The sequence below is a fragment of the Nocardia sp. NPDC050717 genome (genome assembly GCF_040654275.1).
Classification (GTDB): domain Bacteria; phylum Actinomycetota; class Actinomycetes; order Mycobacteriales; family Mycobacteriaceae; genus Nocardia.
In genome coordinates this window covers 55934-113604 of sequence record NZ_JBFAHR010000015.1, presented here as the reverse complement: position 1 = coordinate 113604, position 57671 = coordinate 55934, and the positions used below count along the sequence as shown (strand labels likewise).

45 protein-coding genes (2 of these 45 running past the window's edge) are annotated in these 57671 nt (G+C 71.3%); 18 read left to right on the top strand and 27 right to left on the bottom strand.

The window, feature by feature from the left end; genetic code table 11:
* Positions 1-1234: the 3' portion of an acetyl-CoA C-acyltransferase gene (locus tag AB0H56_RS26105; RefSeq protein WP_357167988.1), read on the top strand. Its footprint begins 50 nt before the window's first position; 1234 of the gene's 1284 nt are visible here — the last part of the coding sequence; its start codon lies off the left edge, out of view; the stop codon is at positions 1232-1234.
* A gap of 40 nt (positions 1235-1274) precedes the next feature.
* Here the strand turns inward: AB0H56_RS26105 and AB0H56_RS26100 are convergent, their stop codons facing one another.
* From AB0H56_RS26100 to AB0H56_RS26075, 6 genes are all read right to left on the bottom strand, one after another.
* On the bottom strand, positions 1275-4451 hold the full coding sequence (locus AB0H56_RS26100) for an AAA family ATPase (RefSeq protein WP_357167986.1): 3177 nt from the start codon (positions 4449-4451) through the stop codon (positions 1275-1277).
* Positions 4448-5056: a hypothetical protein gene (locus AB0H56_RS26095; protein ID WP_357167984.1), complete on the bottom strand. Its 609-nt coding sequence runs from the start codon at positions 5054-5056 to the stop codon at positions 4448-4450. The genes AB0H56_RS26100 and AB0H56_RS26095 overlap by 4 nt, the downstream gene beginning before the upstream one ends.
* 9 nt (positions 5057-5065) lie before the next feature.
* Positions 5066-6187, bottom strand: coding sequence for a hypothetical protein (locus AB0H56_RS26090; RefSeq protein ID WP_357167982.1), 1122 nt, complete (start codon positions 6185-6187; stop codon positions 5066-5068).
* A gap of 4 nt (positions 6188-6191) precedes the next feature.
* A complete protein-coding gene (locus tag AB0H56_RS26085) occupies positions 6192-6701 on the bottom strand; it encodes a DUF4365 domain-containing protein (protein ID WP_357167980.1) in 510 nt (169 codons plus the stop codon).
* A gap of 141 nt (positions 6702-6842) precedes the next feature.
* Entirely contained in the window at positions 6843-8222 is a 1380-nt protein-coding gene (locus AB0H56_RS26080; RefSeq protein ID WP_357168053.1) for a TldD/PmbA family protein, read from the bottom strand.
* 11 nt (positions 8223-8233) lie between these two features.
* Positions 8234-9763: a TldD/PmbA family protein gene (locus AB0H56_RS26075; RefSeq protein ID WP_357167978.1), complete on the bottom strand. Its 1530-nt coding sequence runs from the start codon at positions 9761-9763 to the stop codon at positions 8234-8236.
* Positions 9764-9920: 157 nt separating this feature from the next.
* Here AB0H56_RS26075 and AB0H56_RS26070 point away from each other — a divergent pair, with 157 nt between their 5' ends.
* Complete coding sequence (locus AB0H56_RS26070) at positions 9921-10511, top strand: TetR/AcrR family transcriptional regulator (protein ID WP_110040726.1); 591 nt, start codon at positions 9921-9923, stop codon at positions 10509-10511.
* Here the strand turns inward: AB0H56_RS26070 and AB0H56_RS26065 are convergent.
* The gene (locus AB0H56_RS26065) at positions 10508-11275 is read right to left on the bottom strand and encodes a TSUP family transporter (RefSeq protein WP_357167976.1); all 768 of its coding nucleotides are present in this window, start codon (positions 11273-11275) and stop codon (positions 10508-10510) included. The genes AB0H56_RS26070 and AB0H56_RS26065 overlap by 4 nt on opposite strands.
* Positions 11276-11365: 90 nt before the next feature.
* Between AB0H56_RS26065 and AB0H56_RS26060 the strand changes: the two genes are divergently transcribed.
* The 9 genes from AB0H56_RS26060 to AB0H56_RS26020 all read left to right on the top strand — a co-directional run bounded on the left by AB0H56_RS26060 (position 11366) and on the right by AB0H56_RS26020 (position 33087).
* Complete coding sequence (locus AB0H56_RS26060; protein ID WP_357167974.1) at positions 11366-12532, top strand: sensor histidine kinase; 1167 nt, start codon at positions 11366-11368, stop codon at positions 12530-12532.
* Between the two features lie 21 nt (positions 12533-12553).
* Positions 12554-13213 (top strand): response regulator transcription factor, encoded by a 660-nt coding sequence (locus AB0H56_RS26055; RefSeq protein WP_280340072.1) that lies wholly within the window; start codon positions 12554-12556, stop codon positions 13211-13213.
* Positions 13214-13278: 65 nt separating this feature from the next.
* Complete coding sequence (locus AB0H56_RS26050; protein ID WP_357167972.1) at positions 13279-13797, top strand: FxsA family protein; 519 nt, start codon at positions 13279-13281, stop codon at positions 13795-13797.
* Positions 13798-13815: 18 nt separating this feature from the next.
* Positions 13816-14019 carry a hypothetical protein gene (locus AB0H56_RS26045; RefSeq protein WP_357167970.1) on the top strand — a complete coding sequence of 68 codons (204 nt, stop codon included), beginning with the start codon at positions 13816-13818 and terminating at the stop codon, positions 14017-14019.
* 30 nt (positions 14020-14049) lie between these two features.
* Positions 14050-15648 carry an amidohydrolase family protein gene (locus AB0H56_RS26040; RefSeq protein ID WP_357167968.1) on the top strand — a complete coding sequence of 533 codons (1599 nt, stop codon included), beginning with the start codon at positions 14050-14052 and terminating at the stop codon, positions 15646-15648.
* Positions 15649-15790: 142 nt separating this feature from the next.
* The gene (gene lnt / locus AB0H56_RS26035; RefSeq protein ID WP_357168051.1) at positions 15791-17347 is read left to right on the top strand and encodes an apolipoprotein N-acyltransferase; all 1557 of its coding nucleotides are present in this window, start codon (positions 15791-15793) and stop codon (positions 17345-17347) included.
* 202 nt (positions 17348-17549) lie between these two features.
* On the top strand, positions 17550-31214 hold the full coding sequence (locus tag AB0H56_RS26030; RefSeq protein WP_357167966.1) for an amino acid adenylation domain-containing protein: 13665 nt from the start codon (positions 17550-17552) through the stop codon (positions 31212-31214).
* A complete protein-coding gene (locus tag AB0H56_RS26025) occupies positions 31211-32200 on the top strand; it encodes an ATP-binding cassette domain-containing protein (protein WP_357167964.1) in 990 nt (329 codons plus the stop codon). Before AB0H56_RS26030 ends, AB0H56_RS26025 begins: the two co-directional genes overlap by 4 nt.
* On the top strand, positions 32197-33087 hold the full coding sequence (locus AB0H56_RS26020) for an ABC transporter permease (RefSeq protein ID WP_357167962.1): 891 nt from the start codon (positions 32197-32199) through the stop codon (positions 33085-33087). Before AB0H56_RS26025 ends, AB0H56_RS26020 begins: the two co-directional genes overlap by 4 nt.
* 69 nt (positions 33088-33156) lie before the next feature.
* Here the strand turns inward: AB0H56_RS26020 and AB0H56_RS26015 are convergent, their stop codons facing one another.
* Complete coding sequence (locus AB0H56_RS26015; RefSeq protein WP_110040609.1) at positions 33157-33492, bottom strand: RNA polymerase-binding protein RbpA; 336 nt, start codon at positions 33490-33492, stop codon at positions 33157-33159.
* Positions 33493-33707: 215 nt separating this feature from the next.
* Between AB0H56_RS26015 and AB0H56_RS26010 the strand changes: the two genes are divergently transcribed.
* A complete protein-coding gene (locus AB0H56_RS26010; protein ID WP_357167960.1) occupies positions 33708-34034 on the top strand; it encodes a hypothetical protein in 327 nt (108 codons plus the stop codon).
* A gap of 5 nt (positions 34035-34039) precedes the next feature.
* Here the strand turns inward: AB0H56_RS26010 and AB0H56_RS26005 are convergent, their stop codons facing one another.
* From AB0H56_RS26005 to mqo, 3 genes are all read right to left on the bottom strand, one after another.
* The gene (locus AB0H56_RS26005) at positions 34040-35083 is read right to left on the bottom strand and encodes a hypothetical protein (RefSeq protein ID WP_357167958.1); all 1044 of its coding nucleotides are present in this window, start codon (positions 35081-35083) and stop codon (positions 34040-34042) included.
* A 98-nt stretch (positions 35084-35181) separates the two neighbouring features.
* Positions 35182-36063 (bottom strand): SDR family oxidoreductase, encoded by an 882-nt coding sequence (locus tag AB0H56_RS26000; RefSeq protein WP_357167956.1) that lies wholly within the window; start codon positions 36061-36063, stop codon positions 35182-35184.
* Between the two features lie 19 nt (positions 36064-36082).
* On the bottom strand, positions 36083-37522 hold the full coding sequence (gene mqo, locus AB0H56_RS25995; protein WP_357167954.1) for a malate dehydrogenase (quinone): 1440 nt from the start codon (positions 37520-37522) through the stop codon (positions 36083-36085).
* A 91-nt stretch (positions 37523-37613) separates the two neighbouring features.
* On the opposite strand from mqo, the gene AB0H56_RS25990 reads away from it, so the two are divergent.
* Positions 37614-38519 (top strand): LysR family transcriptional regulator, encoded by a 906-nt coding sequence (locus AB0H56_RS25990; protein ID WP_357167952.1) that lies wholly within the window; start codon positions 37614-37616, stop codon positions 38517-38519.
* A gap of 3 nt (positions 38520-38522) precedes the next feature.
* Here AB0H56_RS25990 and AB0H56_RS25985 read toward each other — a convergent pair whose 3' ends face one another.
* Positions 38523-39179, bottom strand: a complete 657-nt coding sequence (locus AB0H56_RS25985) for a M23 family metallopeptidase (RefSeq protein ID WP_357167950.1) — start codon at positions 39177-39179, stop codon at positions 38523-38525.
* 280 nt (positions 39180-39459) lie between these two features.
* Between AB0H56_RS25985 and AB0H56_RS25980 the strand changes: the two genes are divergently transcribed.
* A complete protein-coding gene (locus AB0H56_RS25980; protein ID WP_357167948.1) occupies positions 39460-39798 on the top strand; it encodes a metalloregulator ArsR/SmtB family transcription factor in 339 nt (112 codons plus the stop codon).
* On the opposite strand, the gene AB0H56_RS25975 is transcribed toward AB0H56_RS25980, so the two are convergent.
* Positions 39780-40754: a glycosyltransferase family 9 protein gene (locus tag AB0H56_RS25975; RefSeq protein WP_357167946.1), complete on the bottom strand. Its 975-nt coding sequence runs from the start codon at positions 40752-40754 to the stop codon at positions 39780-39782. The genes AB0H56_RS25980 and AB0H56_RS25975 overlap by 19 nt on opposite strands.
* A gap of 173 nt (positions 40755-40927) precedes the next feature.
* Here AB0H56_RS25975 and AB0H56_RS25970 point away from each other — a divergent pair, with 173 nt between their 5' ends.
* Both AB0H56_RS25970 and AB0H56_RS25965 read left to right on the top strand, forming a co-directional pair.
* The gene (locus AB0H56_RS25970; protein ID WP_357167944.1) at positions 40928-41512 is read left to right on the top strand and encodes an HdeD family acid-resistance protein; all 585 of its coding nucleotides are present in this window, start codon (positions 40928-40930) and stop codon (positions 41510-41512) included.
* A gap of 78 nt (positions 41513-41590) precedes the next feature.
* Positions 41591-41941, top strand: coding sequence for a hypothetical protein (locus AB0H56_RS25965; protein ID WP_357167943.1), 351 nt, complete (start codon positions 41591-41593; stop codon positions 41939-41941).
* A 39-nt stretch (positions 41942-41980) separates the two neighbouring features.
* Here the strand turns inward: AB0H56_RS25965 and AB0H56_RS25960 are convergent, their stop codons facing one another.
* The 3 genes from AB0H56_RS25960 to AB0H56_RS25950 form a co-directional block, all read right to left on the bottom strand.
* Entirely contained in the window at positions 41981-42781 is an 801-nt protein-coding gene (locus AB0H56_RS25960; RefSeq protein ID WP_357167941.1) for a DUF2470 domain-containing protein, read from the bottom strand.
* The gene (locus tag AB0H56_RS25955; RefSeq protein WP_357167939.1) at positions 42778-44034 is read right to left on the bottom strand and encodes an alpha/beta fold hydrolase; all 1257 of its coding nucleotides are present in this window, start codon (positions 44032-44034) and stop codon (positions 42778-42780) included. The genes AB0H56_RS25960 and AB0H56_RS25955 overlap by 4 nt, the downstream gene beginning before the upstream one ends.
* Positions 44035-44239: 205 nt before the next feature.
* Positions 44240-44956: a metal-dependent hydrolase gene (locus tag AB0H56_RS25950; protein ID WP_232999160.1), complete on the bottom strand. Its 717-nt coding sequence runs from the start codon at positions 44954-44956 to the stop codon at positions 44240-44242.
* Between the two features lie 155 nt (positions 44957-45111).
* Between AB0H56_RS25950 and AB0H56_RS25945 the strand changes: the two genes are divergently transcribed.
* On the top strand, positions 45112-45573 hold the full coding sequence (locus AB0H56_RS25945) for an SRPBCC family protein (protein ID WP_357167937.1): 462 nt from the start codon (positions 45112-45114) through the stop codon (positions 45571-45573).
* A gap of 66 nt (positions 45574-45639) precedes the next feature.
* On the opposite strand, the gene katG is transcribed toward AB0H56_RS25945, so the two are convergent.
* The 11 genes from katG to AB0H56_RS25890 all read right to left on the bottom strand — a co-directional run bounded on the left by katG (position 45640) and on the right by AB0H56_RS25890 (position 57550).
* Entirely contained in the window at positions 45640-47868 is a 2229-nt protein-coding gene (gene katG / locus AB0H56_RS25940) for a catalase/peroxidase HPI (protein ID WP_357167935.1), read from the bottom strand.
* Positions 47869-48029: 161 nt separating this feature from the next.
* Complete coding sequence (locus tag AB0H56_RS25935; RefSeq protein ID WP_110040624.1) at positions 48030-48635, bottom strand: ATP/GTP-binding protein; 606 nt, start codon at positions 48633-48635, stop codon at positions 48030-48032.
* Positions 48616-48990: a DUF742 domain-containing protein gene (locus tag AB0H56_RS25930; protein WP_110040625.1), complete on the bottom strand. Its 375-nt coding sequence runs from the start codon at positions 48988-48990 to the stop codon at positions 48616-48618. The genes AB0H56_RS25935 and AB0H56_RS25930 overlap by 20 nt, the downstream gene beginning before the upstream one ends.
* Before the next feature lie 11 nt (positions 48991-49001).
* A complete protein-coding gene (locus tag AB0H56_RS25925; RefSeq protein ID WP_110040626.1) occupies positions 49002-49406 on the bottom strand; it encodes a roadblock/LC7 domain-containing protein in 405 nt (134 codons plus the stop codon).
* A gap of 1 nt (position 49407) precedes the next feature.
* Positions 49408-51726 carry an ATP-binding protein gene (locus AB0H56_RS25920; RefSeq protein WP_357167932.1) on the bottom strand — a complete coding sequence of 773 codons (2319 nt, stop codon included), beginning with the start codon at positions 51724-51726 and terminating at the stop codon, positions 49408-49410.
* A gap of 278 nt (positions 51727-52004) precedes the next feature.
* The gene (locus AB0H56_RS25915) at positions 52005-52412 is read right to left on the bottom strand and encodes a DUF779 domain-containing protein (RefSeq protein ID WP_357167930.1); all 408 of its coding nucleotides are present in this window, start codon (positions 52410-52412) and stop codon (positions 52005-52007) included.
* The gene (locus AB0H56_RS25910) at positions 52412-53833 is read right to left on the bottom strand and encodes an aldehyde dehydrogenase family protein (RefSeq protein ID WP_357167928.1); all 1422 of its coding nucleotides are present in this window, start codon (positions 53831-53833) and stop codon (positions 52412-52414) included. Before AB0H56_RS25910 ends, AB0H56_RS25915 begins: the two co-directional genes overlap by 1 nt.
* Positions 53834-53920: 87 nt before the next feature.
* Positions 53921-55168: a transcriptional regulator gene (locus AB0H56_RS25905; protein WP_357167927.1), complete on the bottom strand. Its 1248-nt coding sequence runs from the start codon at positions 55166-55168 to the stop codon at positions 53921-53923.
* A gap of 127 nt (positions 55169-55295) precedes the next feature.
* Positions 55296-55616: a hypothetical protein gene (locus AB0H56_RS25900; RefSeq protein ID WP_357167925.1), complete on the bottom strand. Its 321-nt coding sequence runs from the start codon at positions 55614-55616 to the stop codon at positions 55296-55298.
* Between the two features lie 68 nt (positions 55617-55684).
* Positions 55685-56848 carry an alkaline phosphatase family protein gene (locus tag AB0H56_RS25895; RefSeq protein ID WP_357168049.1) on the bottom strand — a complete coding sequence of 388 codons (1164 nt, stop codon included), beginning with the start codon at positions 56846-56848 and terminating at the stop codon, positions 55685-55687.
* 78 nt (positions 56849-56926) lie between these two features.
* The gene (locus AB0H56_RS25890; protein WP_357167923.1) at positions 56927-57550 is read right to left on the bottom strand and encodes a TetR/AcrR family transcriptional regulator; all 624 of its coding nucleotides are present in this window, start codon (positions 57548-57550) and stop codon (positions 56927-56929) included.
* Between the two features lie 117 nt (positions 57551-57667).
* On the opposite strand from AB0H56_RS25890, the gene AB0H56_RS25885 reads away from it, so the two are divergent.
* On the top strand, positions 57668-57671 hold the start of the coding sequence (locus AB0H56_RS25885) for an NAD-dependent epimerase/dehydratase family protein (RefSeq protein ID WP_357167921.1). It continues 1061 nt past the right edge of the window; the window shows 4 of its 1065 coding nt (coding positions 1-4); it begins with the start codon at positions 57668-57670; the stop codon falls past the right edge of the window.

Genomic DNA, 57671 nt, shown 5'->3' with positions numbered 1-57671 from the left:
GCGCGCCTTCACCGATTTCACCCGCCTCGACAGCATCGCTCTCGCGGGCGCCGCGGTGCGTGGCCTGCTCGAACGGACCGGGATCGCGCCGGGTGAGATCCAGTCCATCGTCTGGGGCGGGGTCGTCCTGCCCAGTCACGCGCCCAATATCGCGCGCGAGGTGGCGCTGGACCTGAACCTGGATTTCGGGTGCGAGGGCTACACCGTGACCAGGGCGTGCGCGTCGGGCCTGCAGGCCGTCACCTCCGCGGCCGCCGCGATCGAACGCGGCGAATACGACATCATGATCGCCGGTGGCAGCGACTCCACGAGCAATGCCGAGATCAAGTTGCCGCAGAAGGTCGTGCACGCCGTGGCGCCGGTGGCGCTGGGCAAGCCCAAGCCCAAGGACTACCTCGACGTGGTCCGCCAGCTGGCGCCGTTCACCGACATCCTGCCGCGCCAGCCCAAGATCTCCGAGCGCACCACCGGCGAGGTGATGGGGGAGTCGGCGGAGAAGATGGCCAGGATCAACGGCATCTCCCGGGCCGACCAGGACGAGTTCGCCGCCCGCTCGCACCACCGCGCCGCGGCCGCGATCGCCTCGGGCCGCTTCGACGACGAGGTCGTCCCGCTGACCACCCCCGCGGGCACCCGGATCGAGACCGACGGCCTGGTGCGCGCGGGCACCAGCGTCGACAAGCTCGCCACGCTGAACCCGGTGTTCGCCAAGGGCGGCACGGTCACCGCGGGCAACGCCAGCCCGCTCACCGACGGCGCCTCCGCGGTGCTGCTGATGAGCGAGGAGAAGGCGCGCGCCCTCGGGTTCACCCCGCTGGCCGCCTTCCGCTCGTGGAGCTTCGTCAGCGTCGACCCCGCCGACCAGGTGCTCATCGGTCCCGCCATCTCGATGCCCCGCGCGCTGGACAAGGCCGGGATGTCGCTGGCCGACATCGATCTCGTCGACATCCACGAGGCCTTCGCCGCCCAGACCCTGTCGGTCCTGCGCATGCTCGAGAGCGCGGAGTGGGCCAAGACCCGCCTCGACCGCGACGAGGCCGTCGGCTCGGTAGACCTCGACAAGCTCAACGTGCACGGCGGATCGATCTCGCTGGGCCACCCCTTCGGCGCGACCGGCGCCCGCATGGTGACCACCATGGCCAACGAACTGGCCCGCACCGGCAAGGACACCGCCCTACTGGGGATCTGCGCGGCCGGTGGCATCGGCGCCTCGGCGGTGCTCGAGCGGGTGTGAGCCCCCTGCCGGACCGGTGACCACGGGCCGGGCGGGCGTGTCAGCGACGCGCCCGCTCGATCACCTCGTCCTCGGTGAGCGCGCTGTTCGGATGGTGGCTCAGGCACATCGGGACCTGGACCTTCCCGAACCCGGTGCCTTCGGTGGCTGCGTAGAAGCGCCCGGCGGGCAGACGTGAGATGTCCTCTACGCGTCCGCCTTTCGCCCGGGCCAGTTCCGTGGCCGCCTGGATCTGGATCGAGGCGTTGAGCAATCCGATCAGCTGTGTGGCGGCGTTACCGGTGACCAGATTGTGCAACGCCTTCGGCGCCTGAGTCGCGTACACCATGCCGAGTCCGTACTTGCGGGCCTGGGTGGCCAGTTTCACCGTGCTCTCCGACGACGCGGTGGTGCCGCGGGACGGGACGAAGGTCTGGGCCTCGTCCAGGACGAGCAACCCGCCCAGCGGTCGGTCGCCGGCCGGATTGCGTTTGATCCAGGCGAACAGGGCCAGCTGCAGCTGGTTGACGAATGTCTGTCGCTGGGCGTCGGTAGGGAGACCGATGCAGCTGATGACGGAGACGCGGGCGCGTTTTCCGCTCGCCGGGGTGAACAGCAGGCTGGGATCGAGATGCTCACCCGCCCCGCCGAAGAGGGGGTCGTTGATCATCGCCGCCTTGAGTTCCTCGGCCATGCTCTGCGCCAGCGCCAGTGCGTTCCTGATGGTGCTCACCCCATCGGGCAGTGTCGCCAGAAGGGTGACGAACTCGCCGAGGTCACTGCCGCCGCCATGGGCGAAATAGGTCATCGCCTCGGTGAGCACCGCGCGTCCGGTCGCCTCCCGGCGTGGCGTGAGCCCGGCGCGGGGGACGAGCCCGGCGACCGAGGCGTCGATGGACGTGCGGAACTCATCCGGGTCGGCGCGAACCACACTGAAATCGGGGAGGGGGTTGAGGGCGAGTGGACGCCCGGCCTCGCGACGCGGGGTCCAGATCACCACGTCGGTCTCGTTCAGGTAGCGCTGCGCGCGGTCGTGGTCGCCCGCGCTCCAGGTGCCCGGTGGCGACGGCCACGCGTCGCCGAGGCGGGCCAAATCGTTGTTGGTGTCGATCAGGATCGACGAGACGCCGTGGAGGGCGGCCTCCTCGACCAGGCGGCGCAGCAGCACCGTCTTGCCCGAACCGGATCCGGCGAAGACCGCTGTGTGCTTGCGCAACAACAGCAGGGGGACCCGGAAGTCCTTGCCGCTGACCGTGTCTCGACCCAGGGACACCGCGGGAGTCTGATCGTCCCGGAGTTCGGCCTCATCGACGGATTCGTCCGGCTCGACGCTGTTCGCCGGATCGGCCGGCACCGGCGCGTCCCGGCCGCGATCGCCCGGCGCCGGGCCGACTGCAGAGGGCCCATGAGGGGGCGGGTCGCTCGGTGGGCCCTCGACGGTGCTGGTCGGGCCGCCGTCGTCAGGCCCCGGCAACACCCGGGTGAGCAGTGGCGAATTGCTTGCCGGCCGTCGATGCTGCAGCCAGGACAGGAAGCCCGCCTGACCGTCCGTGAGCATCGATTCCAGCGCGGAGAAGGTCCTCAGATCGTCCTCGGAGATCGGCAACGCCACCCCGTGCGCGGCTTCGAGCTCGGCAAGCTGGGCGAGGGTCACCGGACCACGGGAGAACGGAGTGTTGCGCAGGACCACCAGACGCCGCCGGGTGCTGCCCGGGGTGATTCCGGCCTCCAGCACGGCAGAGCGCAACCGGGTCTGCACCGCCCGGGGGTGCGGATGGGCGATCGCGCGGAAGCTCCAGTGTTCCTCGTCCTCGGTGGCCTCGTCGAGGGTGCGGCGCAGTCGCGCGTGGAGTGCCGACGTGACGCCGGACGGGGTGTCGACGTTCAGAGTCACGCCGCTGCCGTTCTGCTCGAGCACGTAGCTGCGCAACGCGGCGTACAGCAGGGGGTACATCAGCGCGTCTTCACGGTCCGGGTCCAGCGGCGCCGCGACATCGGCCTGGGCTCTGGCCTCGGCGAAGCGTTCGTCGAAGACGGCGAGTTCGGTCGGGGTGGGAACTGCCGACCGCACGACCGTCTCGGCGGGGGCTGTGACGAACCGGTCCATTTCGGTCGCGGTGTCGGCGTCGAGACACTGGCGCACATGCTCTTCTACCCGCTGCAACAGGCGGCGTGGGGTGAAGTCGACGACCTCGGGTCGGTCGAACGCCCCTGGCAGCACCGGCCAGGTGGGAAATGGCGGTACGAATCCGATCTCGCCGTACACGCCGCCGAGGTGACGCTCGACGATCGCCGCTGCGACCGCGGCACCGGGCATGGCGGTCGACAGTTCGAGCACGGTGAACCGGTCGGCGGTCGAGTTCACCGAGCGTGTCGCCAGCAGTTCCCACGAGCGGGGAATGCAAGCCACCACGATGAGCGTACGGGTCGTCTCCTCGCGCATCCGGACCAGCGCGTCGGCGAGCCGGTTGGCCAGCAGATCTTCGTCGGTGTCGGCGGATTGGGCGATCACGGTGTCGATCTGATCGATCGCGAGCACCACCGGACCGGTGAGGGCGAACAGTCGCGTCATGTCGCCGAACTTCAATTGCGGATCGCGGTGGACGCATCCGAATCCCCATGCCTCGGCCTCGGCCGCATCGATGCCCTCGTCCAAGACCAGGAACGCGTGCCCGATGTCCCGGGAGCGGCCGCGACCGCGATAGAGCACCAGCGCGCGCAAGGTGTCCGCGCAGTCGACCGCGACCTGTTCGTCGATGGCCGCGATCCGCTCGAGGAAGGTGTCGAGATCGGCGCGGCTGACCTCGAGCATGCCGCACAGGCGCATGCGCAATTCCGGCCCGCAACCGGCCCGGTCCGCCAGCGCGCCCAACATGGGGCGAAGCTGCCCACTCTCGGACCCGAGCAGCCGGGTGACGATGCCGTGAACCGCGCCCGACCAGAACGACATGCCGTCGACCAGCTTCGGCATGAAGAACCAGCCGTCACGCTCGTGCACGTGCTGACGCAGCCAGCCGAGCATATGCGTTTTGCCGACCCCCTTCTCGCCGCTGAGAACCAGACCGGTCGGTGATCCGGTCGGCCGTCGCACGGCGTTGTCGACCGCGCGGGTGATCGCCTGGATCGCCCGAGGATGTAGACCGTCCACGTGATGGTGGAGCGGTCCCCAGATCTGATCGGGGCTCAGAACGCTGCTGAACTGGATCGACGTGAACGCGTGGTGGTGCTCCTCGTTCACCGGGACACCTCGATCATGAGCAGATGCCGAGCTGTGCCCGCGAGCACGACGGCGGCGTCCGCGTCCGCGGCGGTGAGCGTCTTCTGGTCTGCTTCGGACCGGACGTGCACACCCTCGCGGCGAGCGAGCAGGGCCACCGCTCTGTCGAATTCGTCGGCGGGCACGCTGTCGAGTCGGTCGCGCAGAGTCGCCAGCCGGATCGGTGTGCCCTTGCCGCGGGACAGCTCGGCGTACGCGGACTCCACCTGACCGGTGATATTCGGGCGGAAGACATCGGCGAGGGTGTTGCCGGACTCGTCGAGGTGACGCCGCAGGCCCGCGAGGACGGCGTAGAGCGTGCCGCCCGCGCCACCGGAGCGTGCCGGGCGAGGAGCGGCGAGTTCCTCGGTGCACCACACCGCACCACGATCGGTCAACTCGTGCACGAAGGCTCGGCCGACGCGGGTGCTGTCGACCAGACCGAGGTCGTTGAGCTGCTGGCGTGGTTTGCCGTCGAGTTTGATTCCCGCGACAGCGTGGAGTTCGGCGTTGGTGAGTTCGCGGGCCTCGGCCATCAGCACGAGCAGGACGAAACGCTGGGTCGCGGTCAATCGGTGGTCGGTCATCGGGGTCCTTCACTGAGGGTTCGGTGGGGGGTCGAGCACGGTGAACCCCCGTGCCGCGACAGTGATTTCGCGAGCGCGACCGGTGTCGACGACGACGCCCTCCGCGCGGGCTTGATGTCCGCCCCGATGCGCGGCGAGGGCGAGGTCGTAATCCCGGGCGTCGGCCAGCCGCACGGTGATCGCCCGGGTGCGGCCGGTCGCGACGCCGTCGACGCGCAGGATTCCGCGGATGCGGACCACCCAGCGGTCGCCGTCCGCATCATCGGCCAAGCCGATCACGGTGCCTTCTACGGCGCCTGCTGCGGCGCGTGGTGGTGCGGCGACCAACGGCAGCGGGTCGAGCGGGGCGGCTGGAATCGGTGGGCGCTCGACGGTGGCGAACTCACCACGGAGCGCTGAGCCGATTCCGGCGGGAAATGTCACCGACTCGTTCGGGCGTGGCGCCGAGCGTGACCAGCGAAAGGCCAGGACGAAGGCCGTGCCGTCGGCATCGCCCGCCAGGTCCGCCAGTGCGCCGACGGTCGCTTCGCCGAAGTGGTGTCGCAGCGAAGCGGTCTCGGCGAGACCGTCGCCGGGGGCCGCGGCGGACCGGACAGCGGCGGCGGTGCGCAACAGCCGGGCCGCGGTGCGACGACCGAGAGACTGTTCGTGATCGGCGGGCATCGCGACCTCGAATCCGAACGGGCCGGTGCCGGCGGTGAGCCGGATTTCCCGCAACAGCCAGCGCACGCTCGTCGACATCGAATCCGGTGTGCGCCGCGAGGAATCGGACGCCTCCGCGTGGGCGCTGTGGGTGATGAGATCCCGCAACGCGATGAGCGCCCGCGCGCCGTCGGACAGCGGAACGGACGGGTCGGTGCCGCCGGTGCGGCGGTAGGTGACGATGTCGAGGTCGGGCTCGGTGATGTCACGCCAGATGGTGCGCTCCGGGAGGCCCTCGGCCTCGGCGACGCAACGGATCACTTCGCGCAGCCGGATCGCGGTGTCGGCCAGGGTGTCCGAAGGTGGCACCAGCACGTCGTAGTCGTCGCGGCTCCAGATGTCGGCGGCGCGCCACCGGCCGGTGACGGTCCAGCCGTGGACGCGCAGGTACTCGACGACATCGGCGATGTCGGGCGCGGGCAGGGCCACCGAGTCACCCGCCGGTCAGGACGGGACTGCCGAGGACGAGCGCGCGCAGGCTCGCCACCGTCAGGACATTGCTCACCGGCACCTTGACACGAATACGGCCCCGCGGATCATCCGGCGGCAGCGGGGCGTTGTCGCGTAGCGACAGGTAGTACCCGATGTGGCGCAGCAGCAGGCCCGCCGTGCTGAGGTCGGTGTAACCCTCGGAGCGGGCAGGCACATGGACGACGAAAAGGTAGCGGGGCACTTGGAATTCGGTGCCGGCCAGCTTGTTGTACTTTCCGCGATCGAGACCGTCGTAGTTGAGGACTCCGTGGCGGAAGGAGGGTTTGGTGATCGTCTTGACCTGGACTTCGATCCGTGGCGAGAAGCCGACGGGTGTCCTGCCGGGCATCTTCAGGCTCAAGTCGACGCCGTCGAGATCGGCGTTGTCCTGCGCCCACATCAATCCCGCGGCCGAGGCGAGCACACGGACGTAGTCTTCGCCGAAGTTGCCCTGGTGATTCCCCGTGTCCAACCTGCATCCCCTCGCCGCGACCCCGGCGTCCGCCGTCGACGACGACACTGTAGCTGTTTGCCGGGTAGTGGTTCGGGCTTTCCGAGGGACTCGAGAGTTGTTGACCGACAGCGAGATCGGCGGTCGGTCCGCGAGGACCGATCAGGTCGCCTGGCTCACCGACGACATGTGGAAGTCCGGGATCCGCAGCGGCGGCATGGCGGTGCGGGTGAACCAGTCCTTCCACTCGCGCGGCAACGTGATCTCGGTGGCGCCCGCCTCCGAGACGCGGCGCAGCAGGTCCAGCGGGCTCTCGTTGAAGCGGAAGTTGTTGACCGCCGCGGTGACCCGGCCGTCCTCGACGAGGTAGACCCCGTCGCGGGTGAGGCCGGTGAGCAGCAGGGTCGCCGGGTCGACCTCGCGGATGTACCACAGGCACGTCAGCAGCAGGCCGCGCTCGGTGCGGGCGATCATGTCGTCCAGCGACGCGTCGGTGCCGCCGGTGAGCAGCAGGTTCTCGCCGGGCAGGGTAGCGGGCGCGTCGAATTCGGCCGCGGTGGCGCGCGGATACACCAGCGACTCGATGACACCGGAGCCGATCCAGTCGACCCGCTGGGCGGACAGGCCGTTGTCGAAGACCGACAGCGACTCCGACGACGAGGGCGTCGCCACGAACGGCCGGTACTCGAGCCCGCTCGCGGACGGATCGGAGTACAGCGTCAACGGGATGTCGTTGAGCCGCTCACCGATCCGGGTGCCGCCCGCGCGGGCGAACGCCGTGTGGCCCTCGTGCGCGCCGCGCCCCTCCATCGACCAGGCCAGGTAGATCATCAGATCGGCCACCGCCGAGGGCGGCAGCAGCGTCTCGTAGCGGCCCGCGGGCAGGTCGACGCGAGTGGCCGACCAGTCCAGGCGCCGCGACAGTTCGGCCAGCAGCCCCGGCGTGTCGACATCGGTGAAATCGGCCGTACCGACGCCGACCCAGGCGCTCGCGAGATCCTTTCCGGCGCCGCGCTTTCCGTTGATCTCGACCGATCCGGTGGGCTGGCTGAAGCGGCGGCGGACGCCGGTCGAGGTACCCAGCCAGGTCGTGTGCACCTGGTGGTGGGCGAAGCCGTACAGCCGGTCGGCGCCGTCGAAACCGGCCGACAGGTCGCGGGCCAGCCCGGTGAACACCTCGATCTCGGTGGCGCCCGGCGCGTGCTCCCAGGTCGCCGAATCGTCCTCGGCCGGCGAGAGCAGCGGCATCGCGTCGCGCGCGGGCGTCGCGGTGCGGGCGGCCTCCTCGCTCGCGCGGACCACGGCCTCGATGTCGTCCGGATCGACGCTGGTGGAGCTGATGCTGCCGACCCGCGCGGCGTTCGGGCCGTCGCGGAACACCGAGATCACCGCCCAGTCCCGCGACACCGAGGAACCGTTGGTGGTCATCGAGTTCCCGGCCCAGCGCAGCGAGGCCTCGTGCGCGTCGGTGACGATGACGATCGCCTCGTCGGCCTTGGACGCGGCCAGCGCCCGCTCGACCACCGCGCCCGCGGGGAACACACCCGATTCGCTCACTGACCGGCCTCCGTCCGGGTGTTGAGAACATTGACCCCGCGCACCAGCACCGACGGGCAGCCGTGACTGACCGCCGCCACCTGCCCGGGTTGGGCCTTGCCGCAGTTGAACGCGCCGCCCAGCTGCCACGTGCTCGGCCCGCCGACCGCCTCCATCGACCCCCAGAAGTCGGTGGTGGTGGCCTGGTAGGCGACATCGCGCACCTGCCCGGCCAGTTCGCCGTCGCGGATGCGGAAGAACCGCTGCCCCGTGAACTGGAAGTTGTAGCGCTGCATGTCGATCGACCACGACTTGTCGCCGACGATGTAGAGACCGTCGGAGACCCGCGAGATCAGCTCGGCGGTGCTCGTGTCCCGCTCGGGATCCGGTTGCAGCGACACGTTCGCCATCCGCTGGATCGGCACGTGATGCGGCGAATCGGCGTAGGAGCAGCCGTTGGAACGGTCGAGGCCGAGCCGGGGCGCGAAGACCCGGTCGAGCTGATAGCCCACCAGCACACCGTCACGGACCAGGTCCCACTGCTGCCCGGCCACGCCCTCGTCGTCGTAGCCGACCGTGGCCAGTCCGTTGACCTGCGTGCGATCCCCGGTGACGTGCATGATCGGCGTGCCGTAGCGCAGCGTGCCCAGCTGGTCGGGAGTCGCGAACGAGGTTCCCGCGTAGGCGGATTCGTAGCCGATCGCCCGGTCGTACTCGGTGGCGTGCCCGATGGACTCGTGGATGGTGAGCCACAGATTGGTCGGATCGATCACCAGATCGGTGGGTCCGGCGACGACCCCGGGCGCCTTCACCTTCTCGGCCAGCCAGCCGGGGATCCGCGCGAGTTCGTCGGCCCAGTCCCAGATTCCGTCGGCGCCGGTCACGTACTCCCAGCCGCGACCCGCGGGCGCGGCCAGCGTGCGCATGGTCTCGAACACCCCCGAGGCGGAGTCGACGGTGATCGCCTCGAGCTGCGGATGCAACCGCACCCGCTGCTGGGTGATCGCCGATCCGGCGGTGTCGGCGTAGAAGACCTGTTCCTTGACCTGCAGCACCGAGGCCGTGACGTGGTCGACGCCGTCGGCGGCGAACAGCCGCTCCGAATAGTCCTGCAGCAGCGCCACTTTGTCGGCCGTCGGCACCGCGAACGGGTCGAGATCGTAGGCCGAGACCCAGGAGACGTCGGCATAGCGTGGCTCGTCGGCCAGCTCCACCCGCTCCCGGTTGAGCGCGCGCAGGGCTGTCGCCACGGTCACCGCGCGCCGCGCCACCTCGGCCGCGGTCTCGGGCGTGAGCGCGGCGTGCGAGGCGAAACCCCAGGTGCCGTCGACGATCACGCGCACGGCCAGCCCGAGCTCGGTCGAGTCGGTGACGGCCTCCACCCGGCCGTCCCGCAGCCGGATCGACTGGGTGAGCAAGCGGTGCACGCGCAGATCGGCGTGCTCGGCGCCCGCCGCCCGCGCCGCGGACAGCGCCGCGTCGGCCAGCGCGCGCAACCCGAGCGCGCGGAACTCGTCGTCCACTTCCCTGGAAGTCGTGGTGGTCACCCGGCCTACGCTAGCGTGAAATACCGGTTCCGGCAGTCACAACCGTGACGCGCTGACCCCGTCCTCCCGCGGCGGGCCGCGCCGATGCCGTAGGGTGCCCGCCGTGCCGCCATCCGCCCTCCGCGATCGAAAAAGGGAACGAACCCGCCGTGCGATCCTGCTCGCCGCGGTCGGATTGTTCGAGGCCAGAGGCTATGAGGAGACGACGGTGGCGGAGATCGCCGCCGAGGCCGAGGTCGGCACGCGCACCTTCTTCAACTACTTCGCCAGCAAGGAAGAACTGCTCTTTCCCGAGCCCGACGAGCGGGTGCGCGCGGCCGTGGCCGCCATCGCCACGCGGCGACCGGGGGAGCGTCCGGTGGAGGTGCTGCTGCGGGCCCTGCGCGCCGCGGGTGACAACCCCGGCGAGCATCTCGTCGACGACCTCAACGGCCGCATCGCCGCGCTGCGCGCGCAGGTCTCGCGGACCGTGCCCGCGGTGAGCGGCCGCGCCGCGCACGCCCAGCTGGTGGCCCAGCGCGAGATCGCCAGGCAGTTGCACGCCGCGTTCCCGCACGAACTCGACGAGGTCGGCGCCGCGGCACTGGTCGGCGCCGTCGTCGGCGCGGTCTCGGGGGCGCTCACGGTGCTGTTCCAGCAGCCCCACCACGGGATCGAGGACGGCGAGCGCCTGCACCGCAAGATCCACGAGACCACCTCGCGGGTCCTGCAACCGTGGCTGGCCGCCTCGGCCGAGTCGCGGAACTAACCGAACTGCTGCCAGCCCAGCCGCACGACCATCACCACGACCACGACCAGCAGCACGATCCGCACGAACCCGGCGCCCTTGGCCAGCGCCATGCGCGAACCGACCAGCGCGCCGGCCACGTTCGCCACCGCCATCGCGGCGCCGAGGCCCCACAGCACGTGTCCGGTGGTGCCGAGGAACAGCAGCGCCCCGACATTCGAGCCGCAGTTGATCACCTTGGCCATCGCCGCGGCGCGGACGAATTCGGTGCCGAGCAGGGTGGCGAAGGTGATGATCAGGAAGGTGCCGGTGCCGGGGCCGAGCAGACCGTCGTAGAGGCCGATCAGGCCGGCGGCGAGCGCGACCACCAGGATCACCTTGCGCCGCGTCGGCGGGTGGGTCGCCATCGTCATCCCGACCGAGGGCCGCAGCGTCACGAACACCGCCACCGCGACCAGCACCACCATGACCAGCGGAATGAACAGGTCGCGATCGATCAGCGAGACCGCCGCCGCGCCGCACGCCGCCGTGATCGCCGCGATCACGGCGCCCGGGATCAGCACCTTCCACTGCATCGGCACCTTGCGGGCGAAGGTCAGCACGGCCGTCGCCGTGCCGGAGAGCGCGGCCAGCTTGTTGGTGCCCAGCGCGGTCTGCGGGGCGATGCCCGGCGCCACCAGGAACAGCGTCGGCAGGATGATCAACCCGCCACCGCCGACGACCGCGTCGACCCACCCGGCCGCGGCCGCGGCCACCAACAGGACCGCCCAGTCTCCTATCTGCACCGACCAAGGCAATCAAGATCGCGGCCGGAAAGCCAGTCGATTCCCATGTCGGGGCGCCGCGGTGCGGGCCACTCGTGCCAAGCTGGTCGGGTGCGCCGGTTCAGTCTGTGGCTCCGCGGACGGCCCATCGTCGCCGATTCCGTTCTCGCCGCCTGCCTGCTGGTCTTCGACGCCGCCGGTGTGGGCGACGAACCGCACAAGGCCGTCTACCTGGTCTTCTCGGTGATCCTGCCGCTGCCGCTGATCCTGCGCCGGGTGTATCCCCGCGCGGTGGCGGCGGTGATGTTCGCGCTGTCGCAGGTGTGCAGCATCACCGGCTATGTGCTCGGCCAGGACACCTCCGATCACGTGGCGCTGATCGGGTTGGGTGTGATGCTCTACACCCTGGTCGCCTACGTCGGCAGGCGCGAGGGACTGATCTACCTGGCGTTCCTCGGCGTCGACATCGTGACTTCGGTGCTGCTGCTCGGCACCCCCGAGGGCGCCGACCTGATCCTGGTCGCCGTGATCTACGCGCTGTGCTGGACGCTGGCCGAGTTCAACGGCGCCCGCCACGCCTACGACTCGGAGGTCGCCGCCCGCCTGGCCGTCGCCGACTACGACAAGGAGCGCCGCGCGCACGAGGCCGTCGCCGCCGAGCGCACCCGCATCGCCCGCGAGCTCCACGATGTGGTCGCGCACGCGGTCAGCGTCATCATCGTGCAGGCCGACGGCGCGAAATACGCGCTGCGCCAGGACCCGGAGGCCGCCGAGCGCGCACTGGCCACGATCTCGGGCACCGGCCGCGACGCGCTGCGCGAGTTGCGCCGCACGGTCGCCCTGCTGCGGACCGAGCACGCGCCCGAACTGCTGCCCCAGCACGGCAGCGCCGGGATCGCCAGGCTGGCCGAGCTGATGCGCGACGCCGGACTGGCCGTCGATCTGGAACTGACCGGTGAACTCGACGACATCACCCCCGAGGTCAGCCTCGGCGTGCACCGCATCGTGCAGGAATCGCTCACCAACACGCTGCGGCACGCGGGCGCGAACCCCAAGGCGGTGGTCCGGGTGCACCGGCGCGAGGACGACATCCGGATCGAGATCGTCGACAGCGGCGGCGTGCCGGTGGTGGACACCGGCATCCCCGGCACCGGCATGGGCCTGGTCGGGATGCGCGAACGGGTGGCCGTGCTCGGCGGCACCCTCACCGCGGGCCGGGCCGAGGACGGCCGCTGGCGGGTGCTGGCCACCCTCCCGCTGCGCGCCGAAGCCGACTGATCCGCCCGCTAGGGTGAGGCAATGCCGATCAGCGTGCTCGTGGTGGACGATCAGGAACTCATGCGGATGGGTCTGAAGATGGTCCTCGGCGCGCACCCCGACATCGAGGTGGTCGGCGAGGCGGGCAACGGTGACGAGGCGGTGCTGCGCGCCACCCAGCTGCGCCCCGACGTGGTCCTGATGGACGTGCGGATGCCTGTCGTCGACGGTGTCACCGCGACCGGCCGGATCGTCGCCGCCGGCGACGGGGTCCGCGTGCTCGTGATGACCACCTTCGACCTGGACGAACACGCCCTGGGCGCGCTGCGCGCCGGGGCCAGCGGATTCCTGCTCAAGGACACCCCGCCCGAGGACCTCGTCTCCGCCATCCGCAGCGTCGCCGCCGGGGACGCGGTGGTCTCCCCGAAGGTCACCAAGCGGCTGCTGGACCGGCTCGTCGCCGAGGACCCGGCCGGGCTGCGCGACCCCGGCATCCTCGACGTGCTGACCGCGCGCGAACGCGAGGTCCTCGAACAGATCGCGGCGGGCCGCTCCAACGCCGAGATCGCGGCCGCGCTGTTCCTGTCGGAGGCGACCGTGAAGACCCACGTCGGCCGGGTGCTCACCAAGCTCGGGCTGCGTGACCGGGTGCAGGCGGTGGTGCTGGCCTACGAGACCGGCCTGGTCCGCCCCGGCGGCTGAGCGCGGCCGGGAGAAAAATCGGGCGCTCGCGCGTTGAGTGGAGTAGATCGTCCGAAAGGATCGCCATGACCGCCCTGCTGTTCGTGCTCTACCTCGTCGTCGAGATCGCCGCGTTCGTCGGCCTCGCCCAGCTGATCGGCGCGGGCTGGGCGCTGCTGGTGCTCCTCGCGATCTCCGGTGCCGGCCTGCTGTTGCTCGGCGCGCAGGGCAGGCGGGTCTTCGACCGGTTCCGCCGGGCCGCGCGCGGCGAGGTCACCGCGGAGAGCGCCGTCGCCGACGGGCTGCTCGTCGCCACCGGCTCGGTGCTGCTGTTCGTCCCCGGTCTGGTCACCGGTGTCGTCGGGCTGCTGGCGCTGTTCCCGCCGACCAGGGCGCTGCTGCGGCCGGTGCTGGAGAAGCTCGGCACCCGCCGCTTCGGACCGCTGCCCTCCTTCGCGCCGTCGCCGTACCGCGGCGTCGTGGTCGACGCCGACGGTGACGTGGTCGACGGCGATGTCGTCGGGCAGTGGTACGACGACGGTCACACCGGCCTGCGGCCCGCCCTCGGGCCGGGCAGGCCGCAGGATTCCGCGCCCTGGCGGTGAAAGGTCTACAGTGTGCCGATGGCCACCGAGCAAGTCACCATCGAGGTGAGCGCGGAACTGGCCGACGCGGTACGTAGGGCGAGTGCCGCTGCCGGACAGTCCATGTCGGATTTCACGGTCGCCGCGTGGCGACTCGAGCTGATCGCCGTCGAAGCGGGCGGGCGCACCCCGGCGGGGCTCCGCGACGCCGACCTCCGCGCCGTCCTGTCCCTGCCGACCTGACGATCGGCCGATACGGCAGACTGGGACACCGTGAGTACCCAGTTGCTGATCGGCGGTCGTTTCTACAGTTCCAGCTCCCCGGACGCGACCGCGATGGCGGTCACCGACGGCACCGTGGTGTGGCTCGGCGCCGAGGCGCCGGGGCGGGCGATGCATCCCGACGCCGAGATCGTCGACCTCGACGGCGCGTTCGTCGCGCCCGCGTTCGTCGACCCGCACGTGCACGTCACCGCGCTGGGCCTGCAACTCATCGGGCTCGATGTCGGTGGGGCCGCGTCGCTGGCCGAGCTGCTCGCCGCGGTGCGCGCGCACGCCGCCGCGCATCCCGACGGTGTGATCATCGGCGAGGGCTGGGACGACACCGCCTGGCCCGAACAGCGCCCGCCGACGGTCGCCGAACTCGACGAGGCCGCCGGACCCGGCCGCCTGGTGTACCTGGCCCGCGTCGACGCGCACTCGGCCGTGGCCTCCTCCGCCCTGCTCGACGCGGCGGGCGACCTCGGCGAGGGCTACCGCCGCGGCGAACCGCTGCGCGCCGACGCGCACCACCGGGTGCGCACCGTCGCCCTGGCGAAACTCGATGCCGCGCACCGTGATCGGGCCCGCACGGCGGCGCTCGACGCGGCCGCCGCGCACGGCGTCGTCGCCGTGCACGAATGCGCGGGGCCCGACATCTCCGGTCGCGACGACCTGCGGGAACTGCTCGCCTTCGACCACGGTGTCGCGGTGCGGGCCTACTGGGGCGAGGCCGTGCGCACCGCCGAGCAGGCCCGCGCGCTGGTCGACGAACTCGGCGTCGCCGCCCTCGGTGGTGACCTGTTCGTCGACGGCTCCCTCGGCTCGCACACCGCGCTGCTGCGCGAGCCCTACGCCGACGCGGGTGGCTGTGGCAAGAACTTCCTCGACGGCGACGCGATCACCGCGCACCTGCGCGCCTGCACCGAGGCGGGCATCCAGGCCGGCTTCCACGCCATCGGCGATGCCGCCATGGACCTCGTCGTCGCCGGTTTCGCCGCCGTCGCCGCCGAACTCGGCGGACCCGCCGTGGCCGCGCGCGGGCACCGGGTCGAGCACGCGGAGATGACCGACGCCGCCGCGATCGAGCAGCTCGGCGCGCTCGGGGTGATCGCCTCGGTGCAGCCCGGCTTCGACGCCGCCTGGGGCGGCGCGGACGGCATGTACGCCAACCGCCTCGGCGCCGAGCGGGCGGCCACCCTGAACCCGTTCGCCGCCATGGCCGCCGCGGGTGTCTCCCTCGCCATCGGCTCGGACGCGCCGGTCACCACGCTGAATCCGTGGGAACAGGTCAGGGCGGCGGTGCACCACCGCACCCCCGGCCACGGGTTGTCCCCGCGCGCCGCCTTCGCCGCGGCCACCCGGGGCGCCTGGCGGGCGGGTGGGGTGCGCGACGGCGTCGCGGGCACCCTGGTTCCCGGCGCTCCGGCCTCCTACGCGGTCTGGGACGCGGGCGACCTCGTCGTCGCCGCGGCCGCCGACACCGTCCAGTGCTGGTCCACCGACCCGCGCTCGCGAGTGCCCGGCCTGCCGCGCCTCGACCCCGGCGCCGCGCTGCCGACCTGCCTGCGCACGGTGCGCGACGGCGTCACCATCTACTCGGCCGACCGCTGAACTTCGCCGCGCGCGTCCACGAAACACGGAGTCCGACATCATGATCCATCCCGCGACCGAGCCCGGTTCCGGCTCGGCGACCACCGAGTCGGTCGACGAGTCACCGGCGGCGGCCGGCCGTGGATACGGCATCCTGTGGCGGATGCTCGCGGCCACGGTGGGTGGGCTGCTGCTGTTCGCGAGCTTCCCGCCCCGGCCGTGGTGGTTCCTGGCGCCGGTCGCCGTCGCGCTACTGACGGTCGCCGTGCGCGGACCGGGCCCGCTCCGTGGCGGGTTCGGCTACGGCATGCTCGGCGGGCTCGCGTTCTTCGTGCCGTTGCTGCCGTGGACCGGCATCTACGTGGGACCGCTGCCCTGGCTGGCGCTCTCGACCACCTGCGCGGTGTACTTCGGGCTGTGGGGCCTGCTGGCGCGCCGGCTGGGTGAACTGCCCGGCTGGCCGGTCTGGGTCGCGCTCGCCTGGACCGCGACCGAGTGGGTGCGTTCGAGCTTCCCGTTCGGCGGATTCCCCTGGGGCCGTATCGCTTTCGGTCAGGCCGACGGCTGGTACCTGCCGCTGGCGGCCTACGGCGGCGCCCCACTGGTCGGCTTCGCCGTGGCGCTGACCGGCACCGCGCTCGCCGCCCTCGCACTGCGCGTGCGCGCCTGGGCCGCGACTCCGGCGCCCCGCAGGCGCGACCGCGCCACCCGGGCCGGATTTGCCACGGCCGCCGCCACTGTGGCTATCATGCCCCTCGCCGGAGTGATCCTCCGGCCGACGCTGCCCGCCCCGGACGACGGCACCCGGACGATCACGGTCGCCGCGATCCAGGGCAGCGTGCCGCGGCTCGGTCTCGACTTCAACGCGCAGCGGCGCGCCGTGCTGGACAATCACGTCCGGCGCACCGAGGAACTCGCCGCCGCCGTCGACCGCGGTGACGCGGTCCGGCCGGAGGTGGTGATCTGGCCGGAGAATTCCTCCGACATCGATCCATTGCGCAACGCCGACGCCGCCGCCGAGATCACCGAGGCCTCGGAGCGGATCGGCGCGCCGATCCTGGTCGGCGCAGTCCTGGTGAACGGTGACCGCACCACCACGAACTCGGTGATGGTGTGGAACGGCGCGGCGGGCCCGGCCGACCGGCACGACAAGAAAATCATCCAGCCCTTCGGCGAGTATTTGCCGATGCGGAGTTTCTTTCGGTTGTTCTCGTCCTACGCCGATCAAGCCGGACATTTCGTCCCCGGAAATGGTGACGGTTCGGTAACGGCCGCCGGAATTCCGATCGGTGTCGCCACGTGTTACGAGGTCGCGTTCGATCGGGCCTTCCGGCAATCGATGGACTCGGGCGCCCAATTGCTCACCGTGCCGACCAACAACGCGACCTTCGGGCTGAGCGAGATGACCTACCAGCAACTCGCGATGTCACGGGTCAGGGCGGTCGAGCACGGCCGGGCTCTCGTGGTCGCGGCAACCACGGGGGTCAGCGGAATCATCACCGCGGACGGCACGCTCACGCAGCGGACGCGCCAACTCGACCCCGCCGCGCTGGTCGCCCAGCTACCATTGCGCGACACGACGACGATCGCGACACGGATCGGCGCGGCCCCCGAAGTGGCGTCCGTTATCCTGACCGCGATCGGCGTGGCGCTGATGTTTTTCCGGCGCCGCCGAGTGAATCAGGCGCAGGTTTCGCGAAGCTCGCCGAATTCTGAATAAGCGGTTTGTTTCAACCCGGGGGAAGCGGCCGAAAGTTGCCGTCATAGGGGTCTGATCCACAGTGCTCGAAACAAATCCACATCGGTAGCCATCCGGCTGCCCCAGTACTCCGAATCAATGGGCGTGGATAGCCACGCCCTGGGCCGTCGTGTGCCCGGGCGATGCTCGGGGAGTTGCGACACAAGGCAGAACGGAGTGCTTGATGAGTTCATTGGCCACCGACCGCGTCAGCTCCAGCGTCACCGACGACGATCCGGGCCAACCGTTCGCTCTCTCGCCCGGTCAGACGGCCTTGTGGTACGCGCAACGGATCAGGCCCGACATCCCGCTCACCATCGCCCATTACGTCGAGCTGCACGGTGATCTCGACGTCGGACGGCTGCTGTACGCGGTCGAGCGCTACGGCGCGGAATCGCAAGTGGGACACGTGCGTCTCCTCGAGATCGACGGCGTCCCGCATCAGCGCGTCGACCTGAGCTGGCGGCCGGGCTGGGCCCGCATCGATCTGCGCGACGAGCCCGACCCGCGCGCGGCCGCGCTGCGCTGGATGAACGACCACGCCAGCACCCCCATCGACATGGAGCGCGAGCCGCTCACCGTCAACGTCGTGTTGCGAATCGGTGACAGGGACTGGTTCTGGTACGAGCGCGGTCACCACATCGTGATCGACGGTTACGGTGCGATGAACGCCCTCTCGCGGACCGCCGAGATCTACACCGCCGTCGGCGAACAGCGCGAACCGTCGGTCTCCCGGGCCGCCGCGCTCGTCGACCTCTACGCCGACGAGTCCCGCTACCGCGAGTCCAGCCGGTTCCTCGCCGACCGCGAGTACTGGATGACCCAGCTCGACGGCGTCGGCGAGCCGATGACCCTGTCCTCGGTCACCGCCACCGGCGACACCCACGATCCCGGCCGCCACCGCGCCACCGCGGTGCTCGCCCCCGACCTCGACGCGCTGCTCACCGACGCGATCACCACGCACGGCTCGGCCAACTCCGCCCTCATCGTCGCCGCGCTGGCCGCCTACGTGCGCACCGTCACCGGCGACCCGGACGTCGTGCTGAGCCTGCCGGTCTCGGCGCGCACCACCGTGGCGCTGCGCCGCTCGGCGGGCGTGGTCTCGAACGTGGTCCCGCTGCGCGTGCGCTTCGACGAGCACACCACCGTCGCCGATGTGGTCCGCCAGACCGAACTGCAGATCACCGGCGCGCTGCGGCACCAGCGCTACCGCTCCGACGACATCCGTCGCGACTGCGGCTACTCCCGCGACGCCCGCGGCTTCTTCGGGCCGATGGTCAACATCATGCTGTTCCACGACGAGCTGAAGTTCGGTGACATCGCGGGCCAGCTGCACGTGCTCGCGACCGGGCCCGTCGAGGACCTCTCGATCAACATCTACAACGGCGACGGCGGGCGCATCCAGCTCGACTTCGAGGCCAACCCCAAGCTCTACGGCGAAGCCGAGGTGGCCGCCCACCACGGCCGCTACCTCGACTTCCTCGCCCGCTTCCTGGCCGCCGATCCCACCACCCCCACCCGTGCGCTGGCCGCGATCACCGAGGCCGAGCGCGCGACCGTGCTGCGGGAGTGGAACGCCACCGAGATGCCCGTGCCCGCGGGCACCCTGGTCTCGCTGTTCACCGACCAGGTGCGGCGCGGCCCCGGCGCCGTCGCGCTCGAATTCGGTGACAGCGTCCTGGAATACGCCGAACTCGACCGCCGGGTGAACCAGCTGGCGCGCGAACTCGTCGCCCGTGGCGTCGGCCCGGAGAGCACCGTCGGGCTGTGCCTGCACCGCAGCGTCGAGTTGGTCGTCGGCATGTACGCGGTGCTTGCCACCGGCGCCGCCTACCTCCCGCTGGACCCCGAACATCCGGCCGACCGCATCGAGGCGGTCGTGTCGCAGGCCCACCCGGTGTGCGTGCTCACCGCCGCGCGCGACCAGGTGCGCCTGCCCGCGGGCGTGGCGCGGATCGATCTCGACACCCTCGACGTCAGCGGCCGCGACGCGCGCCCGCTCACCGACGCCGATCGGCGCGCGCCGCTGCGCCCCGAGCAGCTGGCCTACGTCATCTTCACCTCCGGGTCGACGGGCAAGCCCAAGGGCGTCGGCGTCACCCACGCGGCGATCGTCAACCGGCTGCGCTGGATGCAGGCCGAGTACCCGCTCGACCGGACCGACGCCGTCCTGCAGAAGACCCCCGCCACCTTCGACGTGTCGGTCTGGGAGTTCTTCTGGCCGCTGCAGGTGGGTGCCCGCCTGGTGATCGCCGCGCCCGACGGGCATCGCGATCCGGCCTACCTGGCCCGGATCATCACCGAGAAGGCCGTCACCACCGCGCATTTCGTGCCGTCGATGCTGTCGCTGTTCGTCACCGATCCGCGGGTCGCCGGCGGCGCCGGGTTGCGCCGGGTGTTCTGCAGTGGCGAGGCGCTGCCCGGCGCCACCGTCGCCGACTTCCACGCCGCGCTGCACGGCCCCGACGGCGGCCCGGAGCTGCACAACCTCTACGGCCCCACCGAGGCGGCGGTCGACGTCACCTACTGGCCGTGCCCGGTGGGGGCGACCACGGTCCCGATCGGCTCCCCGGTCTGGAACACCCAGACCTACGTTCTCGACCCCCAGCTGCGGCCCGTGCCGCCGGGTGTCGTGGGTGAGCTCTACCTGGCCGGCGCGCAGCTCGCCCGCGGGTACCTGGGCCGACCCGATCTGACCGCCGACCGGTTCGTCGCCAACCCGTTCACCCCGGGCCAGCGGATGTACCGCACCGGTGACCTGGCGCGCTGGCAGCTCGACGCGGGCGTCCTGGAATACCTGGGGCGCACCGACTTCCAGGTGAAGGTCCGGGGGCTGCGCATCGAGCTCGGCGAGATCGAGTCCGCGCTGCTGGCCCAGGACGGCATCGCCCGCGCGGTGTGCGTCGCCAGGACCGGCCGCACCGGCGACGACGAACTGGTGGCCTACGTGGTCGCCGCGCCCGGAACACGCGCGCCCGAGCCCACCGCGCTGCTCTCGGCGCTGCGTCGCGGCCTGCCGTCCTACATGGTTCCCTCGGCACTGGTCGTGCTGGACGAGCTGCCCCTGAGCGCCAACGGCAAGGTCGACCGCAAGGCGCTCCCGGAACCCGAGATCGGCGTCCGGGTCACCACCGGCGCCGCCGCGCCGCAGACCGAGCTCGAATGCGCGCTCGCCGAGATCTTCACCGAGGTCCTCGCGCTGGACGGGACCGCGATCGGCGTGGAGGACAGCTTCTTCGACCTCGGCGGCAACTCGCTCGTCGCCGCCCGCGCGGTCGCGCGGATCAACACCATCCTCGACGCGAACCTCACCATCCGCGAGCTGTTCGAGGCCTCGACCATCGCCGCGCTCGCCGGGTACCTCAGCACGCACCGGTCCGAAACGCCGACGCCCAAGCTGGTTCCCGCGGTGCGGCCCGAACGCATCCCGCTCTCGCTGGCCCAGCAGCGGCTGTGGATCCTCAACCGCTTCGCCGAACACGCCGCGGCCTACAACATGCCGCTGGCCCTGCGCCTGACCGGACGCCTCGATCTCGCGGCATTGCGGGCGGGTCTGCGCGACGTCCTCGACCGCCACGAGAGCCTGCGCACGAGTTTCCCCGAGGGTCCCGACGGCGCCTATCAGCTCATCCACCCGGCCGCCGCGGTGGAGCCGGAGCTGGCGCCGATCGACGTGGCCGCCGCCGACCTCACCGCCCTGATCGGTGAGGTCACCGGTCGCGGCTTCGACCTGCGCACCGAGACCCCGCTGCGGGTGGCGCTGTACCGGGTCGGCGCCGAGGACCACCTGCTGCTGGTCGTACTGCACCACATCAGCGGCGACGGCTGGTCGGTCGCGCCGCTGGCGCGTGACCTCATGACCGCGGTCGCCGCCAGGGCCGAGGGCGCCGCGCCCGCGTGGACGCCGCTGCCGGTGCAGTACGCCGACTTCGCGCTGTGGCAGCGCGAGCTGCTCGGCGAGGAGACCGACCCCGACGCGCCGCTGGGCAAACAGCTCGGCCACTGGCGCGACACCCTGGCCGGGCTGCCCGATCAGCTCGACCTGCCGCTGGACCGGCCGCGGCCGGTCCAGCGCGGAACCCGCGGCGACACCGTCGAATTCACCATCGACGCCGAGCTGCGCCGGGCCGCGGGGGAGCTCGCGACCAGCCGCGGGGTCAGCATGTTCATGGTGCTGCACGCCACCCTGGCGACGTTGCTGTCGCGGCTGTGCGCCAGCGGCGACGTCACCATCGGCACGCCCATCGCCGGTCGCTCCGACCCGGCGCTGGACGAGCTCGTCGGCATGTTCGTCAACACGCTGGTGCTGCGCACCGAGGTCGACCTCGGTGCGGGCTTCGACCGGATGCTCGACCTGGTGCGCGAGACCGACCTCGACGCGTTCGCCAATCCCGACGTGCCGTTCGAGCGGCTCGTCGACCTGGTGAACCCCGAGCGCTCCACCGCGCGGCACCCGCTGTTCCAGGTGATGCTGTCCTACGACCGCACCCCGGACCTGCGGATCGAACTGCCCGGTGTCGACGCCGAACTGGTGCCGATCGAGGCGGGCGTCGCCAAGTTCGACCTGCAGCTCGAGGTCCGCGACAACCACGACGACGGGCCGCTGCACGCCGAATTCGGTTTCGCCACCGATGTTTTCGATCGCGGCACGGTCGAGGCGATCGCCCGCCGGTTCACCGCGCTGCTGGCCGCCGCGGTGGCCGACCCGACCGCGCCGACCGGTGATCTGAACCTGCTCGACCGCCGCGAGATCGCCCGGCTGGTACCGGTCGCCGGGGCGCCCGCCGAACCGGCGGGCACCCTGGCCCGCCTCCTCGGGGACACCGCGCAGCGGCTCCCTGACTCGGTCGCGGTGCGCTACCTCGGCTTCGACACCACCTACCGCGAACTCGACGAACGCTCGAACCGGGTGGCGCGCAGCCTCATCGCGCACGGCGCCGGCCCGGAGACGGTGGTCGCGGTGGCGCTGCCACGCAGCCTGGAAGCCATCGTCGCCATCTGGGCGGTGGCCAAGTCCGGCGCTGCCTACGTGCCGGTCGACCCGGCCTACCCGGCCGAGCGCATCGCGCACATGATCGGTGACTCCGGCGCGATCCTCGGGCTCACCCTGCCCGAACACCTCGCCGCGCTGCCCACCACCACGGGCAAGCATCGCAGGGCGCCGGAATGGCTGGTGTTCGGCACCGCCGATTTCGAATCCGACTGCGCGCGCCGCTCGGCGACCCCGGTCACCGACACCGACCGCTCGCACCCGATGCGGCCGGGCCAGCCCGCCTACCTGATCTACACCTCCGGCTCCACGGGTACGCCGAAGGCCGTCGTCGTCACGCACGCGGGCATCGCCTCGCTCGCCAGCGAGCAGACCCAGCTGTTCAAGGTCACCGACGCCGCGCGGACCATGCACTTCTCCTCGCCGAGTTTCGACGCCTCGGTGCTGGAACTGCTGCTCGGCTTCGCCGCGGGCGCCACCCTCGTGGTCGCCCCCGCCGATCTGTACGGCGGCGCGGAACTGGCCGCGTTCCTGCGCTCGGAGCGGATCACCCACGCGTTCATCACCCCGGCCGCGCTGGCCACGGTGCCCGCGGGCGAGTTCCCGGAACTGGGAACGGTGATCGTCGGTGGCGAGGCCTGCTCGGACGAGCTGGTCGCCGCGTGGGCGCCGAAATACCGGATGCACAACATGTACGGCCCCTCCGAGGCGACCGTCGCGGTCACCGCCAGCGCCGCGATGGTGGCGGGGGAGCCGGTGCCGTTGGGCGCGCCGGTGCGCGGCATGCGGCTGTTCGTGCTCGACGGCCGGCTCCGGCCGACCCCGCCGGGCACGCCGGGCGAACTGTACGTCTCCGGGCCGGGTCTGGCCCGCGGCTACCTCGGCAAGTCCGCGCTGACCGCACAGCGTTTCGTCGCCAATCCGCACGGCCGGGTCGGCGAACGGATGTACCGCACCGGCGATCTCGTGGTCTCCGACGCCACCGGCAGGCTGCGCTTCCTCGGTCGCGCCGACGACCAGATCAAGATCCGCGGCTTCCGGATCGAGCTGCGCGAGATCGACCACGTGCTGCGCGAGCATCCGGGGGTGCGCTCGGCGCTGACCGTCGTGCACGTCGACGAACAGGGCCAGCAGCGACTCGCCTCCTATGTGACCGCCGATCGGCCGGTCGAACCGGCCGCCGTCCTCGACACCGCGCGCGGCAGGCTGCCCGGGTACATGGTGCCCGCCGCGATCGCCGTGCTCGACCGGATGCCGGTGACGCCGGCGGGCAAGCTGGACCGCAAGGCCCTGCCCGCACCGGAATTCACGGTGTCCACCACGACCAGGGCGCCGCGCACCCACCTCGAGATGCGGGTGGCCGCGGTGTTCACCGAGATCCTCGGCCGTCCGGTTCCCGGCGCGGAGGACAGCTTCTTCGAGATCGGCGGCAACTCGCTGCTGGCGACCAGGCTGGCCGCGGCGCTGCACGCGGACTTCAGTGTCGACCTGCCGGTGCGGCAGATCTTCGAGGCGCCGACCGTGGCCGGGATCGCCCAGCTGATCACGGAAGCGCCCCGGACGCAGCGGGTGGCGCTGGCGGTACACACCCCACGCCCGGGACGCATACCACTGTCGCTGCCGCAGCAGCGGCTGTGGTTCCTCAACCGATTGTCCCCCGAATCGAGCGCCTACAACATCGCATTCGTCTTGCGAATCGGCGGAGATCTGAACGTCTCGGCCCTGCGCGCCGCCCTCGCCGACCTGGTGGAGCGGCACGAGGTGCTGCGCACGGTGTTCCCGGAGGACCTGTCCGGCCCGCAGCAGGTGGTCCTGCCCGTCCCCGGGAACGTGCCCGCGATCGAGGTCATCGACAGCGATCCCGAGCGGGCGCGCGCCGCGCTGACGGCCCTGGCACGCCAGGGATTCGACCTCACCACGCAGACCCCGCTGCGCGCCCAGCTGCTGCGCGTCGCGCCCGGTGAGCACCTGCTCGGCGTCGTCCTGCACCACATCGCCGCCGACGGCTGGTCGCTCGGGCCGCTCACCCGCGATCTGGCGCTGTCCTACGTCGCCCGCTGTGGTGGGTCGGCTCCGGACCGTGCGCCGCTGCCGGTGCAGTACGCCGACTTCAGCCTCTGGCAGCGCGAGGTCCTCGGCGCCGAGGACGACCCGGACAGCATCGCCGCCACCCAGCTCGCGCACTGGCGCGAGGCGCTGGCCGAGCTGCCCGACGAGCTGCCGCTGCCGTTCGACCGGCCGCGTCCGGCCGAGCCGACGGGCGAGGCGGGCAGCGTGCGGTGCGAGATCTCGGCGCCGCTGCAGCAGGCCATGCGGGAGGTCGCGGCCGAGACGGGCGTCAGCCTGTTCATGGTGGTGCGCTCCGCGCTGGCGGTGCTGCTGCGCAGTGTCACCGGTGGCCGCGACATCCCCCTCGGTACCCCGGTCGCCGGGCGCACCGACATCCAGCTCGACGACCTCGTCGGCATGTTCGTCAACACGCTCGTGCTGCGCTCCGACGTCGACCCGGGCCGCAGCTTCGTCGAGCTGCTGCACGCCGACCGCGACGACGAACTCGCCGCGATCGCCAATGCCGACCTGCCGTTCGAACGGGTCGTCGACGCGCTCGGCCGCGACAGCAGGGCGGCCAACCGCCACCCGCTGTTCCAGGTCGCGCTCAGCATGCAGGACGAGGCCGCGCCCGAGCTGGCGCTGCCCGGGCTGCGGCTGGCCGCCGAGGAACTCGACATCGCCCGCGCCAAGTTCGATCTCGAACTGCGGGTCTCCCCGGACGGTGACCGGTACCGCTTCGACTTCGTCTACGCGGCCGAACTGTTCGACGCCGCCACCATCGAGACCATCGCCGCCCGGTTCCAGCAGATCCTGCTCCAGGTGACCGCCGATCCGCGACAGCTGGTGTGCGAGATCGAGCCGCTGACCGTCGCCGAACACCGCGCGCTGGTCCCCGCGCTCGGTCCGGCCGTGGTGACGCCGGTCGTGCTGGCCGACATCATCGAACGGGCCGCCACCAAGTTCGCGCACCGGCCCGCGCTGCGCTGGTTCGCCGGCGGCAGCGTCGCCGGAGCCGTCGGGGAGCTGGACTACGCCGAGGTCGGCGTCCGGTCGCATCAGCTCGGCCGTGCGCTCATTGCCCGCGGCATCGGCACCGGCGACCGCGTCGCCGTCGGCCTGACCCGCGGACTCGACTGCGCGCTCGCCATCTTCGGCGTCGCGGCCAGCGGCGGTGCGTTCGTCCCGGTCGACCCGCGCTACCCCGCGGATCGGGTGCGGCACATGCTCACCGACTCCGGTGCCAGCGCCGTCCTGACCACCAGGGCCGATGCCGAGGCGCTGCGCGCGGCGGCGGGCGAGCTCGACACCCAGTGGCTGCTCGTCGACGACGACGACCTGCTCACCGAGCTGGCCTCCTACGACGGCGCCCCGATCACCGACGCCGAACGGATCCGCCCGATCCGCCCGGCCGACCTGGCCTATCAGATCTACACCTCCGGCTCCACCGGCCTGCCCAAGGGCGTCACGGTCACCCACAGCGGACTGGTGAGCCTCGCGGTCGACCTGCAGGAGCGGATGGGCCTGGACCGGTTCGCCCGTACGTTCTTCTTCTCCACGCCCAGCTTCGACGTGTCCGTGCTCGATCTGCTGCTCGCGGTCTGGTCCGGCGCCGAGATGGTCATCGGCCCGATCGACGTCTACGGCGGCGACGAGCTCGGCGCCCTGCTGGAGCGCGAGGACATCACCCACACCTTCCTCACCCCGGCGGTGCTGGCCTCCATCGACGCGAGCCGCTGGCCGCTGCCGCATCTGCGCGGCCTCATGGCCGGTGGCGAGGCGGTCCCGCCGGACCTGGTGGAGAACTGGGCGCCGGGGCGGCGGTTCGTCAACGCCTACGGCCCCACCGAGTTCACCGTCATCGCGGCGATGTCGCAGCTGCGGGTCGGCGTGCCGGTGACCATCGGCACCCCGGTGCGCGGCGCGCGGGTGCTGGTGCTCGACGAGCGGCTGCGGCCGGTCGTCACCGGGGTGCCGGGCGAGCTGTACCTCGGTGGCGCAGGCATCGCGCAGGGCTACCACGAGCGGTTCGGCCTCACCGCCGGTCGCTTCGTCGCCGACCCGTGCGGTCCCGCGGGCAGCCGGATGTACCGGACCGGCGACGTCGTGCGATGGACCGCCGACGGCGAGATCGAGTACCTGGGCCGCAGCGACCATCAGGTCAAGGTCCGCGGCTTCCGGATCGAGCTCGGTGAGATCAGCGCCGCGCTCGGCAGCCACCCCGCGGTGCGGTTCGCCCACACCGAGGTCCGCCGCATCGCCGGTGACGACCGCATCGTCGCCTGGGTCCAGCTGGCCGACGGGACCGACCCGAGCGAGCTGGCCGCCGTGCGCGCGCGGGCCGCGGCCCGGCTGGCCGGGCACATGGTGCCCGCCTCGCTGAACCTGATCGACCAGGTTCCGCTCACCCCGGTCGGCAAGCTCGACCGCACGGCGCTGCCGGAGCCCGAGTTCACCGCCACCGCGGGCCGGGCGCCGCAGACCGCGTCCGAGCGCCTGGTCGCCCAGGTCTTCGCCGACCTGGTCGGGGCGGGCGAGATCTCGGCCACCGACAGCTTCTTCGACATCGGCGGCAACTCGCTGCTCGCCACCCAGCTGGTCGCCCGGCTGGCCGCGGCCAGCACCGTGCGGCTCGAGGTGCGGACCGTGTTCGCGTCGCCGACCGTCGAGGAACTCGCCGCGCTCATCGATGCCGGGCCGTCCGGTGACGAGCGGCGCCCCGATCTGGTGCGGCGCGATCGTCCGGAACGGATCCCGCTGTCGGCCGCGCAGCGCAGGCTGTGGTTCCTCAACCGGTTCAACGCGGGCGCCGAGGGGGAGACCCAGTCGGCGGGCGCCTACAACATCCCGGTCGTCCTGCGGCTGCACGGGCCGATCGACCTGGATGCGCTGATTGCCGCTTTGCACGCGGTGCAACGTCGGCACGAGACGCTGCGCACCGTGTTCCCGGAGAGCGCGGGCGAGCCGGAACAGCTCGTGCTCGACCCCGAGATCGGCGCGGTCACGCTGTTCCACGCGACGGCGACACCGGACGACGTGGACGGCGCGGTCACCCGGTTCGTGACCCCTGGCTTCGACCTGTCGGCCTCGGTGCCGATGCGGGCCGCCCTGATCACCGTCGACCACACCGGCCTGCCGGTGCCCGCGCAGGCCAAGCTGGCCGTCGCGGGGTCCAAGGAGCACGTGCTGGTGCTGGTCGTGCACCACATCGCGATGGACGGCTGGTCGCTGGAGCCGCTCGCGGCCGAGGTGGCCGCCGCCTACCGCGGGATCAGGGCGGGCGAGGAGTTCGGCGAGCTGGTGCCGGAGATCCAGTACACCGACTACACCCTGTGGCAGCAGGAACTCCTGGGCACCGAGGACGACCCGGACTCGCTGATCAGCAAGCAGCTCGCGCACTGGCGCGGCGTGCTGGACGGCCTGCCCGAGCTGATCACCGTCCCGGCCGATCGGCCGCGCCCGCCGGTGCCCTCCTACCGGGGCGGCACCGTGGACTGCGCGGTCGACGCGGCCACCCACCGCGCGCTGCGCGGGATCGCCACCGCGAACAACGTCAGCATGTTCATGGTGCTGCACGCGGCGCTGGCGGTGCTGCTGCACCGGGTCACCGGTGACGACGACATCGCCGTCGGCACCGCCACCGCGGGCCGCGGCCACCCGGCGCTCGACTCGATGATCGGCATGTTCGTCAACACCCTGGTGCTGCGCACCGAGGTGCGCGACGAGCGCGCCTTCGTCGACCTGCTGCGCTCGGTCCGCGACCGCGATCTGGACGCCTTCGCCAATGCCGACATGCCCTTCGAGCGGCTGGTCGAGGTGCTCAATCCGGCGCGCTCGCAGTCGCATCACCCGCTGTTCCAGGTGATGCTGTCGGTGCGCAACACCCCGGTGCGGATGCTCGAACTGCCGGGCCTGCGCATCGAGGCCGTCGACGCCGACGCCGGCATCGCCAAGTTCGACCTGCAGTTCACCTTCACCGAGACCCAGACCGCCGAGCGGGTGGGCGACGGGATCGGCCTGTCGGTGAACTACGCGGCCGACCTGTTCGACGAGGTCACCGCGCGCAGGCTGGGCGACCGCCTGGTGCGGCTGCTCACCGCGGTGGCGGCCGACCCGAACACGGCCGTGGGCGACCTCGCGCTGCTCGACGCCGTGGAGTGGACCGCGCTGGCCCCGGTGCACGGCGCCCGCGCCGACGTGCCGGTGAGCTTCGCCGCGGTGTTCGACGCCGCGGTGGCCAGGGCACGGGACGGCGTGGCGCTGAGTTCCGGCGACACCGTCGTCACCTACGACGCTCTCGATCGCTGGACCAACCGCCTGGCCCGGGTGCTCATCGGGCAGGGGATCGGGCCGGAAAGCCTGGTGGCGCTGGGCATTCCGCGGTCGGTCGAGTCGGTGGCGACGATGCTCGCGGTCGCCAAGGCCGGTGCGGCGTTCGTGCCGGTCGACCCGAACTACCCGGCGCAGCGGATCAGCCACATGCTCACCGACTCCGGCGCGGCGGTGGGGCTCACCCTGCTCGCGCATCGCGACCGGCTGCCCGGCGACTGCCGCTGGCTGGTCCTGGACGACCCGCAGACGCGCGCGACCGTGCTCGGCACCGACGACGCGCCGATCACCGACGCGGACCGGATCCGGCCGCTGCGGGTGGGCAACCCGGCCTACATCGTCTACACCTCCGGCTCCACCGGCACCCCGAAGGGTGTGGTCGTCACCCACGGCGGCATCTCGAACTTCGCCGCCGAGTGCGCCGACCGGTACGACGTGCGGCCGGGCAGCCGGATCCTGCACTTCGCCACCCCGAGTTTCGACGGCGCCATGCTCGACATCCTGTTCGCGCTCGGCGGCGCCGCGACGCTGGTGATCGCGCCCACCGGGATCGTCGGCGGCGAGGAACTGCGCCGGCTCTACATCCGCGAGCGGATCACGCACGCCTTCGTCACCACGGCGGCGCTGGGCACCGTCGACCCGACCGGGGTGCACTCGCTGGCCCATGTGCTCGTCGGCGGCGAGGCGCTGCCGCCGGATCTGCTGGCGCGGTGGGCGCCGGGCCGCAACTTCTACAACGTGTACGGGCCCACCGAGACCACCATCGTCACGCTGATGCCGCAGCCGATGAGCCCGCAGGGGCCGATCACCATCGGCGGCCCCATCCGCGGCGTCGCGGCCACCGTGCTCGACCGGCGGCTGCACCCGACCCCGATCGGGGTCACCGGCGAACTGCAGCTCGCCGGGTCGGCGCTGGCCCGCGGCTACCACAACCGGCCGGGGCTGACCGCCCAGCGCTTCGTCGCCAATCCCTATGGCGCGCCGGGCGAACGGATGTACCGCACGGGCGACCTGGTGCGCTGGCGCGACGGCGCGAAGTCGGCGCTGGACGTGGAATACGTCGGCCGCACCGATCACCAGGTGAAGGTGCGCGGGTTCCGCATCGAACTCGGCGAGATCGACGTCGCCTTCGGTCGGCACCCCGATGTCGAGTTCGCGCTCACCATCGGGCACAGGACCGCGGCGGGTTCGACCGCGCTGGTCTCGTACGTGAAGGCGCGGGCGGGCCTCGCGCCGACGGTGCGCGAACTGCTCGACCACGTCGGCGCGCACGTGCCGAACTACATGGTCCCGCAGTCGGTCATGCTGCTCGACGAGGTGCCGCTGAACCCGGTCGGCAAGCTCGACCGAGCCCGGCTGCCCGAACCGGTCTTCACCGCGACCGAGGGGTACCGCGCGCCGGCGACCGCGGCCGAGGCGACGCTGTGCGCGGTCTTCGCCGACGTGCTCGGCGTGGAACGGGTCGGCGCCGACGACGGGTTCTTCGAACTCGGTGGCAACTCGCTGCTGGCCACCAAGGTCGTCGCGGCGCTGCGCGAGCAGGGCTACGACATGCCGGTCCAGCTGATGTTCGGCGACGCGACCCCGGCCGGGATCGCGGCCCGGCTCGACGGCGCCGACGCGGGGGCCGCGATCGCGGCGGCCACCGGTCCGGTGCTGCCGATCCGCCCGTCGAGCGGCCCGCACGACACCCCGCTGTTCTGCGTGCACCCGGCCATCGGCCTGTCCTGGTGCTACGCGGGGCTGCTCGCGCACCTGGCGCCGCAGCGCCCGGTGTACGGGCTGCAGGCGCCGCACGTCTCCGGTGACGAACGCTTCACCTCGATCCCCGAAGCCGCCGGACACTATGTGGCCCACATCAAGTCGATCCAGCCGCACGGTCCCTACCACCTGCTCGGCTGGTCGCTCGGCGGCCTGATCGCGCAGGAGGTGGCCGTGCAACTGCAGGACGCGGGGGAGGACGTCGCCCTGTTGGCCATGCTGGACAGCTACCAGCTCGGCGACCGCTGGCTCGACACCTCGATGCCCAGCGTCGCCGACATCCTCGGCGAGTTCGGTGCCGACGTCCTCGGTGGGGCACCGGTGCCCGCCGACATCGACCTGCACGAAGCGGCGGATCTGCTGCGGGCACAGCCGGGCCCGTTCGCCGCGCTCTCGGTCGAGAATCTCGAACGGCTCTACACCGGCTACGCCGACGGCACGGTGATGGCGAACCGGTTCCGGCCCCGCACCTTCGACGGTGATCTGTTGTTCTTCACCGCCGCGGCGGACGAGATCAACGCCGCCGATCCGGCGCGCCGGGCCGAGGCGTGGCAGCCGTTCGTCACCGGCAACATCCACAACCACGACCTGCCCTGCAGGCACGCGGCGATGACGACGCCGGAATCGCTGGCGGTGATCGGCCCCGTGCTGCATCGCCACCTCGACGCCGTCCCGGAGATCACCGTGTGCGGCGGCGGCCAGAAGGAGATGCGTCCGTGAGTTTGGCGGTAGAAGTACGCGGCCTCGCCAAGAGTTACGGCAAGGTGCGGGTACTGAAGGAGATCGACCTGGAGATCCCGGCGGGCACCGTGCTCGGCCTGCTGGGGCCCAACGGCGCGGGCAAGACGACGACCGTGCGGATCGTCACCACGCTGTTGCGCCCCGACGCCGGTTCGATCCGGGTGGCGGGGGTCGACGTGCTGGCCGACCCGGCCACCGCGCGGACCAGGATCGGCCTGTCCGGCCAGTACGCGGCGGTCGACGCCAACCTGACCGGCTACGAGAACCTGCGGATGGTGGCGCGCCTGTACGGCATGTCCCGCAAGCAGGCGGTCGAGCGGGCCGAGCAGCTGCTCACCGCGCTCGGCCTCGACCACGCGGCCGGCCGCAGGGCCGGGACCTACTCGGGCGGGATGGCGCGCCGCCTCGACCTGGCGGGCGCGCTGGTCGCGCGGCCGCCGGTGGTCGTGCTCGACGAGCCGACCACCGGGCTCGACCCGCGTGGGCGGCTGGACATGTGGCAGGTGATCGGTGAGCTCGTCGACGACGGCACCACCGTGCTGCTGACCACGCAGTACCTCGAGGAGGCCGACCTGCTCGCCGACCGGATCACGGTGATCGACAAGGGCACCGTGATCGCGCGCGGCTCCGCCGACGAGCTCAAGACCTCGATCGGCGGCGACCGGCTCACCGTCACCCTGGCGGCCGGGCAGGACGCCTCGGCCGCGATCACGGTGCTCGGGCAGGTCGGGGTCGGCGAACCCATCCACGAGCCGGGCAGCGACGAAGTGTCGGTGGTGGTCGGCAACGGCTCACGCACCATGGTCGAGGCGCTGCGCCGCCTCGACGACGCCGGCGTGTGCGTCGTCGACGCCGTCGTCGTGCGGCCCACCCTCGACGACGTGTTCCTGTCCCTCACCGGCACCCCGGCCGCACCGGCCGTCGAGCCCGAAACCGACGATGTGCAAGAGGAGATTCTCTCGTGAGTTTGGTGCCGGACATCGCGGAAGATCCCGACACCCGCGACATGCCGATCCCGGCGAGTACACCGCGGCCCGCCGCCCCGGAAGAGAGCCGGCCACGCGCCAGGTTCCTGCGTGACAGCGCGATCGTGGCGCACCGCAACCTGCTGACCATCCTGCGGGTGCCGACACTGCTGGTCACCGCCACGATCCAGCCGCTGATGTTCGTGTTCCTGTTCGCCTACATCTTCGGCGCGTCCCTCGGCGGCGACCAGTACCGCGAGTTCCTGCTGGCGGGCATCTTCACCCAGACGGTGGCGTTCAACGCCGCCTTCACCACCGTCGGCCTGGCCGGTGACCTGCAGAAGGGCATCATCGACCGGATGCGGACGCTGCCGATGTCGCGGCTGGCCGTGCTGATGGGGCGTACGCTGTCCGACCTCGTCGTCAACATCCTGAGCCTGGGCGTGATGGTGATCTGCGGCTACATCGTGGGCTGGCGCATCCACGGCAGCCTGGCCGACGCCGCGCTGGCCTTCGCCATCATCCTGCTGTTCGCCTTCGCGATGTCGTGGGTGGGCGCGCTGACCGGGCTGATCTCGCCGACGGTCGAGGTGGCCCAGAGCGCCGGCCTGATCTGGATGTTCCCGCTGTCGTTCATCTCCTCGGCGTTCATCTCCGCCGAGACCCTGCCCGGCCCGCTGCGCACCATCGCGGAATGGAATCCGATCACCGCGGTGTCGGCGGCGGGGCGCAAGCTGTTCGACAACGACGCGCCACCGTCGTTCGCCCCCGCCACCGGCTGGGCGGCCGACAACTGCATCCTGTACGCGGTGATCTGCTCGGTCGTCATCCTGGCGATCGCGATGCCCGCCGCGCTGCTGCAATACCGAAAGGTCGCCAGCCACTAGGTGTTCCGAACGACGAAGGCCGCCGCCCCGGATCGGGGTGGCGGCCTTCGTCGTTGGGGTGGTTACCCGCTACCCGCGGCGGCGGGTCTTGAGCAGTTCGAGGCGCTCCTTGAGCAGCTCCTCGAGCTCCTCCTTGCTGCGCCGTTCGAGCAGCATGTCCCAGTGGGTGCGCGGCGGCTTGACCTTCTTGGTCTCCACCGTGGTGCCCTCCATGAGCTGCCCCTCCTGGCCGTTGCGGCACAGCCAGGTGGGCGGGATCTCCGCGTCGTCGGCGAACGGGACGTCGAACTCCTCACCGTTGTCGGTGCGGTAGCGGGCGATCCGGCGCGGGGCCAGGTCGTGGTCGCGATCGGTCTCGTAGCTCACCGCTCCGAGCCGACTGCCTCGGAGTACGCGATCTGCCATGTGTGCTCCCTGTCTTCGGCGGCTGACGCCGCGGGTCCGCGGCCGTGGCGGTTCTCGGCGCGCGAACTGGTCGTGGTCCTACCGTTAACGCGCGGGACGTCTGAACTGTTCCATTGTAGTGGAACCGCCGAAGACGCCGAGCGGGCCGTGAGCCGTGCCCGCTGAGCGAGACCTGAGCCGGTGTTTCGGCCGCCGGACGGCTAGGGTTTCGCAGCATGTCGCGCAGTCGCCTGCTGTCCTGCCTGTGGTGCGGGCGGGAGATCGTGGATTCCGAGTCGGGTCGCCGCCGCCGCTATTGCCGCCAATCGTGCCGTCAGCGAGCCTACGAGCACCGCACCAGCCTCAAGGGGACGGGGATTCCGGAGGACGCCGTGGTGCTGTCCGCCCAGGAAGCCGCCGACCTGGCCGACCGGTGGTTCGCCGCCCGGTGCGCCGCCGAGGACGTGGCCACCGCGGTCGACGAGGGCGCCGAGCACGAGGAGCTGGCGAAGCTGAGCGCGACCCTCGTACAACTGGCGCGCGAAGCCGAACGCTTGCGCTGACCCGGTCAGGCCGGGTCGGTGGGGCCCGCGTCCAGTTCGCGGGCACGCAGGTACACCACCGTCACCCCGCCCGCCACCAGCACGGCGAGCGCGGCCGCGGCCCCGGTCGTCGCGAGGTCGGGAACGGTGAGCGGCTGGCCACGCAATGCCTGCCACAGCACGAGCGTGAGCAGCCCGAAGTACCCGAGGACCGCGACACCGAGCAGCGCAGCCCTGACCTTTTCCGTGCGCAGCCACCGATACCGGGGTGCCAGGGCGACCAGGCCCACCGCGAGCAGCAGGAGGACCTGGATGCCGTGCAATCCGACGAAATGCGGGATGCGCAGGTCGCCGCCGGTGGTGCTCCAGTGGGTGATCGGCATGGCGCCGACACCGTCGCCGGCCGCGTCACCGGTCGCGCCGCCCGCGTGCACGGTGTGGCCTGCCATCAGGCCGACCACGGTGCCGTCGGCCTGGCGGACCAGCTGGGGCCCGGTGAAGCCCATGAGGTAGCCGAGCGCCATGCCGGTCACCGCCAGCCACAGCCCGGCCTTCAACGCGATCGTGGTCGGCCGGTCGGCCAGCTTCTGCCACGAGATGATCACCGCGAGTACGAGATTGGCCACGAACAGACCGGGCACGCCGGAGGCGAAGACCTGCTGCCCGATCTGGTTGACCGGATCCTGCGCGGTGTTGAAATGGCTGAACGTCCCGCGCGCGGCCTGCAGGGCGATGAAGCCGACATCGAGCACCCCGGTGACCGCGAAGACGGTGCCCAGCCACCAGGTGGCGCGCCGTCCCCGGTGCGGCAGCCGCAGGATCCAGGCCAGCGTGAGGCCGTAGAGGGCGAAGGCGAGGCCGAATTTCGCCGGTTTGAGCCACACCGATTCGCCGAGCAGCAGGCGGTCGTCGACCACCATGCCGATCGTCGACACCAGGACCAGCGCGCCCATCAGGGCGGAGTTCACCAGCAGCGGTCCGTGCCACGGTGCGGTCGCGGTGTCGTGGCGCGCCGGTGCGGCGCGGAACCGGGCGCGGGACAGGGTGCGGGAGAGGTCGATCGTCGCCATGGGATCGACGGTAGAAATCCGGTGTGCCGCAAGACCTCCCGCCGCGGAGTGGTTCCGCGCCCCCTACTCCGGTAGGGGCCGCCCTACCGGAGTCCGGCTCAGATGCCCAGGCGCCAGATGACGGCGTCGACCGCGCGCGGCGACACGGTCGCGACGGCCTGCAGGATCCGGGTGTAGCGCGGGTAGAGCTCGATCGGCCTGGTGCGGATGGCGGTGCGGATCCAGTCCGCTGCCTGCTCGGCGGTGAGCGCGGCCGCGTCGTCGTAGGCGCCGGTGGGCGCGATCATCTCGGTGCGCACCAGCGGGAATCCCAGGGTGGTGACGTGCACGCCCCGCGACCGCGTCTCGGCGCCGAGGCTGCGCCCGAACGCGCCGAGCGCGGCCTTGGACGCGTGGTAGGCGGTGAACTTCGGCATGCTGCCCGCCGCGACGCCCCAGGTGGCGACGTTGACGACGTGCCCTTCGCCCGCGGCGAGCATCGCGGGCAGCAACCCCATGGTGAGCCGCGCCGCGCCGAAGTAGTTCAGCGCCATCGTGCGCTCGTAGTCGTGGAAGCGGTCGGTGGCCTCGGCCGCCTGCCGCCGGATCGATCGGCCCGCGTTGTTCACCAGGACGTCGACGGCGCCGTACTCGTCGAGCACCTTCTTGACCAGTGCGTCGGTGTCGTCGGCATCGGAGAGGTCGCAGGTGATGCTGTCGGCCAGGCCGCCGTCCGCGCGTACCGCGTCGCGGACCCGCAGCAGTGGCTCGGCGGTTCGGGCGACGAGGATCAGCCGGGCGCCGTCGCGGCCGAGCGCGTGCGCCGCCGCCCGGCCGACACCGGAGGACGCTCCGGTCAGCAGCACGGTCTTGCCCGCGATCTCGTGCCGCTCGCCCAGTACGAGCCGCGCCACCGTCCGGGGCACGGCCGGGGGATTGAGCAGCAGGGACCGGGCGAGGCGTTCGAGCACGTGGACTCCTGGGTGTCGGCGCGGCGGCATGAATTTACCAAATAGTAAATTACAAAGCGGTCAATCCGGTGTCAACGTCGGACGGCAGCAGCTCGGCGAGCAGGGGCGCCCACTCGTGTCGGCGGGCGGGAAAACACCGCTCGAGCAGCTCGCGCATGATCGCCGGCGCGATCGACGCGCCCGGCGAGGCGCCGAGCAGCCCGGCCACGGTCCCGTTCGCGCCGGTCACCAGTTCGGTCCCGAATTCGAGCACCCCACCGCCTCTGCCGTCCGGCTTCACCAGCTGCGCGCGCTGCCCGGCCTGCACCAGCTCCCAGTCGGCCGGGTCGGCAGTCGGGTAGAAGCGGCGCAGCTGGGCGAACTTGCGCCGCCGCGACGCCAGCAGCTCGTTGATCAGATACCGCACCAGATCGACGTTGCGCACGGCGACCGACAGCAAGGGCACGATGTTGTGCGGGCGCAGGGTGGTGAACAGGTCGGTGAGCTTGCCGTGACGCAACAGCCGGGTGCTGAAGGTGGCGTACGGACCGAACAGCAGCGACGCGGCGCCGTCGACCTCGCGCCGGTCCAGGTGCGGCACCGACATCGGCGGCGCCCCGAGCGCGGCCTGGCTGTAGACCTTGGCGTGATGCTCGGCGACGACGGCCGGATTGTCGGTCCGCAGGAACTGGGCGCCGAGCGGGAACACACCGTACCCACGGACCTCCGGCAGTCCGGCCCGCGGCAGCAGGCGCAGCGCGTAGCCGCCGGCGCCGACGAAGACGAACCGGGTGCGGACCCGAAAACGCCTACCGCTGTCGAGGTCTCGGCCGCGCACCGTCCACAGGCCGTCCCTGTCTCTGGTGAGGCCGGTGATCTCGCGATGCAGCCGGACCGCGTTGCCCGCGGCGGTCATCGTCGCCAGCAGCGATCGGGTGAGCGCACCGAAATCGACGTCGGTTCCGGCGAGATGCCGGGTCGCCGCCATCTCCTCTCCGTCGGCCCGGCCACGCACGAGCAGCGGCGCCCACTGCGCGATCACCGCGCGATCCTCGGTGTATTCCATCGCCGCGAAGCCCGGCTGCTCGCGCAGGGTGGCGTAGCGCTGCCGCAGGTAGGCGATGTCGCGCGCGCCGAACACCGCGGTCACGTGCGGCGTGGGACGGACGAAGGTCCCCGGGTCGGTCAGCGCGCCGCGTGCCGCCAGCGCCGCCCAGCAGCGCCGGGAGAGTTCGAACTGCGCGGCGATGCCTGCGGCGCGCGTCCCGTCCCGCGGGTCGGGCATGTAGTTGAGTTCGCACAGCCCCGAATGGCCGGTGCCGGCGTTGTTCCATGGATGGCTGCTCTCTGCGGCCGGTTCGCCGAGCCGTTCGAACAGCGCGATGGACCAGTCGGGCGCGAGGGTGCTGAGCAGCGCGCCGAGCGTGGCGGACATGACGCCGCCGCCGATCAGGACGGCATCGAGCACGTCCTCGCCGGTGGCGGGGTGCAGGGGCGTGGTCTCGGTCATCGTCGAACCTCCCGTGAGCTGGTGTCCTGCCATCGTCAGGCCACGGGAAGTGATCCGTCCAATACGGAATCGCCGAGGATATGATCCGGAAATGGATGAGAACGGCGACGTGGGCGCGCAGGCGCTGGCTCCGCTGCTGGCCGCGTTCGACGCGGCGGCCGAGGAGGGCCACTTCACCCGGGCGGCGCAGCGGCTCGGCGTGCCGCAGTCCTCGCTGAGCCGCCGGATCAAGACGATCGAGCAGACGCTCGGGGTCGCGCTGTTCCAGCCGATCGGCCGGGGCGTGACGCTGACACCGCAGGGCCGCGAGCTCTACGCGCACACCCGGGGACTGGTGCGCGCGCTCGACGACGCCGTGCGCCGTGTGCGGGCCGACGCCGATCCCGACAGCGGTCTGGTCCGCTTCGGCTTCCCGCTCACCCTCGGACCGGTGAGCATTCCGACGCTGCTGGCGCAGTTTCACACCGGGGCGCCGCGGATCCGGCTGCACCTGGTGCAGGCGCACGGCGAAGCGCTCGCCGACCAGGTTCGGGCGGGCACGCTGGACCTGGCGGTGATGATCCCGCCGCCGGCCGACCTGCCGACGGTGCCGCTGGGCAGGCAGCGCATCGACCTGCACGTGGCCCGCACCCACCCGCTGGCCCGGCGCGCCAGGATCGACCTCGCCGACCTGGCCGGGGAGTCGTTCATCGCGAACCCGCCCAGCTACCAGCTGCGCGCCCTGCTCGACACCTGGTGCGCCGCAGCGGGTTTCACACCCCGCGTGGCCTTCGAGATCACCGAGTTCGAGACGCTGCGCGAACTGGTCGCGCTCGGGCTCGGGGTGGCGTTGCTGCCCGCGGCCGAGCAGCCGCATCCCGATCTCGTGGTGGTGCCCATCGATGGCGAACGCGACCGCGAGATCGGCCTGGTCTCGGGAGACCATCGGCCGACGCTCGCGGTCGCGCGGCTTCGGGATTTCCTGATCGCGCGGGCGGCGCGGATCAGGGTGTCGTGAGGATCAGTCCTGCGGAACGCCGACGTCGATACCGCGCGCGGCCAGCCACGGGTGCGGATCGATCGGGGCGCCGTAGAGGGAGCCGTCCGGCACGTGCACCTCGTAGTGCAGGTGCGGGCCGGTCGACTGGCCACGGTTGCCGACGGTGGCGATGACGTCACCGGCGTTGACGTGCTGACCGGTCTCGACCAGGATCTCGTTCACATGGCCGTACACGCCGATGGTGCCGTCGTCCTGCTGGATGCGGACCCACAGGCCGAACCCGGAGGCCGGGCCGGTCTCGATCACGGTACCGTCGGTGACGGCGAAGACCGGCGCGCCGATCGGGTCACCGAAGTCGATACCGTTGTGCGCGGCGCCCCAGCGCGGGCCGAAGTAGGAGGTCAGCCGTCCGTTGACCGGTCGGACGGTGTGCGGGCGCGGCGGCGGCGGAGGCGGCGCGATCGCGGGCAGCGGCGGCAGCGCGAAGGCCGCGGCCTCACGGTGCTCCTCCAGGGGAGTGGGCGCGGTGCCCTGCGGGCCCTGCGCCTCGGTCGGGGTGTGGGCGGTGAGGTTGTACGGCGACTGACCCGTGGGGATGGCGTCGGCCGAGCTCGCGGAGATCGTGGTGTCGGAGGTCGGGGTCTCGGGCTCACCGAAGGTGGCGGCGGAGGTACCCACGAGTGCGGACAGAGCCACCGCACCCGCGACAACGCCTCCCCAACGACCGGCGAGGGCGTCGGAGACTCGAGCAGATAACGGGTTGGTCACGAACATGTCTCGAACGTAGCGAAGTCGTAACCTCGACACCGAACGATGTGGCTGTGATCACGGACCGCTATAACGCCAGTTGATCTATAACAGTGGCATAACGAAAACGGAAATTCCCGGGAGCGACCGGGGTATCTGCCCAGCTCACAAGATCATTGCCGAATCGCTGCTTCCCGGGGACACTGATTCAGTGGACACTAACGGAGTTCGTGCCATCACGGCCCTGTCCGACCCCACCCGGCGCGCCATCTTCGAGGCCCTGCCGCAGGGCCCGCGCGCGGTGGCCGAGCTCGCCGCCGCCACGGGGATCACCAGCTCCGCCGCGTCGCAGCACCTGCGGGTCCTGCGGGAAGCGCATCTGGTGAGCATGCGCCGCGACGGCAACCGGCACCTGTATTCCCTCGACCCCCGCGGCCTGGCCGATGCCCGCGACTATCTCGACCAGTTCCGGCCCAGCGCGCTGGCCGCACATGCCGCGCGCTTGCGCGACGCGGCCGGTGCGGATCCGGCTCAGCCCACCCGGCGGTAGCGGGACCTGGTCGACTCGGCCCAGTCCTGCTTGTCCAGCTGGGCGTCGACCGCGGCCACGACCTCGGGAACCCCGATCCGCAGCAGGCCTGCATCCGGCACCCGGCCGTCGGGATCGCCGACCTGTCCGGCCCACAGCACCGCGTGCCTGCCCAGTAGATGCGCCGGGGGCCCACCGCGCCGTGGCGGCGTAGGCCCGAAGAGCAGGACGGTGCGGGTGCCGAAGGCCGTCGCCAGGTGGGCCACGCCGGTGTCACCGCTGATCACCAGCGCCGCCTCCGCGACCGTGGCGGCCAGATCGGTGAGGTTCTGCCTGCCAGCCAGCACCCGGCCGTCGGGCAGTCCGGCCTGGGCGGCCACCTGCATAGCGATCTCGCGTTCGAACGGGTCACCGGTGAGGACCACGTCGCGGCCGAGGACCAGAAGGTGGCGCACCACCGCGGCGAAGCGTTCCGGCGGCCACCGGCGCGCGGGCGCGCCCGCGCCGATGTGCACGACCACGCAGTCGCGCCGGCTGAGCGAGGCCACCGGCGGCACCAGCCCGAGATTGCGGCGGTCGGCCACGATCCCTTCGGACTCGAGCAGCTGGCACCACCGGTCCACGACGTGCGCCTCCGGGTCCCAGCGGGGCCCGGCGAGCTTGGGCAACGCGGGGGAGCGGTGGCCGATGATCCGGTCGGCGCCGGTGTCGGCGAGCGCTCGCGCGCTCGCGCTGTCCGCGCCGTGCAGGTTCACCGCCAGTTCGGGCGCCGGTCCGTCCCAGATCAGGGCCGCCGGGTCGGCGGTGGGAACCAGCTCGTCGACCGAGGAGATCAGGTCGACGATCTGTTCCAATCGATGCGGCGCCGCCAGCACGATCTTGCTGCGCGGCTCGGCCCGACGCAGGGCACGCAGAGCCGGGACCGCGGCGAGCAGATCACCGAGGCCCCGAGCTTGCAGCACGAGTACAACCGACACTTCCATGAGCTACCCGAGACCCCGGGGCGTCAAACGTTCGCGCGGGCAACGACGTGGCGGTGGTCACGAGCGGGCCGGTGACGGCATGGTCGCGGCGGCCTGGACAGTCGCGACACGGCATCGGCCCCAGCTAATCTACGGAAAACGAGAGTGGATCGGCATAACATCACGTCATGACGACAAATACCGTGTTGGAGAGCCCATTTGCGGCTCTTGCCAAGAAAACCTGGCAAACGATTCTCGTCACCGGCCTCCTCGCGGTGATCCTCGGCATCATCATGCTGGTGTGGCCCGGTCCGTCCCTGTTGGTCGCGGGCATTCTGTTCGGCATCTACATGGTGGTCAGTGGCATTTTCCAATTGGTCACCGCCTTCACCCATCTACCGAGCACCAGCTTCCGGGTGCTGTCCTTCATCAGCGGTGTGCTGTCGCTGATCATCGGTGTGTTCTGCTTCCGCGACGACTTCACCTCGATCGTGTTGCTCGGCTTGTTCATCGGCATCAGCTGGCTGTTCCGCGGCGTGGCCGTCTTGTTCGCGGCACTCGCCGAGTCCGGCGTTCCCGGCCGCGGCTGGCAGATCTTCTACGGCGTCATCAGCGCGATCGCGGGCGTGGTCCTGATCGTGTGGCCGATCAGCTCCATCGCGACCCTGGTGGTGGTGGCGGGCATCTGGCTGATCGTCATCGGGATCATGGAGATCATCACCGCCTTCGGCGTGCGCAAGGATTCGCATCTGCTCGAAGAACCGGTCGTCTGATCGCACGGAATTGTTCGTCGGGAATCGGCCGGTGTCTTCGGGCACCGGCCGTTTTCGCGTGAACTACGCTCGGCGTTCATGGAATTCGTTTACGACCTGGTGGTTGTCACCCACCTGCTCGGCATGGCCGCCCTCGTCGGTGGCTTCGTCGCCTCCCGGCCCGTCGTCTCCGAGCTGATGGTGTGGGGCGCGCGGGCGCAGCTGATCACCGGCGTGATCCTCGCCGGCCTGGCCTCGGGCGTCGAGTCGCTCGACAAGGAACCCGACACGACCAAGCTCGCGGTGAAGCTCGCGATCTCGGTGGCCGTCACCGCGCTGGCCGAGATGGGCAGGGCCGACGCCAAGCGCGGCAAGCAGATCGACTGGATGACCGACGCCGCGGGCGGCCTCGCGATCGTCAATGTCGCGGTGGCCGCCCTCTGGAACTGAGCCGGACCCACTCGCCGAGTCGCCCGCCGCGCCGCCGGATCAGCCCGCCGCGCGCGCCCGGCGGGCCAGTTCGACCGTCGCCGAGCGCAACTCACCGATCTCGGTGAGCGGCCGCGCGTAGCCGACCCGTGTGCGGGCCACCCCACGCGGGGTCTCCACCCGGAGCTCGAGACCGTAGCGGTCGGCCCGCTCGCAGGCGGCGGCGGTGGCGTCGGGGAAGCCGCCGAGGTGCTGGGCCATGGCCAGCAGGGCCTCGGCGTGATCGGCGTTGAGGTGCGCGATGCCGGGCGCGGCCTGCGGCACGATCGGATCGGGGCTCGCGGCCAGGTACTGCTCGGCGGAGGCCGAGTCCATCCGGCCGTAGCCGCCGACCCACCGCACCCGCTGGACGCGCAGCACCCACAGGGTGAAGTCGCTGTAATCGATGTAGTACTTCGCGGCCGGGATCGCGGCCAGGTGCGCGGCCCGCGCCGCCTCGGCCTCGGCGCCGACCGGCTGCTCCACCACTCCCGCCAGCGTGATCCGGGTGCCCGCCAGCGGATCGGCGGGTATGTCGGGCGTCACGATCGCGATGCTGGCACGCGGATCGGCGGCCAGATTGCGGCCGTGCTCGGCCAGGCGCGAGACGCTCAGCACGGGCGCGCCGTCGAGCAGGCCGTAGGTGATGAACGAGGCCCACGGCGCGCCGTCGGCCGTGAGGCTGGCCAGCGTGCCCGTATTGGTCGCCGCCGCAATCGTTCTGGCCTCCTCGGCCGCCGACGGGCGCGCCTCGTTGGCCAAGGGGGTCAGCGGCAGCGGGATGGCGGGTGCGTCGCCGGGATCGCCGTGGTCGAGAGTCATGGCGACAGCGTATCCACCCCGACCGCCCTGCGGGGCGTGCTCGTCAGCCAGCCGTACAGGGCGCGATAGACCGCCTCGTGATTGAGCAGGCTGAAATGGTGTGCCGCGGGGACGTGCAGGCCGTCGACGCCGCCCATCCCGATCCGCCGGGTCCGCCCCCGGCCCGACCCGCTGCCGGTGAGGACCAGGCCGTCGCCGATGATCCGCCCGAGCGGGTGGCGGGCGCTGCGGGTGACGGTGGCGGTGACGAAATAGTGCTCGGTGCCGGCCAGCAGCGGCACCTCGCGGATCGCCCGCGCGCGCAGGGTGTCGACGTCGAGGTCGCGCCAGTCGTCGTCGACCAGCGAGCCCTGCCGCAGGTCGCGGATGCCTGCGCTGCGCCTGCGCAGCAGGGTGGCCAGCGGCCGGGTCTCCGGCAGCCGGTCGAACGCGGCGGCGGCATAGTGCGCGGCCTGTTCCAGCGGGGCGCCCAGGTGCGGTGAACCGAGGCAGACGACCTGGCGGACCGCGCGCACCCACGCCTCGCCCGCCTCGTCGGCCTGATGGCAGGCGCTGCGCGCGACCAGCCCGCCCATCGAATGGCCGAGCAGGCAGATCTGATGGACCGGCAGCGGCCAGGCCGCCACCAGGCGGGCCAGCAGCGCGCTGAGCAGCGCCGCGTTCTCGGAGATGTGCAGCCCGGTGTTGTACCGGACGAAGAGGGGGGTGTAGCCGAGGTCGAGATCCAGGCGCTCGCCATAGGCGGGGCGGCCGCCGAGCCGCCAGGCGTGTTCGGTCTCCACCAGCCCGTGGACGTGGACGACGAGCCGGGAGGTCGGCACCGCGAAGTGCGCGGCCAGCTGCTCGGGCGGGACCGGGGCGCCGTCGACGCGGAAGGTCATGGGGGAGGCCAGGATCGGGGCCTCGTCCTCGAGTTCGTCGCCGATCAGGCCCTGCAGGGCGGCCAGCGCGCCCGCGCCCCACACCGTGCGCGAGGGTGCGGGCAGCTGGGGGAGTTGCACGGCTCCCGCGACCTCGCTCACGACGAAGCCGGTCCCGCCGACGGCGGCGTACACGCCGGCGGTGATGGCGTCGTGCACGGCCTTCACCGGCGCCGCGGCGGGTCCTACGCCGATGCGCACGGCCGCGAACACCCGGTCGGAGATGGCGCGGTGGATCGCGGCGATCCCGTCGACGGCGCCGAGGAACTCGTCGCCCGCCAGCCGCGTGAGTGCCTGTACTTCGGCCTGGGACTGGGGGATCTGCTCGCTCACGGAATTGAGAGTACAACTGTGCACTGAAAAATGCGCGGAGTGGGTGCCGACTCACGAGGAAGTCCGCTGCGCACGGGGCATCGTCACAAACGGCATGGCATTACGGCGATATGCGCATCTGTCTATCAATGCGATTGGACAGGAAACCGAGGGAAAAGAAGGCGAAGGACGGCGGGGGAGAGGCCCGCCGTCCTCGGTCGGGAAATCAGGGTTGATGGACGATCGCGTACCACAGCGCGCCGAGCGTGCCCAGCACGAAAAGCGGCGAGATGACCCAGGTTTCGACCCGGTTACCGGTCCGGTCGATCAACGGCACCCGCGTGCGCAGCGGGAACGGCCACAGCAGCCGCACCCCGCGGTCGGTGAGGCAGTCGCCGAGCAGATGCGCCAGACAGCCCAGGCCGACGCAGATGGGCAGCCACGCGGGCCGGTCCACGATCCAGTGGTCCACCGCGAAGGTGCCCGCCGTGGCCAGCACGATGACCGTCCCGTACGTGCGCAGGCTCTTGCCCGGCGGGCACAGGTGCAGCGACCGCACCGCCAGCGCGAGCAGGAAGAAGACGAGGGCCAGGGTGAACGGCCTGCCCAGATAGTGCTCGCCCGCCCAGGTGGCGGCGATCGCGACGATCACGAACAGCAGCGAGTGGGTGCCGTGGCGGTGCCCGCCCGAGGCCCAGGAGATCAACCGGCACAGGTGATGTGACACCGGGCCGAGCACATGCGAGATGGTCCCGCTCGGATGATCCGCGTCCGGCAGCAGCGCCGCGCCCGCGGTGAGCAGCGTCCCCATGATCAATTCGGCGATCCCGAATCGGGTTGTGTCGCTGTCGAACAGGGGAAACGCGGCGACCGTGAGGGGGAGCGCCGCGGCGGTTCCCGCCCAGGCCAGCGCCCCACTCGTCGCATGTGAATGTCCAAGCACCCCGCAACGTTAGAGGAGCTCACTACTTCGGCGCATATGCCGAGGAAGGCCGCTCCCGCGGCGCGAGGGCGAGGGGCACGGCACGGTCAAACGAGTTCGTCGCGCGCTCGAGCGGAAGGCTTGCCGGGGCGGCGCGCCGCTGGTTCGATCGGCCCGTGACCGAAACCTCCGACGCGCCCCGCATCGTCCACGCCACCCGCGACGTCGCGGCGAGTGCCGCCACGATCTTCGAGCTGATCGCCGATCCCGCCCAGCAGCCGCGCTGGGACGGCAACGACAATCTGGCGCAGGCGAAGCCGGGTCAGCGAGTCCGCGCCGTGGGCGCGGTGTTCACCACGACCCTCACCAACGGCGCCGACCGCGACAACCACATCGTCGAGTTCGAGGAGGGCCGCCGCATCGCGTGGAATCCGTCCGAGCCCGGCCAGACCCCGCCCGGTCATCTGTGGCGGTGGGAGGTCGAGCCGATCGACGAGCGCACGGCGCGGGTGACCCACACCTACGACTGGACCCAGCTGCACGACGAGAAGCGTGAGGTGCGGGCCAGGGCCACCACTTCCGACAAACTGCTGGCCTCGGTGGACCGGCTGGCCGAGATCGCCGAACGCGAAGCCTGAGTTCACCCGCCCATCACGAACGACACCCCGCGATCGCGCCGATCGCGGGGTGTCGTCGTGTGGGGATCACACCAGATCGAAGCGATCCAGCTCGCTCACCTTGGTCCAGGCGGCGACGAAGTCGTGCACGAACTTCTCCCCGGCGTCGTCGGTGGCGTACGCCTCGGCCAGGGCGCGCAGCTGCGAGTTCGAGCCGAACACGAGGTCGGCGCGGCTGCCGGTCCAGGTCACCGCGCCCGTGTCACGATCGCGGCCCTCGTAGAGGTTCTCGTCCGCGGCCGAGGGCGCCCACTCGGTGCCCATGTCGAGCAGGTTGACGAAGTAGTCGTTGGTGAGCGCGCCCGGCGTCGCGGTGAACACACCCACCGGCGACTGCTGGTGGTTCGCGCCGAGCACCCGCAGCCCGCCGACCAGCACCGTCATCTCGGGCGCGCTGAGGGTGAGCAGGTTCGCCCTGTCGACGAGCAGGTACTCGGCCGGGATCTGCTGATCCTTGGCGAGATAGTTGCGGAACCCGTCGGCCGTCGGCTCCATCGCCGCGAACGACTCGACGTCGGTCTGCTCCTGGGTGGCATCGGTGCGACCCGGCGTGAACGGCACGCGCACGTCGTGGCCCGCCGCCTGGGCCGCCTGCTCGACGCCGACGGCGCCGCCGAGGACCACGAGGTCGGCGAAGGAGATCTGGGAGCCGCCTTCGGCATTGAAGCTCGCCTGGATGGTCTCGAGCGTGTGGACGACCTGCGCCAGTTCGTCGGGCTGGTTGACCTCCCAGCCGGCCTGCGGCTGCAGCCGGATCCGGCCGCCGTTGGCGCCGCCGCGCTTGTCGCTGCCGCGGAACGAGGACGCCGCCGCCCACGCCGTGGACACCAGCTGCGCGACGCTCAGCCCCGAGGCCTGGATGTGGCTCTTCAGCATGGCGATCTCGGTGTCGCTCACCAGCGGACCGGTGTGCGCGGGGACCGGGTCCTGCCAGAGCAGTTCCTCCTGCGGGACGAGCGGACCGAGGTAGCGCGCCACCGGGCCCATGTCGCGGTGGGTGAGCTTGTACCAGGCCCGCGCGAACGCGTCGGTGAGCTCGTCGGGGTGCTCGAGCCAGCGACGGGTGATGCGCTCGTAGGCGGGGTCCATGCGCATCGACAGATCGGTGGTCAGCATGACGGGCGTGCGCTTGACGGCGGGGTCGAACGGATCGGGCACCGTGCCCGCGCCGGCGCCGTCCTTGGGGATCCACTGGTTGGCGCCCGCGGGACTCTTCGTGAGTTCCCACTCGTAGCCGTAGAGGGTTTCGAGGAAGTTGTTGTCCCAGGTGATGGGGGTGCTGTTCCAGATGCCTTCCAGGCCACTGGTGATCGCGTCCCGGCCGGAGCCGGTGCCGTGGGCGCTGTGCCATCCCAGGCCCTGCCGCTCGAGCGGGGCGGCCTCGGGTTCCGGGCCGACCAGGTCGGCCGGACCGGCGCCGTGGGTCTTGCCGAAGGTGTGGCCGCCGACGATCAGCGCCGCGGTCTCCTCGTCGTTCATGGCCATCCGGGCGAAGGTCTCGCGGATGTCGATCGCGGCCAGGACCGGATCCGGATGACCGTTGGGCCCTTCGGGATTGACGTAGATCAGACCCATCTGGACCGCGGCGAGCGGCCGCTCGAGGGTCCGTTCGCCGGAGTAGCGCTCGTCGCCGAGCCAGGTCTGCTCGGGACCCCAGTACACGTCCTCCTCGGGTTCCCAGGCGTCCACCCGGCCGCCGCCGAAGCCGAAGGTGGGAAAGCCCATCGACTCGAGCGCGACGTTGCCCGCGTAGACGATGAGGTCGGCCCAGGAGAGCTTGCGGCCGTACTTCTTCTTCACCGGCCACAGCAGCCGGCGCGCCTTGTCCAGACTGGCGTTGTCGGGCCAGCTGTTCAGCGGTGCGAAGCGCTGCATCCCCGAACCGGCGCCGCCGCGGCCGTCGCCGACGCGGTAGGTGCCCGCCGAATGCCATGCCATCCGGATGAAGAACGGGCCGTAGTGGCCGAAGTCGGCGGGCCACCACGGCTGCGAGGTCGTCATGACCTGCTCGATGTCACGCTTGACCGCCGCGAGATCCAGCGTCGCGAACTCCGCCGCGTAGTCGAAGTCCGGGCCCATCGGGTTCCCCGCGGGTGGATTCTTCTGCAGGATCGTCAGATTCAGCTGATGCGGCCACCAGTCGCGGTTGCTGCCCCTGGCGTCGGCCGAGGCGAACGGCCGCCTGCCGGTGACGGGACAACCGCTCGCGCCGGACTCGGTCTCGGCTTCCGCGATGGGTGGGTGTTCCTCGGGCACGGGGATTCCTTTCACGAGGGTGGATCACGTCGTCGACGACCTGATCGCGCACCGCGCCGAAGGGTGACCCCGACCCGGCTCAGGAGGTGCCCTGCATGGACACGTTCCGGATTATTACTCGTTCCAGATGGCACCGGTGCCGTTTCGGCGTAAGCGATGTCCTAGGTGGTCACCGGGGTCCGGGTCGCGCGCTCGATCAGGTACTCGACCAGGTGGGTCAGCACCGCCTTGGCCGACGGGCGATCACGCGCGTCGCACAGCATCACCGGCGTGTTGGGGTCCAGATCGAGCGCGTCGCGCACCTCGTCGACGGTGTAGCGCGGGGCACCCTCGAAGCAGTTCACCGCGATCAGGAACGGGAGCCCGCGCCGCTCGAAGAAGTCCACGGCGGCGAAGGAATTGCTCAGCCGCCGGGTGTCGGCGAGCACGATCGCGCCGAGCGCGCCGCGGCACAGCTCGTCCCAGAGGAACCAGAACCGGTCCTGGCCCGGCGTGCCGAACAGGTAGAGCACCAGATCGCGATCGATGGTGATGCGGCCGAAGTCCAGCGCCACCGTGGTGGTCGACTTCTGCTCCACCCCCGACAGATCGTCGACGCCGGTGCTGACCTCGGTGATCAGCTCCTCGGTGCGCAGGGGCGCGATCTCGCTGATCGAGGAGACCATCGTGGTCTTGCCGACGCCGAAGCCGCCGGCGATGAGGATCTTCACCGAGGCGGCCAGGTGCTGCCCGCCCGATGCTGTGGGGTCAAAGTTTTCGGATGCCATCCAGAACCGCTCGCAATACGTTGAGGTCTCCCGCGCCGGCCTCGGCCGCCACCGGAGCCCGGAAGATGAGGTGGCCCTCGCCGATGAGATCACCGACGAGGATCTTGGTCACCGCCAGAGGAAGTTTCAGCACGGCCGAGACCTCGGCCACCGACTGCGGACGCTTGCACAGCCGTGCGATCGTCGCGTACTCGGGTTCGGGCCTGCGCAGGGTGGGGGCGGGGTGCACGGCCACCACCACCGTGAGCATGTCCAGGTCGTGCGCCGCACCCATGGTGCGGCCGCGGGTCACCGCGTACGGCCGGACCAGGGGTCCGGCCGCGTCGTCGAACCACGGATCGCCGAGTCGAGTCATGGTGACGCTTCCTATAGCTCCGCAAGGCCGTGCCGCGGTTCGGTCGACAGGTAGCTGCCGACCCGCTGCACGGTGAGATTCATTTCGTAGGCGACCATGCCGAGATTGGCCGACTCGTTCGCCTGCAGGGCCAGGCAGGCGTTGTCGCCCGCCGAGGTGACGAACAGGACCGCGCGGTCGAGCTCGATCACCGCCTGTCGCACGCCGCCGCCGTCGAAGCGGCTGCCCGCGCTGCGCGCCAGCCCGTAGAGGGTCGACGACATCGCGGCGAAGTGCTCGGCGTCCTCACGCTTCATCTGCGAGGAACGTCCGAGCAGCAGCCCGTCGGTGGACAGCACGACCGCGTAGCGGACCCCGGCCAGCCGGTCGACGAGATCGTCGAGCAGCCAGTTGAGATCACCTGGGGAAGAGTTCACCTCAGCCTTCCTGTTCCTGATTCGAATTGCTCAGTGGTTTGCGACCCTGCCGGGTGCCGTTCTCGATCGCCGACATGATGTCGCGGGCCTGCTCGGGCGAGCGCGGCCGCTCCGGGGTGGCGGCGGCGGCCTCGGCCGCGGGCTCCTCGGTGAGCTCGGGCACCAGGTTGGTCTGGCGCTGGCGGCGGGGCAGGGCGGGCCGGTCCTCGTTGCGTGGCGGCGCCGCCGGGATCTGCGGCGCGGCCGGAACTTCCGCTGCCGTGGGGAATTCGGGTACCGGGGGGAACTCGGGTACCACCGGCGCGGGCGGCTCGGCGACCAGGGTGGCCACCGGGGCCGGGGCCTGGGTCGGCTCGACCGCCGTCAGCGGTCCGGTGACCACGGGCGAGGGCAGGCCGCGGCGCTGCGCGGAGGACAGCGCGGGCGGCGAGCTCGGCATGTCGTCGGCGCCGTCGGCGAGCAGCGCGGTGGGCACCAGGACGATGGCCCGCACGCCGCCGTAGTCGGATTCGCTCAGGCGCACCGAGACGCCGTGCGTGGTGGCCAGGCGGGCGACCACGAACAGGCCGAGGCGCGAGTCCGAGGACAGCGTGCCGACGCCGAAGTCCGGCGGATCCGCCAGCATCGCGTTGAAGCGCTCCATGTCCTCGGGGTTCATCCCCATGCCCTGGTCGGTGATCTCGATGACCACGCCCTTGCCGACGACGTTGCCGCCCGCCTCCACCCGCGACTGCGGCGGGGAGAACGCGGTGGCGTTGTCGACGAGCTCGGCGAGCAGGTGCACGAGGTCGGCCACGACGGTCCCGACGACGCTCACCTCGGGCAGCTTGGTGACGCGCACCCTGGCGTAGTCGAGCGTCTCGCCGATGGCGCTGCGCACGACGTCCATCACCGGGACCGGCTTGCGCCACTGCCGTCCGGGGCGGCCGCCGCCGAGGATGATGAGGTTCTCGGCGTTGCGGCGCTCGCGGGTGGCGAGGTGATCGAGCCGGAACAGGGTCTCGAGCAGGGCCGGATCCTCTTGCCGCCGTTCGGCTTCGTCGAGGATCTCGAGCTGGCGGTGCACGACGATCTGACTGCGGTGGGCGATGTTGAGGAACACCGCGCGCACACCCTCCCTGGTGCGGGCCTCGTCGACGGCGGCGCGCAGCGCGGCCGCGGCGGCGTGCTCGAACGCGTCCGCCACCTGACCGATCTCGTCGCGGCCGAAGTCCAGCGTCGGGGTGATCTGGGCGGGATCCACGTCGACACCGTCGCGCAGCGCGCGCATGGTGGACGGCAGCTGTTCGTCGGCGAGCGCGAGGGTTTCGGTACGCAGCCTGCGCAGCCTGCGGATGATCCGGTTGGCCAGGATCACCGCGACCAGGAGCACGATGCCGGTGAGCCCGAGCACGCCGCCGCCCGCCGCCCACGCGAAACCCTCGGACTGGCGCGAGGAATCGGCGGCCAGACCCTGGACGTAGCGGTTGTGGGTCGAGTAGAGGTCGAGCAGGGCCTGATCGACGGCACCCAGCGCGCTCTGCCATTCGGCGGAGGTCATCGGCAGTGGTTCCGGCGCGGCCTGCCGGGAGCTGCTCGTCGAGGTGCTCGCCGGCTTGGCGTAGCGGGCGATGATCGCGCTCTCCATGGCCGCGAGCTGCTGCCACTGCGGCGAGGCGGTCAGCGACTGCAGCACCTCCCGCTCCCCGGCGGTGAGTTCGGGGATGAGCTGGGTGAGTTCGATGCGGTAGAAACCGGTCTGGCGGATGTACTCGTCGAGGGGCACCGCGAAGGCGCCGTCGGCGGCGACGAGGGCCGCGCCGAGGGCGTTGCTGCGCGACATCGCCTCGATGCCGGCGAGCAGCTTCATGCCCTCGCTGACGCCGCCGGCCACGATCGCGTTCGGCGCCTCGGTGAGCACCAGCTTGGTGCCGGCGAGGAAGCTGTCGATCACGACGTTGAAGAACATGTACGCCTGCTCGGCGGGGAGCATGCCCGCGTCGGCGCCTGCCCGCATGCCGGTGAGGTTGGTCCGGAGCAGCTCGTGCTCGGCCTGATCGTCGCCGAGATCGGTGCTGTCGACGTCGCGCAGGTTCTGCACGACGGCGTTGAGCGCGTCGAGCGCGCTGTCCGTGCGTGCGCGAGCGGCGGCGAGACCGGGCAGCGTGGTGGTGTCGCCGGCGACCAGCGACAGCGTCAGGTGGCGCTCGGACTGGATGGCCTCGATGAGATCCTGGGTGGGCGCCACGGCACCTTGGAGGGCGGACGCCCATTCCTTGGCGGTATTGCTCTCATTGACCAGGTATCCCGCCGTGCCGACACCGACCGCCACCAGCGTCACGCTGGGAATGAGAGCGATCGCCAGAATCCGGGTACGAACACCGAGTCTCGCTAAGAACATCGCCATAACGTAACGGAATCGTTGCACTGTTGTCGCGCCTGTCTCGGTGAGCGAGACGCGATTTGGATTGTCGCCGAACACATTTGCTAGGGCGGCGCGGACACGGAAAAGCGGCGAGCTCGCCCCGCCGGCTGAGCCGCGATGGCCCAGTCGGCGGGGGCTCGCCGTGTCCTGGCCGCTCCGGGAAAGATCCGGCCAGGTCAGGTCTCCACGCGCCGCTACAACGTGCGGTCGGCGCCGGTCCGTGGGGGCGGGGCCGCGGCCAGCGCCGCGTTCTCCGCCGGTGTCAGCTGCCGCGCGCGCAGCACGAAACGCATGCCGTGGCCCGCCTCGAGCGACTGCTCGTCGGCCTGGCCGCGCACCGCGTCGACGGTGAGATGGGTGTCCTTCCACTGTTCGAACTGCGCGGGGCTGATCCAGAATTCGGTGTGCCAGGTGAGCCTGCCGAGCAGCACGTCGGCCTTCTCGATCGGGAACTCCTTGGCCGACAGGCAGACCGGCGCGACCTCGCGCTCGCCGCTGCCGCCGGACTGGCGGAACAGCACCGGGCCGTTGTCCTCGATCAGCCTGCGCAGCAGGGTCTGCGCGCGTTCGGTGATCTCCACGCGATGGATCCGGTTCTGCATCAGCGCATCCCGGGGTTCGTCGGCGAATGGCTGACCAGTACCTTCTTGGTCCGCTGGTAGTGCCCGAGCAACATGGCGTGATTCTCCCTGACGGCGCGCGCGGGGTAGGGGTCGTAGCAGTTGGTGAAGATCCGGCCCGCGTCGATCTCGCGGGCCAGCCGGTGGGCGGTGGCGATGTCGCGGGTCCACACGCCCGCACCGAGACCGTGACGGGTGTCGTTGGCGAGGCGGATCGCCTCGTCCATCGTGTCGTAACGGGTGACGGCGACAACGGGTCCCAGGATCTCCTCGCGGAAGATCCGCATCGTGTTCTCGCCCTCGAATACGGTGGGTTCGATGAAATACCCACCGGGCAGGCCGTCGACCTTACGTGCTTCCCCTCCAGTGAGCACGCGGGCGCCTTCGGCTCTGCCGATGTCGAGGTAGGACAGGATCCTCTCGTACTGGTCGTTGCCGGCCTGCGCCCCGATCATCGTCTCGGTGTCGAGCGGATGACCGGACACGATGGCCTCGGTGCGGGCGAGGCAGCGGGCGAGGAACTCGTCATAGATCGACGAATGGATCAGCGCGCGTGACGGACACGTGCACACCTCGCCCTGGTTCACGGCGAACGTGACGAAACCCTCGACGGCTTTGGCGAGGTAGGCGTCGTCGGTGGCCGTGACATCGGGCAGGAAGACGTTGGGACTCTTGCCGCCCGGGTCGGGGATGTCGACCTTGGCCAGTCCCGGATGCCCGGTCAACGGGGCGAGCACCTGCGCGGTGCGCCCGTTCACCACATTGAGCACGCCGGGCGGCAGCAGGTCGGCGATCAGCTCGACCACCAGCAGCAGCGAGGCGGGCGTCTGCTGGGCCGGGACGAGCACCACGCAGTTGCCCGCGGCCAGGGCGGGCGCGAGCAGCGCGGCCGCGGACAGGATCGGGAAGTCCCAGCCTGCCCGCTGTCCGATCACCCCCAGCGGGCTGTGGAAGTGATACGACACGGTGTCGAGGTCGAGCGGCGCGATCGCGCCCTCCTGGGCCCGCAGGACGCCGGCGAAGCAGCGGAACTGGTCGACCGCCAGCGGCAGGTCCGCGTGCAGGGTCTCGCGCACCGGCTTGCCGTTGTCCCAGGTCTCCGCGACGGCCAGCGGCTCGATGCTGTTCTCGATCCGGTCGGCGATCGTGGTGAGGATGCCTGCCCGCGCGGCGACGGGTGTCGCGGCCCAGCTGTCGGCGGCCCGCTGGGCGGCCTCCACCGCCAGCTCGATGTCGGCGGCGGTGGAACCGGCCACCGCGCAGAAGGTTTCGCCGTCGACGGGGGAGGTGTTGTCGAAATAACGGCCTTCGATCGGCGCGACCCAGTCGCCACCGATGAAGTTGTCGTATCGGGCGGCATAGCTGACTATGCCGGTGTCCGATCCGGGCTTGCCGTAGATCATGCGCCTCGCTCCTCGCGGCCTGTGCGTGGTGGGACACACTATGGTCGCCGAAGGTTGGTACGAGGTAGGTGCGGGTGTTCGCGCAGGTCAGGACTGGCGCGCGGTGTAGAGCCGGGCGGTGACGACGGCGCGCCGCACGTCGTCGCGGGGGAGCAGCCGCAGCGCGTGTTCGTGGATGGCGATGTCGCCGGGGCAGCGCTGGCCGAAGGCGACGGCGTGCTCGGGGCGGTCGCTGCCGAGCACGGCGTTGCGGATGCCGACATCGAGGTGCGCGCGCCACTGTTCCACGCCGGGCAGATCGGAACCGGGCAGCAGCGGACCGCGATAGAGCCACAGCGCCGAGGTGAGGTCGCCGCCCTCGATGGCGGCGAGCAGGTCGACCGCGTCGCAGGAGATCGGCCCGGTGAGCATGTAGCGCCGGTTGGCGATCTCGCCTCGGGTGGCCCGGCGCAGGTGCGAGACATCGGCTTTGAGGGTGTTCAGCGAGACCGAGCGCTCGCCGTAGACCGCGGCGTGCAGTTGTTCGGGGGTGTAGCCCTCGGGTTCGAGCGCGAGCAGGGCCAGGATCTCGAGCTGGCGCGGCGGCAGCGGGACCGGTCGGCCGTCGCGGAGAAGCCGTGCGGCGCCGAGACATTCGAGGCGCACGCCGGGGGCGGGGGCGGGCGCCTCCGCGCGCAGCATGGTCTCCACCGCGGTGACCAGGGCGCGCACGGAGGTCATCACCATCGGATGGGACCGCTCCCAGCTCGAGGACAGGTCGAGCACACCGACCTGGCGGCCGTCGGGTCCGTGGATGGGCGCGGAATAGCAGACCCACCCGTGCAGCGCCGCGACCAGATGTTCGGCGGAGAACACCGTGCAGGCCTTGTCGTCATGCAGGGCCAGCGACAATCCGTTGGTGCCCATGTGGCTTTCGTCCCAGACCCCGCCGGGGGCGAAGTTCACCTGCTCGCCCTGACGCCGCAGCGCGCGATCGCCCGCGGTCCACAAGATGGTGCCCGATTCGTCACTGACGACAGCGAGATAGCCGGAGTCCTCGGCGATTCCGCGCAGCTGGCCTGCGAGTTCGGTCACGGGCCTGCGCAGCGGCGACTCCGACCAACGGTCGCTGATGTCGTTGAAGCCGGGCGCGACGGTCTGGCCCGGATCGACCGTGTGCAGCGAGCGCTGCCAGGACTTGGCGACTTCTTCGCGCACCGGCCCGGTGTCGCGGGGCAACTGCATCGGGCGCGAGGGCGCGGCGAGCCGGTTCCACTGCTTCTCCAGCGCGCCGCGATAGTCCGCGAGCCGGTCGGGCCTGGGTGAGCCGGCGCTCCGGTCCTCGTGTGCGCCCACGTCCACTCCCTGCTCTCCGCCTGCCCTGTCCTGTCTATCAGCTGGGCGAGCGACGCGTGCGCTGTTTTCCGGCGGACGACCAGGTCGCCGGTGGCTGCCCTGTCGTGGCGGCTTGACGCCGCCGCGGTTACTTGTTCAGGAACAGACCGGCGATATCGGCGTTCTTGATGGGGGTGTCGACGTTGCGCTGGCCGGCGCACAGCAGGTCGACCTGCACGATCATCGAATCCACCAGGGTCCCGGCCGGTTCGTTGTCGGAGCCGCTGCGTTCCTTGATCGCCTTGGTGATGGTGATCCGCTTGGTGTCGGGTTCCTGGTTGACGTAGTCGCGGCAGGTCGTGTCGCCGCCCTGGTTGAGTGCCCGCTCGACCTCGCTGCAACCGCTCGCCAGCACCGCCAGCACCGCGACGCCGAGGGCGAGGGTCCCGGTTCGGGTGGTGGACTGCATGGTTCCTCCTGGAAGGTTCGCTAAGCGCGCCGCGCGCGATCGGGTGGCCCCAGCCTATGTGGTGCGGCTCAGCTGCGGTGGATCCGCAGGGGAACGAGTTGTTCGGCGGCGGTGAGCGAGCCGTGGTGGCCGACCATCATCGTCTGCAGCGGTTCGGCCGCGGTCCGCACGATGCCGCTCGTGCCCAGCGCGGCGACCACGAGATCGCCGATGCGCGCGGTGAATTCGCCGGCGACCGGGCCGAACCAGCCGGCCTCGACGGCCTCGGCGCGGGTGCGGACGAGGAAGTCGGCGCCGAGCACGGCTCGCCAGGTCGCGGCGACGTCGGCGGCCGCGCCGTCGCGGGTGTACACGTGCCGGGCGCGCGGTTCGCCACCCAGCGCGGCCACGCCGTCGGACAGCTCGGGGTGGGTGTCGAAGTCGATGCGGTCGACGAGTTCGACCATGCCGTGGTCGGCGGTGACGATCAGCGCCGAGCGGGCGGGCAGCCGGGCGGCGAGCTCGGCGGCGATCCGGTCGACGTGGGCGAGCTCGAAGCGCCACGCCCTGGTGGCGGGCCCGCGCGCGTGCCCGGTGGTGTCGAGCTCCGAATGATAGGTGTAGACCAGGGTTTTGGGTGCCGAGCCGACCGCGCGCAGCACGCCGTCGAGCAGATCGCCGACCGAATAGGTGGGCCGGAAGTCGCCGCCGCGCCAGCCCGCCCTGGTCAGGCCCGAGCCGTTCTGATAGCCGGGCGCCACCTGGACGGCGGGGATCCCCGCCGCGCGGGCGCGCTCGAAGGCACTCGGCCGCGGTTGGACCTGCTCGGGCGCGAACGCGGTGAGCGCGTCGACCTTCGGGCCCTCGCCGTGCAGCCGCCAGCGCAGGGTGTTGAAGAGCCGGTCCTGGCCTGGCAGGCGCAGCAGGTAGCTGAGGATGCCGTGCTCGCCCGGCGGCAGGCCGGTGCCGAGGGTGGTGAGGCTGGTGGCGGTGGTGCTGGGGAAGCCGGCGGTGAGGGTCGCGGCGGGCAGGCCGGTCAGGAACGGCGCGGTCGCGGCGTGCTCGGCCAGCGCCAGGGCGCCGAGCCCGTCGACGAGCAAGACGCACACGTGGTCGACATCGAGGGCGAGCCCCAGCCGGTCGGTCTCGCCTGCCACGCCGAGGCAGGCCAGCGCCGAGGGGAGCAGATCGGCGAGCGAGGCCTCGCCGTAGCGGGGGACGAGCACCGAATCGTGGATCGCGGTGGCGGACATCGGGTCTGCTGCTCGGTGCTGCACGAGTCCACTGTAGGGGAGCCGCCGCGCCGGGCAGCGTGGATTTCCCCCGGCGGGTCAGGCGTCGGTGCCGCGCGGGGCGATCAGGTCGGCGAAGGACCGCATGATCGTGTCGACGAGGTCGGCGGTGGGGGTGCCGAGCTGGGCGCTGCGTTCGTCGAGCTTGCCGTCCAGCCAGAGCGAGGCCAGTCCGTGCCCGAGACCCCACCAGGCGATGGTGATGACATCGGCCCGGTCGGCGGGCAGCGCCCCGGCGGCGATGGCCTCGGCGACGGTGTCCGCCAGGACCGCGAAGGCGGCGTCCCCGGCGACGTGGGCGTCGGGGTGCTTCTCGGACTGGGACAGTTCGGGGCGGAACATGAGCCGGAACTGGGCGGGGTGGTCGCGGGAGAAGCGCACGTAGGTCTCGCCGAGCGCGGACAGCGCGCCCATCGGGGTGGTCGCGGCCGCCTTGGCCGCGGTGAGCGCGGCGGCGAGCTTCTGGAAGCCGTCGACCGAGAGTGCCGAGAGCAGCGCGGCCCGGTCGGGGAAGTGGTGATAGGGCGCCCCGCTGCTGACCCCGGCTTCCCTGGCGACCCGGCGCAGGCTCACCGCCGCCAGGCCCTCGGTCTCGATCAGGCGCAGGCAGGCGTCCATCAGGGTGGCCCGCAGGTCGCCGTGGTGGTAACTGGTGCGCTTCACCCTTGTGAGCGTAGGCGACCCGGCCGCGGGAATTGGCACTGGACATCGAATCTATGCAGTGTTTAGATTATTTGAGCACCGCTCAGATAGGGCGGGCTGCACCGATAGGTGAACACCATGA

What these genes read in the sequence shown, in the direction of transcription:
- AB0H56_RS26010 (WP_357167960.1), top strand. Translation starts at nt 33,708, where the DNA reads ATGTCGCGCAGTCGCCTGCTGTCCTGCCTGTGGTGCGGGCGGGAGATC.
- AB0H56_RS25935 (WP_110040624.1), bottom strand. Translation starts at nt 48,635, where the DNA reads ATGGCATCCGAAAACTTTGACCCCACAGCATCGGGCGGGCAGCACCTG.
- lnt (WP_357168051.1), top strand. Translation starts at nt 15,791, where the DNA reads ATGCTCGCGGCCACGGTGGGTGGGCTGCTGCTGTTCGCGAGCTTCCCG.
- AB0H56_RS26005 (WP_357167958.1), bottom strand. Translation starts at nt 35,083, where the DNA reads ATGGCGACGATCGACCTCTCCCGCACCCTGTCCCGCGCCCGGTTCCGC.
- mqo (WP_357167954.1), bottom strand. Translation starts at nt 37,522, where the DNA reads ATGACCGAGACCACGCCCCTGCACCCCGCCACCGGCGAGGACGTGCTC.
- AB0H56_RS26095 (WP_357167984.1), bottom strand. Translation starts at nt 5,056, where the DNA reads ATGACCGACCACCGATTGACCGCGACCCAGCGTTTCGTCCTGCTCGTG.
- AB0H56_RS25900 (WP_357167925.1), bottom strand. Translation starts at nt 55,616, where the DNA reads ATGCAGTCCACCACCCGAACCGGGACCCTCGCCCTCGGCGTCGCGGTG.
- AB0H56_RS26000 (WP_357167956.1), bottom strand. Translation starts at nt 36,063, where the DNA reads ATGCCGCCGCGCCGACACCCAGGAGTCCACGTGCTCGAACGCCTCGCC.
- AB0H56_RS26030 (WP_357167966.1), top strand. Translation starts at nt 17,550, where the DNA reads ATGAGTTCATTGGCCACCGACCGCGTCAGCTCCAGCGTCACCGACGAC.
- AB0H56_RS26050 (WP_357167972.1), top strand. Translation starts at nt 13,279, where the DNA reads ATGACCGCCCTGCTGTTCGTGCTCTACCTCGTCGTCGAGATCGCCGCG.
- AB0H56_RS25965 (WP_357167943.1), top strand. Translation starts at nt 41,591, where the DNA reads ATGGAATTCGTTTACGACCTGGTGGTTGTCACCCACCTGCTCGGCATG.
- AB0H56_RS26055 (WP_280340072.1), top strand. Translation starts at nt 12,554, where the DNA reads ATGCCGATCAGCGTGCTCGTGGTGGACGATCAGGAACTCATGCGGATG.
- AB0H56_RS25930 (WP_110040625.1), bottom strand. Translation starts at nt 48,990, where the DNA reads ATGACTCGACTCGGCGATCCGTGGTTCGACGACGCGGCCGGACCCCTG.
- AB0H56_RS25960 (WP_357167941.1), bottom strand. Translation starts at nt 42,781, where the DNA reads ATGACTCTCGACCACGGCGATCCCGGCGACGCACCCGCCATCCCGCTG.
- AB0H56_RS26015 (WP_110040609.1), bottom strand. Translation starts at nt 33,492, where the DNA reads ATGGCAGATCGCGTACTCCGAGGCAGTCGGCTCGGAGCGGTGAGCTAC.
- AB0H56_RS25990 (WP_357167952.1), top strand. Translation starts at nt 37,614, where the DNA reads ATGGATGAGAACGGCGACGTGGGCGCGCAGGCGCTGGCTCCGCTGCTG.
- AB0H56_RS25970 (WP_357167944.1), top strand. Translation starts at nt 40,928, where the DNA reads ATGACGACAAATACCGTGTTGGAGAGCCCATTTGCGGCTCTTGCCAAG.
- AB0H56_RS26045 (WP_357167970.1), top strand. Translation starts at nt 13,816, where the DNA reads ATGGCCACCGAGCAAGTCACCATCGAGGTGAGCGCGGAACTGGCCGAC.
- AB0H56_RS25895 (WP_357168049.1), bottom strand. Translation starts at nt 56,848, where the DNA reads ATGTCCGCCACCGCGATCCACGATTCGGTGCTCGTCCCCCGCTACGGC.
- AB0H56_RS25915 (WP_357167930.1), bottom strand. Translation starts at nt 52,412, where the DNA reads ATGCAGAACCGGATCCATCGCGTGGAGATCACCGAACGCGCGCAGACC.
- AB0H56_RS25910 (WP_357167928.1), bottom strand. Translation starts at nt 53,833, where the DNA reads ATGATCTACGGCAAGCCCGGATCGGACACCGGCATAGTCAGCTATGCC.